Annotated in this window: 47 protein-coding genes and 1 pseudogene (1 of these 48 only partly in view); 36 read left to right on the forward strand and 12 right to left on the reverse strand. The window is 61.3% G+C overall.

Annotation, left to right across the window (positions count from 1 at the left end; genetic code table 11):
* Positions 1-33 precede the first annotated feature (33 nt).
* Positions 34-2,634 (forward strand): TonB-dependent receptor, encoded by a 2,601-nt coding sequence (locus tag M2337_RS12195; RefSeq protein WP_264570458.1) that lies wholly within the window; start codon positions 34-36, stop codon positions 2,632-2,634.
* Positions 2,635-2,638: 4 nt separating this feature from the next.
* Positions 2,639-4,759 (forward strand): Atxe2 family lasso peptide isopeptidase, encoded by a 2,121-nt coding sequence (locus tag M2337_RS12200; RefSeq protein WP_264570459.1) that lies wholly within the window; start codon positions 2,639-2,641, stop codon positions 4,757-4,759.
* Between the two features lie 13 nt (positions 4,760-4,772).
* Here M2337_RS12200 and M2337_RS12205 read toward each other — a convergent pair whose 3' ends face one another.
* The 6 genes from M2337_RS12205 to M2337_RS12225 form a co-directional block, all read right to left on the reverse strand.
* Positions 4,773-6,260 carry an asparagine synthase family protein gene (locus tag M2337_RS12205; protein WP_264570460.1) on the reverse strand — a complete coding sequence of 496 codons (1,488 nt, stop codon included), beginning with the start codon at positions 6,258-6,260 and terminating at the stop codon, positions 4,773-4,775.
* Between the two features lie 269 nt (positions 6,261-6,529).
* On the reverse strand, positions 6,530-7,183 hold the full coding sequence (locus tag M2337_RS17310) for a lasso peptide biosynthesis B2 protein (protein WP_413716235.1): 654 nt from the start codon (positions 7,181-7,183) through the stop codon (positions 6,530-6,532).
* 54 nt (positions 7,184-7,237) lie between these two features.
* Positions 7,238-7,378: a benenodin family lasso peptide gene (locus M2337_RS12210; RefSeq protein ID WP_264570461.1), complete on the reverse strand. Its 141-nt coding sequence runs from the start codon at positions 7,376-7,378 to the stop codon at positions 7,238-7,240.
* Positions 7,379-7,524: 146 nt separating this feature from the next.
* Complete coding sequence (locus M2337_RS12215; RefSeq protein WP_264570462.1) at positions 7,525-8,148, reverse strand: GntR family transcriptional regulator; 624 nt, start codon at positions 8,146-8,148, stop codon at positions 7,525-7,527.
* Between the two features lie 4 nt (positions 8,149-8,152).
* Positions 8,153-8,569, reverse strand: coding sequence for a helix-turn-helix domain-containing protein (locus tag M2337_RS12220; protein WP_264570463.1), 417 nt, complete (start codon positions 8,567-8,569; stop codon positions 8,153-8,155).
* A gap of 148 nt (positions 8,570-8,717) precedes the next feature.
* Positions 8,718-9,134, reverse strand: a complete 417-nt coding sequence (locus M2337_RS12225) for a hypothetical protein (RefSeq protein ID WP_264570464.1) — start codon at positions 9,132-9,134, stop codon at positions 8,718-8,720.
* 343 nt (positions 9,135-9,477) lie between these two features.
* Here M2337_RS12225 and M2337_RS12230 point away from each other — a divergent pair, with 343 nt between their 5' ends.
* From M2337_RS12230 to M2337_RS12340, 23 genes are all read left to right on the forward strand, one after another.
* A complete protein-coding gene (locus M2337_RS12230; RefSeq protein ID WP_264570465.1) occupies positions 9,478-9,789 on the forward strand; it encodes a hypothetical protein in 312 nt (103 codons plus the stop codon).
* The gene (locus M2337_RS12235; protein ID WP_413716199.1) at positions 9,776-10,552 is read left to right on the forward strand and encodes a DsbC family protein; all 777 of its coding nucleotides are present in this window, start codon (positions 9,776-9,778) and stop codon (positions 10,550-10,552) included. Before M2337_RS12230 ends, M2337_RS12235 begins: the two co-directional genes overlap by 14 nt.
* 193 nt (positions 10,553-10,745) lie before the next feature.
* Entirely contained in the window at positions 10,746-11,063 is a 318-nt protein-coding gene (locus tag M2337_RS12240) for a hypothetical protein (protein ID WP_264570467.1), read from the forward strand.
* 115 nt (positions 11,064-11,178) lie between these two features.
* A complete protein-coding gene (locus tag M2337_RS12245; RefSeq protein ID WP_264570468.1) occupies positions 11,179-11,445 on the forward strand; it encodes a type IV conjugative transfer system protein TraL in 267 nt (88 codons plus the stop codon).
* A gap of 8 nt (positions 11,446-11,453) precedes the next feature.
* A complete protein-coding gene (locus M2337_RS12250) occupies positions 11,454-12,086 on the forward strand; it encodes a type IV conjugative transfer system protein TraE (protein ID WP_264570469.1) in 633 nt (210 codons plus the stop codon).
* Positions 12,070-12,870, forward strand: coding sequence for a type-F conjugative transfer system secretin TraK (locus M2337_RS12255; protein WP_413716200.1), 801 nt, complete (start codon positions 12,070-12,072; stop codon positions 12,868-12,870). The genes M2337_RS12250 and M2337_RS12255 overlap by 17 nt, the downstream gene beginning before the upstream one ends.
* Positions 12,867-14,162: a TraB/VirB10 family protein gene (locus M2337_RS12260; protein WP_319799439.1), complete on the forward strand. Its 1,296-nt coding sequence runs from the start codon at positions 12,867-12,869 to the stop codon at positions 14,160-14,162. The genes M2337_RS12255 and M2337_RS12260 overlap by 4 nt, the downstream gene beginning before the upstream one ends.
* Positions 14,163-14,197: 35 nt before the next feature.
* Positions 14,198-14,800, forward strand: coding sequence for a TraV family lipoprotein (locus M2337_RS12265; RefSeq protein ID WP_264570470.1), 603 nt, complete (start codon positions 14,198-14,200; stop codon positions 14,798-14,800).
* Between the two features lie 35 nt (positions 14,801-14,835).
* A complete protein-coding gene (locus M2337_RS12270) occupies positions 14,836-17,292 on the forward strand; it encodes a TraC family protein (RefSeq protein ID WP_264572253.1) in 2,457 nt (818 codons plus the stop codon).
* Complete coding sequence (locus tag M2337_RS12275; protein WP_264570471.1) at positions 17,289-17,627, forward strand: hypothetical protein; 339 nt, start codon at positions 17,289-17,291, stop codon at positions 17,625-17,627. Before M2337_RS12270 ends, M2337_RS12275 begins: the two co-directional genes overlap by 4 nt.
* Positions 17,624-17,857 (forward strand): hypothetical protein, encoded by a 234-nt coding sequence (locus M2337_RS12280; protein ID WP_264570472.1) that lies wholly within the window; start codon positions 17,624-17,626, stop codon positions 17,855-17,857. Before M2337_RS12275 ends, M2337_RS12280 begins: the two co-directional genes overlap by 4 nt.
* A gap of 22 nt (positions 17,858-17,879) precedes the next feature.
* On the forward strand, positions 17,880-18,521 hold the full coding sequence (locus M2337_RS12285; RefSeq protein WP_264572254.1) for a conjugal transfer protein TraW: 642 nt from the start codon (positions 17,880-17,882) through the stop codon (positions 18,519-18,521).
* On the forward strand, positions 18,518-19,531 hold the full coding sequence (locus M2337_RS12290) for a TraU family protein (RefSeq protein WP_264570473.1): 1,014 nt from the start codon (positions 18,518-18,520) through the stop codon (positions 19,529-19,531). Before M2337_RS12285 ends, M2337_RS12290 begins: the two co-directional genes overlap by 4 nt.
* 257 nt (positions 19,532-19,788) lie before the next feature.
* Positions 19,789-21,645, forward strand: coding sequence for a hypothetical protein (locus M2337_RS12295; RefSeq protein WP_264572255.1), 1,857 nt, complete (start codon positions 19,789-19,791; stop codon positions 21,643-21,645).
* A 38-nt stretch (positions 21,646-21,683) separates the two neighbouring features.
* Positions 21,684-22,826 carry a conjugal transfer protein TraN gene (gene traN, locus M2337_RS12300; protein WP_264570474.1) on the forward strand — a complete coding sequence of 381 codons (1,143 nt, stop codon included), beginning with the start codon at positions 21,684-21,686 and terminating at the stop codon, positions 22,824-22,826.
* On the forward strand, positions 22,810-23,655 hold the full coding sequence (locus M2337_RS12305; RefSeq protein WP_264570475.1) for a type-F conjugative transfer system pilin assembly protein TrbC: 846 nt from the start codon (positions 22,810-22,812) through the stop codon (positions 23,653-23,655). Before traN ends, M2337_RS12305 begins: the two co-directional genes overlap by 17 nt.
* Positions 23,627-24,232 (forward strand): S26 family signal peptidase, encoded by a 606-nt coding sequence (locus M2337_RS12310; protein WP_264570476.1) that lies wholly within the window; start codon positions 23,627-23,629, stop codon positions 24,230-24,232. Before M2337_RS12305 ends, M2337_RS12310 begins: the two co-directional genes overlap by 29 nt.
* 106 nt (positions 24,233-24,338) lie before the next feature.
* The gene (locus M2337_RS12315) at positions 24,339-25,577 is read left to right on the forward strand and encodes a HEPN domain-containing protein (protein ID WP_264570477.1); all 1,239 of its coding nucleotides are present in this window, start codon (positions 24,339-24,341) and stop codon (positions 25,575-25,577) included.
* A gap of 37 nt (positions 25,578-25,614) precedes the next feature.
* Positions 25,615-26,394, forward strand: coding sequence for a DUF2971 domain-containing protein (locus tag M2337_RS12320; RefSeq protein WP_264570478.1), 780 nt, complete (start codon positions 25,615-25,617; stop codon positions 26,392-26,394).
* Positions 26,395-26,725: 331 nt separating this feature from the next.
* Complete coding sequence (locus tag M2337_RS12325) at positions 26,726-27,583, forward strand: conjugal transfer protein TraF (protein WP_264572256.1); 858 nt, start codon at positions 26,726-26,728, stop codon at positions 27,581-27,583.
* A complete protein-coding gene (locus tag M2337_RS12330; RefSeq protein WP_264570479.1) occupies positions 27,580-28,161 on the forward strand; it encodes a hypothetical protein in 582 nt (193 codons plus the stop codon). Before M2337_RS12325 ends, M2337_RS12330 begins: the two co-directional genes overlap by 4 nt.
* Positions 28,162-28,276: 115 nt before the next feature.
* Positions 28,277-29,641: a conjugal transfer protein TraH gene (locus M2337_RS12335; RefSeq protein ID WP_413716236.1), complete on the forward strand. Its 1,365-nt coding sequence runs from the start codon at positions 28,277-28,279 to the stop codon at positions 29,639-29,641.
* Between the two features lie 14 nt (positions 29,642-29,655).
* Positions 29,656-33,345, forward strand: a complete 3,690-nt coding sequence (locus M2337_RS12340; RefSeq protein WP_264572257.1) for a conjugal transfer protein TraG N-terminal domain-containing protein — start codon at positions 29,656-29,658, stop codon at positions 33,343-33,345.
* A gap of 3 nt (positions 33,346-33,348) precedes the next feature.
* Here the strand turns inward: M2337_RS12340 and M2337_RS12345 are convergent, their stop codons facing one another.
* Positions 33,349-33,780, reverse strand: coding sequence for a hypothetical protein (locus M2337_RS12345; protein ID WP_264570481.1), 432 nt, complete (start codon positions 33,778-33,780; stop codon positions 33,349-33,351).
* A gap of 158 nt (positions 33,781-33,938) precedes the next feature.
* Here M2337_RS12345 and M2337_RS12350 point away from each other — a divergent pair, with 158 nt between their 5' ends.
* The 5 genes from M2337_RS12350 (at position 33,939) to M2337_RS12370 (ending at position 38,527) form a co-directional block, all read left to right on the forward strand.
* Positions 33,939-34,181, forward strand: coding sequence for a type II toxin-antitoxin system Phd/YefM family antitoxin (locus M2337_RS12350; protein ID WP_264570482.1), 243 nt, complete (start codon positions 33,939-33,941; stop codon positions 34,179-34,181).
* Positions 34,178-34,633 (forward strand): PIN domain-containing protein, encoded by a 456-nt coding sequence (locus tag M2337_RS12355; RefSeq protein WP_264570483.1) that lies wholly within the window; start codon positions 34,178-34,180, stop codon positions 34,631-34,633. The genes M2337_RS12350 and M2337_RS12355 overlap by 4 nt, the downstream gene beginning before the upstream one ends.
* A 3-nt stretch (positions 34,634-34,636) precedes the next feature.
* A complete protein-coding gene (locus tag M2337_RS12360) occupies positions 34,637-35,572 on the forward strand; it encodes a HEPN domain-containing protein (RefSeq protein WP_264570484.1) in 936 nt (311 codons plus the stop codon).
* Positions 35,573-35,675: 103 nt separating this feature from the next.
* Positions 35,676-37,943 carry a DEAD/DEAH box helicase gene (locus M2337_RS12365; protein ID WP_264570485.1) on the forward strand — a complete coding sequence of 756 codons (2,268 nt, stop codon included), beginning with the start codon at positions 35,676-35,678 and terminating at the stop codon, positions 37,941-37,943.
* A 5-nt stretch (positions 37,944-37,948) separates the two neighbouring features.
* Positions 37,949-38,527, forward strand: coding sequence for a hypothetical protein (locus tag M2337_RS12370; protein ID WP_264570486.1), 579 nt, complete (start codon positions 37,949-37,951; stop codon positions 38,525-38,527).
* Between the two features lie 42 nt (positions 38,528-38,569).
* On the opposite strand, the gene M2337_RS12375 is transcribed toward M2337_RS12370, so the two are convergent.
* Together M2337_RS12375 and M2337_RS12380 are read right to left on the reverse strand one after the other, a co-directional pair.
* On the reverse strand, positions 38,570-40,567 hold the full coding sequence (locus M2337_RS12375) for a hypothetical protein (RefSeq protein ID WP_264570487.1): 1,998 nt from the start codon (positions 40,565-40,567) through the stop codon (positions 38,570-38,572).
* A gap of 178 nt (positions 40,568-40,745) precedes the next feature.
* Complete coding sequence (locus M2337_RS12380; protein WP_264570488.1) at positions 40,746-41,753, reverse strand: aldo/keto reductase; 1,008 nt, start codon at positions 41,751-41,753, stop codon at positions 40,746-40,748.
* A gap of 199 nt (positions 41,754-41,952) precedes the next feature.
* Between M2337_RS12380 and M2337_RS12385 the strand changes: the two genes are divergently transcribed.
* Positions 41,953-42,837, forward strand: coding sequence for a LysR family transcriptional regulator (locus M2337_RS12385; protein ID WP_264572258.1), 885 nt, complete (start codon positions 41,953-41,955; stop codon positions 42,835-42,837).
* Positions 42,838-42,901: 64 nt separating this feature from the next.
* On the opposite strand, the gene katG is transcribed toward M2337_RS12385, so the two are convergent.
* Positions 42,902-45,133: a catalase/peroxidase HPI gene (gene katG / locus M2337_RS12390; protein ID WP_264570489.1), complete on the reverse strand. Its 2,232-nt coding sequence runs from the start codon at positions 45,131-45,133 to the stop codon at positions 42,902-42,904.
* A gap of 170 nt (positions 45,134-45,303) precedes the next feature.
* Here katG and M2337_RS12395 point away from each other — a divergent pair, with 170 nt between their 5' ends.
* The 5 genes from M2337_RS12395 (at position 45,304) to M2337_RS12415 (ending at position 53,793) form a co-directional block, all read left to right on the forward strand.
* Positions 45,304-48,471 carry a sensor histidine kinase gene (locus M2337_RS12395; RefSeq protein WP_264570490.1) on the forward strand — a complete coding sequence of 1,056 codons (3,168 nt, stop codon included), beginning with the start codon at positions 45,304-45,306 and terminating at the stop codon, positions 48,469-48,471.
* Positions 48,464-49,108 (forward strand): response regulator, encoded by a 645-nt coding sequence (locus M2337_RS12400; protein ID WP_264570491.1) that lies wholly within the window; start codon positions 48,464-48,466, stop codon positions 49,106-49,108. Before M2337_RS12395 ends, M2337_RS12400 begins: the two co-directional genes overlap by 8 nt.
* Positions 49,109-49,137: 29 nt before the next feature.
* Positions 49,138-50,199, forward strand: a complete 1,062-nt coding sequence (locus M2337_RS12405; protein WP_264570492.1) for a phospholipase D family protein — start codon at positions 49,138-49,140, stop codon at positions 50,197-50,199.
* Between the two features lie 76 nt (positions 50,200-50,275).
* The gene (locus M2337_RS12410) at positions 50,276-52,462 is read left to right on the forward strand and encodes an AAA family ATPase (RefSeq protein ID WP_264570493.1); all 2,187 of its coding nucleotides are present in this window, start codon (positions 50,276-50,278) and stop codon (positions 52,460-52,462) included.
* Positions 52,459-53,793 carry an McrC family protein gene (locus M2337_RS12415; RefSeq protein WP_264570494.1) on the forward strand — a complete coding sequence of 445 codons (1,335 nt, stop codon included), beginning with the start codon at positions 52,459-52,461 and terminating at the stop codon, positions 53,791-53,793. The genes M2337_RS12410 and M2337_RS12415 overlap by 4 nt, the downstream gene beginning before the upstream one ends.
* Positions 53,794-53,812: 19 nt before the next feature.
* On the opposite strand, the pseudogene M2337_RS17315 reads toward M2337_RS12415, so the two are convergent.
* Both M2337_RS17315 and M2337_RS12425 read right to left on the reverse strand, forming a co-directional pair.
* Positions 53,813-55,125 (reverse strand): annotated as a pseudogene (locus tag M2337_RS17315) (alginate lyase family protein).
* Positions 55,037-57,671, reverse strand: the 3' portion of a protein-coding gene (locus M2337_RS12425) for a TonB-dependent receptor (RefSeq protein ID WP_264570495.1). 194 nt of this gene lie beyond the right edge of the window; 2,635 of the gene's 2,829 nt are visible here — the last part of the coding sequence; its start codon lies beyond the right edge, outside the window; its stop codon occupies positions 55,037-55,039. The pseudogene M2337_RS17315 and the gene M2337_RS12425 overlap by 89 nt, the downstream one beginning before the upstream one ends.

Raw genomic sequence — 57,671 nt, forward strand, 5'->3', positions numbered from 1 at the left:
GAACGATCCAAGACGGGTTCATTAGGGGGCATCATGAAAACTGGCGGTTACGGCCGCGGCGCGCTGCTTGCAGCGGCCGCGATGGCAGCATTGTGCTATCCGCAGATGGCGGCGGCGCAGGACACACAACAACGATATGACATCGAGGCAACAGCCCTCGGGGACGCACTGAACGAGGTCAGCCGGCAGGCAGGCGTCGAGGTAATCTTCTCAGCCGACGCCGTCGCAGGACGATCGGCACGACCACTCCATGGGACATTCAGCGCCAAACAGGCAATTGATCGAATCCTTGAGGGGACCGGCTTGCAAGCCGAGTATCGAGACGGCGGCTATGTTGTTCGGAGGCGATCGGGCGCGCCAGGCAAGGTAGCCGGCCGTCCAGCGGAAGCCTCCGATATCATTGTCACTGGCTCACGGATACGAGGTGGGGAGCCGAGCGCACCGGTGATCAGCGCGACCAGAAGCGCGATCGAACAGCGCGGACTATCCGACCTAGGTGACTATATCCGTCAACTTCCGCAGAATTTCGGTGGTGGCCAAAACCCCGGCGTGTTTTCCGGCGGGGGGCAAGGGGGCAGCTCAAACCTTAATTCGTCGTCGAGCCTGAACCTTCGCGGTTTAGGACCGGATGCCTCTCTGACTCTCCTGAATGGGCACCGGGTCGCTTACGATGGCGTCTCTCAAGGCGTCGACATCTCGGCAATCCCACTTGCCGCAATCGACCGCGTGGAGATCATCGCAGATGGATCTTCCGCGCTGTACGGGTCGGATGCGGTCGGCGGTGTCGCAAACGTCGTTCTGCGAAAGAGTTTCACCGGATTTTCTACCTCGGCGAAGGTTTTGACCACCACGGATGGAGGCGGTACTGGCGAGCAGCTTACCGGCGTCGCGGGAAAGAGCTGGCAGTCGGGCAATGTGTTGGCAATCGTCGACTATCAGCATTCGAATGCCATCACAGCGGGTCAGCGATCTTTCGTCACCGGGCTGAATCGATCAGCAACACTGATCCCCGGCGAGAAGGAGGTCAGCTCTATCGTTTCAGTTGGCCAGCAGATCGGCCCCAACGTCCATTTCGCGGTTGACGGCCAATATGGCCATCGTTGGTCGTCACGCACAATTCCCTATGCCCTGAGCGTCGACGCGTTCATGAACGGAACGGTTATCGACAGCCAAGTTGAAACCTTCAGCGTCAACCCGTCCGTAACGATCCAGCTGCCCCATCGCTGGGAACTAACCGTGATGGCTGGCTACGGTGAAAGCATCACGAATGCGCCCGGCTTAGTCTATCGCAACGGTACAGTGACCCTCCGCAATCAGGTTCGCTATCGAAATACTATCGCGGATGCGGAAGCCTACGCCGAAGGGCCTTTTGCAATGCTACCAGGCGGCGACGCCCGTCTAGTCGTCGGCGGAGGCTATCGGTCCTCCAAGCTTATTGCCAATAGCAGCCAGACCGTTGGCGCGCGCACCACGCCGGTATTCGACTTTGATAAGAGCCACCAAATAGCGTTCGGCTACGCCGAAGCCTCGCTCCCCCTGGTAGGACATGCCAATCAGATTCCGCTCATATCCCAACTCACGGCTATCGCCGCTGTGCGGTACGAAAACTATAGAGCAGTGGGAGACTTTTTGGCTCCAAAACTGGGAGCAATCTACGCTCCCATCTCCTCGATTAAAGCGCGATTCAGCTGGGGCAAGTCGTTCAAGGCTCCGACACTGTATAGCCAATATCGCGGCTACCAAGCCACATTGCTTCCAGCGAGCTTTTTTGGCGCTTCGTCTGCACCCATGGGCAGTGCGATTGTTTATACTGGTGGGGCAAACGCTAATCTCACGCCAGAAAAGTCCGAAAACTGGACGGCCAGCGTGGAGGTCAGTCCTGCAGCAATACGGGGGCTGAAGATTGGAGCGAGCTACTTTCACATCCTCTACAGTAATCGCGTGAGCACGCCAATCGGCTCGTTACTTGGCGCTCTCAGTAATCCCCTTTATTCGAGTTTCGTCACCTTTTCGCCAAGCGCTCTACAAATCGACGCGCTTTCAGGAGACGCGTTATTTGGCCTCGAGAACTTCACGGGCGCGGCATACAATCCTGCCTCCGTCTACGCAATTGTGCAGAACGTCTCGCAGAACATCGCCCGGCAGAAGATTAGCGGTCTCGATTTGTCGATCAGCTACGCCGTAAAACTCGGCGCGCGCGACGCGATCCACCTGCAGGGAGCCGCGACCTATCTGAAGAGTGAACGGCAGCTTCTGAGTGGTCTATCGTACATCGATCTTGCCGGCACGATCTTCAACCCGCCTCATTGGAGATCCGAAGGTGGGGTATCTTGGACCCATGGAGAGTTCACTGTCTCATCATTCGCCAACTATATCGGTGGAACGCTCGACAATCGACTATCGCCATTTGTTGATGTCGAATCGTTCCTAAGTATCGACCTAACGGCTCAATGGCGCTTGCAGTCCCGATCTGGACCGCTGCGGGGTGTTGAATTCGCATTCTCCGGCTCGAACCTCTTCAACAGACGTCCCGGCTACACGCGAACAACGAGCACGAGCGACCCCTCGTTCGACACGACCAATTATCCAGCAAATGGTCGGACACTCAGCTTCACAATGCGCAAGACCTGGTAAGTTTATGCCGTCGTTCAGGACATGGCTCGCGGCTCCGGCCGTCGGATCGGCATTCTTTTTAGGCATACCTCCCGCCAGCGCGGACTGCACTGATACAGTTGCGTCGGCTCAACGCGTTCGAGACACCGCTAGGGAAGTGCGGCCAGAGGACATCGCCACCATTCGAGACATGGGGCCGTTTGAGGCGGCGGCGCCCATCTTCTCTATTTCGCCAGGCGGTCGGATGGTCGCCGTCCAAATCCGACAGGCTGACCCTTTAGAGAACACATACTGCCAGGCAATGCTGGTCATCCCACTTGCGGGCGGAACACCCATTATCGTCGATCGGGGCGGTGAGCTTATCCGATCGCTTGTTGTCGGCATCGCAGAGCTAACGGTGCCGAGCGGTATCCCTGAGGTCATTACGCCCCAGTGGTCCGCAGATGGGCAATGGTTCGCATTCCTCAAACGCGTCGGAGGTAGAACGCAAGTGTGGGCGGCAGCAGCGGATGGTAGCGGGAGCCATCCCATCACGGATAGCGATTCCGATGTCGTCCACTTTTACCTTGTGAAGGGCGGCGACGCCGTAGCATTCTCAACCCTACCACAAATCAGAACTATCGAGCGCGAGCATGTGCTTGAAGGCCAAGAAGGGTATCATTTCGACGACCGATTCATCCCGATCGCCGCTAGCTCCCCGCAGTTGCCAACGCCCCTCGCCGAGACCTGGATCGAAGTTGATCTGCGGACCGGGGATAAATCGGCGATCCCGGCCCCAAGCAATTCTGGTGCCGCCGATCGGATGTATGGACCCAAGGACTCTGACTTTAGACCGCAACCGGACGGTCGGGCGGCGGCGTGGGTCGCAGCGGTGGGGGCAAATTTCGCGCCATCACAAACGACTGTGAAGTATATCGCTGAATCAGGCACCGTTTCGACTTGTGCGCATCAGCTTTGCTCTCAAGCGCGAGCACCGGCATGGTTGGCCAGTTCGGGGTCAGACGTCATCTATCTCCGACGAGAAGGATGGGCAAAAAGTTCGACAGGAGTTTACCGGTGGAAGCCCGGCACGGCCAGGCCTCGCCGAGTTCTCCAGACGGATGACTATATTGTCGATTGTCAGCCTATTCGAGAGAGCTTGTTATGCTTGAGCGAATCGGCGGTTCAGCCGCGGAGGCTCGTCCTATTTGACCTCAAGACAGGGCGGAGGGCGGCGGTCTTCGATCCGAATCCTGAATGGAGGCATTTCACTATTGGCGCCGTTCGACGTCTCAATGTCCGCAATGACGCCGGGTTGGATAGCACAGCGGATTTCGTCTACCCGAACGGATATCGGAAGGGACACGCTTATCCAACAGTCGTTGTGCAATATGTTTCGCGAGGACTGCTTCGCGGTGGCGTCGGAGACGAGTATCCTATCCTTGCCTTAGCCGCCCAAGGTTATGCCGTGCTCAGTGTAAATCGCCCGCCGCATCTTGGTCTTCTGGCCGGAGGTAGCAACATGGTGGAGACTGAGCGAACAAATCTTCAGGATTGGGCCAATCGCAAAAGCATATTGTCATCAATCGAGACACCGTTGCGCCAGCTTATCGCAGAAGGGGTTGTCGATCCAAAAAGGATAGGCATAACGGGGCTAAGCGACGGTTCGACGACCGTCCAATTTGCGCTGGTGCATAGCTCCATGTTCGCCGCGGCTATCATGAGCGGTTGTTGTTGGGAGCGTGACCAAGGTGCGTTACTCGGCCCGCAAATTGCCCGGATATTCTCCCAGGTGGGTTATCCAAATCTATTGCAGCCAGCGCCCGAATTCTGGAGCCAGATTTCCCTCGTCGACAACGCGAAGCGGATCAGCGTACCCATCCTGATACAGGCAGCGGACAGCGAATATTTAAGCGCTCTAGCAGCCTACACTGCGCTCCGTCAGGCCGGGCGCCCGGCTGATATGTTTGTGTTTCCAGATGAGCATCATAACAAATGGCAGCCATCCCATCGCCTCGCGATTTATCGGCGAACGATCAAATGGTTCGATTTCTGGCTGAAGGATCAAGAGGCTGCGCAAAACAAGCCCGACCCGGAAATCACGCACTGGCGTGCGCTTAAACGGCAAAGCGCAACTGCCGTGGTGGCAGTCCCATCAAGGCCCTAAGGCCGGAAAGGAGTTATATGGTTGGGCGAAAGCGGTCCCAACCGTCGATCCAGGCTTCAGTGTCAACAAGGAGCAAAAGGCGCACATAGTTCGCCCCTCGGCTCAGCTCTTCCAGCCGCAAGGCCGCTTCAAGGCTCGGCATGTCGAGCAACCCTTGCTGCGCCATCTTTCCACCGAGAAGTCGATCACGAACCACTTTCAGGTGCGTGCGGAGGATATCGATCGCGAAGGCGTCGGGACCTCCTTTCGTGCGCCGCTGGATAATCTGCGTCGGAAGTCTCGCTGCGAATGCACGACGGGCGACTGATCGATCCATTCCGCCTTCGCACGCCGTCCAAGATGGAATACCCAACGCAACCTCAACCACGGGTTGGGAGAGCAGCGGCGCGATTGAAGTGAAAGGGAGACGCCGGTCGTATCCGTGGAGATACTGCTGAGCCCGTGCAATCATCGCGATATGACCAGACTTTCCGGGTAGTTGCGACCCTGAACCTTCGAGCCACGCATGTGTTGGCGGCGTTCGTTCAAGATTTTTCAGAATGTCAGAGTGAAGGAATGTCCGGTCATAGCGCCATTGGTACTGTTCTGGCCGCTTCACCGCGAACCGGATGGCATGCAAGATGACTTTGGAGATGGTCGTTTCCGTGATCGAAGATATATCGCTCGCCGTCTTCATGAGGTCGAGGGAGAACCCATTGGAAAGGTATCGATCAACGAGCGGCCGTACTGAGTGGGTAAGATAGAAGACATTGTCGCCGCCAGCACCCGTCAGGAAAAGCTTCCCGCCAATTTGCGCAGCATGCCTTATTACCGCAGCATCATATGCAACCATCGGTGTTCTAGCACCGGGCCTCGCAAGATGAGCAACAGCCGATTTCATGATATCTGCATCGTCGATCTGGTAATTGAATTCAGCGAGCGGCAGGTCCAAGCTTTCGCATAGCGCCCGTGCATATTCAGTTTCGTTACCGCGAAGATCCGCCGTTGCAAGCGTGATGCACTCTGGGCTCTGTCGCTTGTCGAGGCAGGCTGCGACCACGGAGGAATCAAGCCCCCCTGAAACCGCCAGTAAAGGTCGCTGAAAACTGGACGCCCAGCTGCGGACGCATTGGTCCACAATGCGGCCTAGTCGTTCCACTTGGTCGTTTGCGGTGAGGTTCTCGTCGGCTGCGACGTGATCCAAAGGAGACCAGCAGGCTTGAGCCGAACATCCATCATCGGCAACGATCGCAAGGTGCCCCGCGAGCAGGTCGGTGACACCGGCAAGTCCTGTGCGGGCCTGCGCCAAATCGTCGGCGAAGAGTAGCCGCGCGATGCCGTTCCAATCGATCGATGGCTTCAGCTTCTGAAAATCGAACAGCATCGCTGGGTCGGACGCGAAGACCACATACCCTTCATTTACGAGATAGCAGCATGGGAGCAGACCCGAAGGGTCTCTCATTACCACGACTGCATTGCCTTGAGCCCATACCGCGAGATATCCACCCCAGAAGCGGGTCAACAATGTCTCCTTGGGTTCCGTCCCAATCGCCCCCTGGCTGGCCCCATCTAGCGCCTCGACCGAACCTCCCCAGCCAAAACGATGGAACAGGTTCCCTACGACGTGGACTCTGCCCTCGCCGGCCTCCAACGCCGAACCCTCGCTTGTAAGGATCGCAATTTTCCCAGCGCACGCTGCAAGCTCCAATCGCAGCCTTGCCGCCGCATCAATCGCGAGGTCGCGGGAGATGGGTCGGCCGCGCGAAACGAGGACTATGTACCTCAGCGCCATCAGAGGGCCATTATCGGCGTAAAGATACGGACCCGCTCGAGCCTGTCGCTCAATAGCAGATCGTCCATCTGCACCCAGCAATGGGCAGAGAATGGGTCGATGGTAACGCCGAATACTAATGTGGATGGTATTCCGCTCGCTAGACAGACTCGGTGGAATGCGATCGAGCGGGGGAGGCATTGGTTGAGTTGATCGATCAGGCCTGAGCTCCAGGCGAGTCCACCAACCACTTTTCTCAGCGCCAACTCCAAGTTCTCTGGCGTCGCCCGCCGATAGCCCCCCCTCAGCGACTTGATAATGCCCGCCAACGGCCGCCTACGGACCTGTCTCGCCGCAATCCATTGTGCTATCAAGCAATGCAGGCCCGCAACAATGTTCGGCATTGTCTCCTGCCCCGCAAACTCGCGAGACGGCCGCGTAATTTCTCTCATCCCGTCGCAAGTACGCAAGCAAGCCGCGTCATAGGACAGAAGGTCCTTTGATCGGAGATACTCGAGGGCCGTGGCATCGTGATCGAGCAGCGGCTCTTCGCGGACATAGCGTCTGAATGCAGGAGAATGGTCGTCAGGCAGCAGGAAATATCTGTCTGCGAGGATATCCAACAAAACCGTCCGACCTTTGCACTCGCAGAAATAGAGACCTTCCCGGATCATCACTGTCTGCCCTCCAGAACGGGCGCACGCCGAGAAAGCGCGCGCCCGCCTACGTCAATCGTCGGCGATACCGGGACCGGTCAGGTCACGGCCGTTCTGGTTGTCGAAGATGACGGCCTGGGCGCCCTTCGTTGCCTCACTGGCAACGCCGAGCTCGATCAGTTCGTCGTTCTGATGATCGTCGCGATACTGCATGACACGCTCCTTTTTCGATTGCCGGACTAATTCACGGCAAGAGCAATGTATGGGCAACGGAACACTTTCTGAGAGAATATATACCGCAAATATTGCAGTATATATTTGCTTGCATCACACGTGATTTTTTGCCGATGACCAATATATTAATTGAGCATCGCCATCGATATTTCTCTTGATGCCCCAATTCGTCGTTCGTGGTATCTATCGATCCGCTTTCCGATGACACTCCGAATGTCTACCAGCCCATTCCTGGTCAGCATCCTTAGCTCTGTAGCGACGCCCGACAGAACAACCGGCTCAGCTATTCGGACGAGCAGCATTCGCTCCTGGAGAGCCTGGATCAGGTCGCAGAGCTCGGCATTCTTGGCGCTGTCCGCCAACCCTCCAAAGAAGCTTGCCGTAAACTGTGCAATCGCAATCGGAGTCTGATCATGCGCCCGCGATCGATGGGCGAGCATGATATGGCGTAATGACTGCCCGTCTGCCGATGCCAGGACGACCCTGATGAGGTCGCGGTGCATCGCGTACATGTCGGCTAGGCGCTCCCCAGAATGGACGATTGGTCGAAAGCCGCCTTCCTGCCGATGCTCAAACAACTTCTCCCCGACAAACCGCGACAGCACCTCACGAACGGGCGTGGGACTGCTGACATGGCGGTCGGCAATCGCTTTGATATCAATCCGCTCCGATGCCCTGAACCTCCCGTCCAGATAATCGCGCTTCACCGCGAGATATATCCGGTCCTGGGTGAAAAGCTCGGGCGCCATCGCGTTATGCGGCCGAAGGCAACGGCGGCCCATGCCGCCATCGGGGCGTCAGGGCGTTGGTGAGTTGCTCGATGTTCTTCTGTGCAACCACCTCAATGCAGAGGCGCTCAAGTTCTCGCAGGTCGCCGATCGCAAGCTGGCGTGGAAAAGCCATCTTCTGAGCGAAAAACATCAGAGGGATGAGGATATGGCCGGTCGATAGCCCCAGGCGATAAGCGCAAAGGAGGTGATCATCGAGACGCGCCTTGGGATTTCCGGACTCGATTTCCCTGAGCCATCGCACACCCATTCGAAGCTGCTGGGCAAGCTCCCGCTGCGTCAAACCTTCCCTCTTTCTCGCTTCCTCGATCCGACGTCCCGACTGTTCCTTCACGTAGAACAGCGGGCCGTCCACATCGGAAGCAACGCTTTCCAGCGACATTTCCGGGTCTCCTTCATACGGAGAGTGCGCCCAGCCAAGGCCTGTTACTGGAAAGGTAGGTGTGCATAACACCTCGGTCAAACAGAACTCCCGCAACATTTGCTGCGTTGCGGCACACTGTTTGGACCAAGGGGCCTGACTTGGAGTGTTAAATGCGCGTCGAAAGCGGTCTCACCCGCTCATAGGCCTCGCGCAATGTGTCGCAATCGGTGCGCGTCAACTGCTGCAACGCCGCAATATAGATGGACGATAGCATCGGTGCGGCCTCGCCCGGCACAGTCTTCGTAACCCGTTCCGCGATTCGCGTTGCGGTGACGTTGAGATCCTTGGGAGCGCCGAGGTGATGCTCTTCGGTTCCCGCCAGCCCCGCGGTCGCAAGACTGGATAATCGATCGATCACGACATTAGCGGGCACCATGTCCAGGCAGGATACCGCCACCTGCAGCGTCGTTCCCCATGCCAGAAGGCAACGCGTGCTTCGGATGAGGTGACAATGGGAATCGATCAAAAGATCCATGCCTGCCGGTGACAGGCGGAGTTTGAACGTACGAGACTGCCTTTCCATCGGTCTCCTACCTCCCAGCGAATTCGAGCGTCGCTGCATTGACGCTTATACACGCGCCCCCCGGGGCAGATTCTGACAAAAGAGTCATGATTGCGCCTCTTGGCCGCAAATCATGCGCTCTTGAGTGTTCACCGCAATCTCGCGCGCAGACAAGTCCCCTGCCCGCTAAAATCCGCATGTTCGGCACTTCAGTGCCCTGCCAATTGTGCGCCTCGCCACGATTATGCATTTCTCGCCTCGTTCCGGTTTGCAGTGAACAGCGGGTCTCATCCCACTCCGCCGCACCTGATCCATCGACCAACAATTTCGCAGCGCGTGTTTCGCGCCACGAGGAGGTATTGCCATGTCACTCCTGCGCCGATGTCATGCCGGCATCTCGCTCACTCTGGTCTGTGCTGCGGCGCCGGCCATGGCCTGCGCCCAAGATCAGCGTGATGCAGCAGCAAATCCCTGCTGCGCTCATCCCAAGCTGGTCGTGCGACAGGCCGACCAGGGCTTCGCGATCACCAGGCTCGATCCCGCAATTCCTGCGCAGATTGCTCCAGAGTTCCGCACCCCGACCGAGATTGCGATCGGCGCAGCCATGAAGATCGATCGCTCGGTCTTCATGTCCAGCCTCGTGCAGCTGACTGGAGGCAAGGATGCGGGTCGGTAAGGCCGCTATCAGCATGGCGCTGACGCTAGCCTGTCCGGCTTACGCCCAGAGCGTCGCTCCCGCACAGACCGAAGCAGCATCTTTGACCGATGCCGCCGCCATAGCGGAGCAGGAGTTGCGACAGACCTTCACCAACCTCCAGTTCGAGGAGTTCGGACCGGCGCCTTTGAAGGGACAGGTATATCAGGCGATCGCGGGCGGGCGAGTCATCTATTTCGCCCCACAGAGCCAACACATCCTGTTCGGGGCGATCTACGACAAGAACGGCCTGAACGTGACGGCCATGACGCAGTCGGCGAGCGCGCAAAAGCGGCTCGGAGCGATCGATCCTGCGGACGCGCTCGTCATAGGCCCCGCCGGTGCCCCCAAGGTGATCGAGTTCACCGATCCCGACTGCCCCTATTGCCAGGCGCTCGAACGCTTCTGGATCGCCAAGGCCAGCGAAGGAAAACCGGTCCAGCGGCTCATCTACTTCGTGGGCGTCATACATCCCGAGGCCTCCGCCAAAGCCGAGCATATTCTGTGCTCGCCCAACAAAGAGGCGGCGTTCAAGGCGATGTACGCGGGGGCTCGCCCGGCAACGCTCCTCAAATGCAAGGCCGGCGCGGACAAGGTCGCGCGCGATGCCGAAACGGTCCGCAGGATGGGCGTCTCGGGTACCCCGACGCTGTTCGTCGATGGAAAGCTGATCAATGGCTTTCAGCAGGCGGAGCTCGAGACTTTTCTCACATCGAAGCAGGCGGCACCCGCAGGCAGCCCGTGATGCCGCTTCTCACACTTCTGGCGGACCCCGATCGAGCCAACGGGCCTCACCAAGCGGCCGGTTCGAGCGGGGACCGGAATGCCGGCGGCGCGCGGGCTCCCTCGGGAGCCGTCCACCACATGCCGTCGGCCGGATGCGATTATGTCGTGCCGGCAGGCAGGTTCGGACGGCTCCCAAGCGAAGGAGACCTCTCATGTTGACACTGTTCCGGGGAAAGGCGTTCCGCACGATCGACGCGGCGGTCCTTTTCTTCCTGGCCGCGATCGCTGGCGCAAGCGTCGCTCATGCGTTCGCGGCGCCCGCCCAGGGCGATCTCGGCTACGACATCTACGACATCGTCGTGAACCAGGGCGTCAAGGGCCCGCTGGGCTTCGTAGGCGGCGTTGCCGCCTTCCTGTTCGGTGTGTCGCGGCTCTTTTCAAACATCATGATCGGCATCCCCACGATCGTGGCGGCGGTCTGCCTCATCAAGGCAGATTCGATCCTCCAGACCTTCGGCATGGTGATCTGAGACCCGGCGTCGCGCGCGTCGGCACGACCGACACGCGCGGCACGGCACAAGACGGGAGGCGGTGGTCGCCTTTCGGAACCCACGCTCAGGCGTGGTGAAGCAAGGGAGAAGGGCGTTGGACGAACGTCTTCCGCAATACCTGCACCGACCGGTCCAGATCCTCTGGTTCGACAGTCAGGAATTCATCGTCGTGATGAGCGTAATCTTTGTCGCGGTCATCGTCGGCGGGACCATCGGCTGGGCGCTGCTCGGCGCTCTTCTCCTCTTCATTCCGTGGAAGCGCACAAAGCCGCGCGGGTTCATCCCGCATCTCGCCTGGCGCTGGGGGCTCACCCGCTTCCGTCACTATCCGGGTCCGACCCAGACCCGCTTCTTCGAGTAGGTCCGACAATGCTACCGTTCCGGCGCAACCCGCAGGCCGATTTGATCGGCGACACTCGCCCGAGCTGGCACCTTCACCGGTACCTGCAAGGCTCTGCCAACCTGTTCGAGGAGAACCGGCTGCTCAAGTTCGCGATCGCCGGGATGTTTGGCATCACTGCGGTACTGGGCACGGTCCTCTACACCTCGAACCAGAATACGCGGACCGTCGTGGTCCCATTCGGCGCAGCAGGCGATCTCTACGTCACCGGCAACAAGCCCTCGGCGGCCTATCTGCGGACTATCACCTTCAACATCGTCAGCCTGGTCGGTAGCTATTCTGCCTACAGCGCCGATCGCCAGTTTCAGGAACTCCTGAGCCTCGTCCACCCCAGTGCCTATAACGGGCTGCGGGACAGCTTGAGCAAGCTGCTTGACGAACTCAGCAACAACCCAACGCTTTCAATAGCGACCTACATCCGCTCCGATCAGCCTGTCACCTACACCGGGTCCGAGATCCTCGTGCCCGTCGAGAAAGTGCGCGTGATCGGCGGCGTCATTCGCAAATTCCGCGGCTCGCTACGCATTCGATACGCGCTCGAGAACGGCCGCTTCTGGTTGACCGCCCTGCAAGAGGAGAATTTCAGTGCCGAAGGACGCTAAGCGGGCTCACGTCCGCCAGATCTCGCGCGCCTGCCTGATCTGCATTGCCGCGCTTTCCCCCGCGACTGTATTCGCCCAGTCGATCACCGCGCTTCCCGACCAGACGAGCCGGATCCGTCTGTCCAACCGCGACGTAAATCACATCGTGTGCGTCGGCGGGGACATTGAGGACGTCAAATTCTCGGCAGAAAAAGGCCTGTCGGTAGAGCGCGGCGGCTCAGACGCCTGGATCAAATTTCTCGTCCAGGAGACAGAAGACCCATCCATGGCGGGCGCCGAGACAAAGACACGCACCTATGTCACGAGCCCTGCCGAATTCTTCGTCTCCTGCAACGGCGCGATCTATCCGCTCTACGCCGAGCCATCCGACATCCCGGCCCAGACGGTAACGCTGGCGCCCGGAAGCGCGCAGCGCGCCCGCACCAATGAAGCGCTCCTTTCGCCACTCGTCGAGGAGGAACGCGCGGTAGGCATAGCGCTGGCCATCCTGCAGGACAGGGTTCCCGCGACCTTTTCCGAGGTCGCCCCTGCCCGCGACCGCGTGGCGCTGACGGAGATTGCCGGGGTCACGCTGACCGAGCGCCGCCGGCTCGAGATCGACGGCGCGGGCCTTTCGGCAAGCGAATATGCCGTGCGGGCCGATCAGCCCGTAGCGCTCGATGAGCGCGACTTTCTCGACCGGGCGATCGGTATCGACATCTTCTCGGTGACGCTCGATCGCCTGACGGTTGGCCCCAATGAGACAGCACGCCTGATCGTCGTTCGTCGGAGTGTACAGCCATGAGCGGTGCATCCGGAAAAGGCAGCGAAGAACAGCCTCGCGCGGCTGAGAGCGAGGCACCGAGCGCGCCTGAACGCGGCGCGGCATTGCTGGACATCCGTGCCCAATGGGAGCGACTGACATCCGACCAGAAGCTACGCGCCAAGCAGTTGGGCGTCGTCTCAACGATCGCGCTGGTCGGCGTGGGCCTCTACACCGCGAGCTCGGCGGGGAAGAAGGAAGAAGCCCCCGTACCGCAGGCTTCCAATCTCGACATGGGCGCTGGCCTACGCGGTGACAGCCTCGAGGTGAAGCTGCGCGGCGACCTCCAGAAGATTCTCGACGGCCAATCCCTGCTCGGGGACCGGGTGAGCGCGATCGAGGAAGGAAAGGTGGCGCCGGGCTCGCTCAGCCAATCACGCGCGTTGGCCCCGAGCGGAGATGACAGCCTGCCGCCCGCGCTTCCCGGCGACGCCCCGGCCTATCCGCCCGCACCATCGGAGGCATTGGCTGAGGCAGACACGGTACCGGTGCCACCCGTACCCCCCGCAGCGCCTGCGGCACCGCCCGCTCCTCCCACACAGCGCCAGGTCGGCGCAATCGGTGCCGCGACCGCCGCGCCCCAAGGAGAAGGAGGCGCAGCCGGCGGGGCGCGCGCAAAAAAATCCAATCGGACGATCTATTTGCCACCTGGTTTCATGAAGGCAAGGCTGCTGACGGGCATCGACGCCCTCGCCAGCAAGGACGCGACCAGTAACCCCGAGCCGATCATCGCGCGTGTTCAGGCGCCGGCGGTTCTTCCCAACGACGTGAAGGCCAATCTCGCCGGATGCTTCGTCATCGGGAACGCGACCGGCAGTCTCGCCAAGGAGCGGGTCGAGGTTCAGCTCGTCTCGATCTCGTGCGTCGATTTCGACGAGCATGCTGTCGTCGATCAGCAGATCAAGGGCTTCTTCGTCGACACCGACGGCAAGAAGGGCCTGTCGGGCAAGGTGGTGACCCGGGCTGGCGCAACGCTCGCGCGCTCCTTCATCGCCGGCACCATTGCGGGGATCTCCCAGTCAGTCGAGGGCACGTTCGGGAGCCTTTCGACGTCAGCACTCGGCAGCGTCCGAAGCCTGGATGCCGGAGATGCGGTGAAGACCGGCATCGCTGGCGGCCTCTCCAAATCCTCCGACAAGCTGACCGACTTTTACCTCGATCTCGCACGTCAGGCGGGACCGGTCGTCGAAGTTGGGGCCGCCAAGGACGTCGTCGTCGTGATCCAGGAGGGCATCGCCCTCGAGATCAAGCCATCCGTGGGCTCCAAATTCTGATGCCCGCCCCATCCCCTCATCACGGAGAGCGAAAAATGCTCCGACCCTTCACCCCGATCCTCGGCCCACTGTGCCTGGTTTCCACGCTCGCGCTGCTCTCTGGATGCACCACGCTTGGTTCGGTCATGTCGCCCTATTCCGAAAAGTTCGATTGCAAGAACAGCGACCATGGCCAGTGTGTCCATCCCGACAAGGCTTATGCCGACGCGGTTGCCGGTGTCGCCACCAAGTCTGACCCCAGCGTCACCAATGACAAGGCCATGCTGAAGGGCAGCAGCCCACGGCCTGCCCGCTCGGGCACCGGGGCTCCCTCGTCCTATGGAAGCTACCGCGACAGCGTCTATGCCGAGCTCAAAGGCCTGATCGACGCACCGGTCACCCCGATGCTCAAACCCGCGCGAACCGTTCGAACGCTCATTCTTCCCTATGTCGACCGAACGCGGCCCGACCGGCTCTACATGCCCCGCTATGTCTATTCGGTGGTCGACAAGCCTGTCTGGGTGGTTGGCGGGACATTGGTTGCCGCCCCCGATCGCGCGGCGCGAGCGCCTGTATTGGGGCAGGTCAAAGATGCAGGTCAGGGTGTTGGAGACGAGCCCGCGCCCGAAGCTGCGCCGATCGCGGAGCCAGGCAAGTGAAGGCCTCCGGCTCGAGTGGGCTGAGTTATTCCCGGATGCGCAATGCGGTGAAGCGCGACAGCTTCTCCGACTATCTGCCGATGGTCGCCTGGGACGCCGACAGCGAAGCGTTCCTCTGCATTGACGACAGCTGGGGCCATGCCTGGGAGATCGTACCCACCGCCTATATGTTCGCCCATGTTCAGGGCGCCCTGCAAGGTCTGCTGAACATCCATTTCCCGGATGGCACGGTCCTCCAGTTGCACACCTTCGCCGACCCGCTGATCGACGACGCGCTCGACGCATTCCTGGACCTCAAGACCCGCGACGATCCTCTGATCCAGGCTTCGGCACGGCGGACGCGCGATTATCTGAGCGAGGGGAGGCATGGCCTCAAGGCGCTGCACGACATTCCGATCCGCAACTTCCGCACGCTCCTGTCGATCAAGACGCGGCGGCCACTCGGCGAAGATCTGCGTCGGCAGGTGGAGGAACAGCTCTCCAAGCTCGGTATCCGTCGGCTCGAACCGGAGGAACTGGTCAGCTTCTACCGCCGGATCTTCAACGGTGTTGCCGAGGCTGCCCCTGGCGTCTTTGCCGATGGAACGACGGTCGGTGCGCCGGCAATCGCCAAGCAGATCATCGATGCCGGCCCCGACCTCGTCTTCGACGGCGCCGAGGTCTTTCTAGGCAATCAGGTCGCGCGCTGCCTGACGCCCAAGGCGCCGGCGCGCCGGATCACCGCCGAGCGGGCGAACAGGCTGATGGGCGGGATGCGCGGGGCGTCCGAGGACAGCGACCAGATAGGTGGTCCGTTTCTCTACACCCTCAACATCCTGTTCGACCATTCGCAGTTCGAGATCCACAAACGCGCGCAGATCCTGTCCGCGCAAAAGGCAGCCGGCAGTTTTGCGGTCGAGGTCGGCAAGCAGATCGAGGAGATCAGCTGGATACTCGACGAAGCCGGCAACTCGAAGTTTGTCCGCGTGATCCCGTGCCTGTGGGTATTCGGCCGCGACCGACACCATGCCCGCGAACTGGCGGCTCGCGCCAAGCGCTTGTGGGAGGGCGAACCGCTACCCTTCTCGATGCAGGAAGAGAGCTACCTCAATCCGACCCTGCTGGTGATGAGCCTGCCCTTCGGGCTCTATCCCCACCGCTCGACGCTGCGCATGCTAGAGCGCGATTTTCGCATGCCGGTGAAGGCGGCCGTCCTGATGGCGCCGGTCCAGACCGATTTTCGGGGCGGTGGTCGCCCTGCCCTGCTGTACACCGGGCGCAAGGGCCAGCTCGTCACGCTCGACCTGTTCGACCCGCGCATCAACAACTATAATTTCATCGTCTCGGCAGAGAGCGGCGCCGGCAAGAGCTTCCTGCTCAATAATTTATGCCAACAATATTTCGCGTGCGGCGCGCTTATCCGCATCATCGATATCGGTGGGAGCTACAAGAAACTCTGCACGCTGTGTTCGGGTCGATATATCGATATTGGCGAGGAGCATCTCGTCCTCAATCCCTTCGACATGGGGCTCGCCCTCGATGGCGACGATAAGCAGTCGGCGATCACGATGGCGGTCGCGATCGTGGCGGAGATGGCGAACGCCTCGACCCGAAAGGGCGTGACCACTTCGGAATGGAACCTGCTCAAGTCGGCCGTGCAATGGACGATAGACGGTGGCTACGCCGACCATGGTATCGATGCCGTACGCGAATGGCTGGGCACCTATCCCGCCCAGACTGCGAGCGATCTCGACCGCGTAGAACATCTCGTGCCGACCTCGCGCGAGCTTGCCTTCAATCTGCGCGATTTCGGCTCCGACGGGGCGTATGGCCATTATTTCAACGGCCCCTCGACACTAGACATCCGCTCCGACGAGTTCGTGGTGCTCGAGCTCGAACGCCTGAAGTCGATGCCGGACCTCTTTAACGTGATCGTGATGGTGGTGGTGAACGCCGTCACCCAGGAACTCTATCTTTCCGCCCGTGATCGCCCGCGCTTCGTGCTGTGCGACGAGGCGGCCCAGTTCATGACGCGCACCGACGGTCAGGACCTGTCCCGCCTCGCCGAGGCGTTTGGCCAGGGCTACCGGCGTGCCCGCAAATATCGCGGCTCATTCGGGATCGTTCTCCAGTCGATGAACGATCTCACCCTGTTCGGCGGGACCGGCCAAGTGATCCTTGAGAACGCTGCGACGCGCTTCCTCCTGCAAGGCTCGACCTATGACCGCGCGGTCGACAACAAGATCCTCGATTATTCGGGGTTCGTCCTCGACCTACTGAAGTCGGTCCGCAACTCAAAGCCCCATTATAGCGAGGTCTTCATCGACTCGCCGTTGGGGCTCGGGATCGCGCGCCTCGTCGTCGACCCCTTCTCCTATTGGATCAATACGTCGGCACCCGACGAGGTCGCGGCATTCGAGGCGCTGATGCGCCAAGGTCTGTCCCCGCTCGAAGCGGTCTGCCGGCTCGCTGGAGTGGACCCGGCCGAGGTCGCGGGCGGAGACGTGCGATGAGAATTCGCAGCACCGCCGCGCCCCATCCCGATCAGTTGCAGCTCGGCTGGTCGGACGAGGATGCCCGTATCGAACGGCTTGTCGAGGAACGGGTTGCCGCGCGCTTCGAAGCCGAGAGCTTCCACTGGCGCTTCAGGCTGGTGGCGATCGAAACCATCATGATGGGCCTGCTCGTGTTGGTTGCAGGTCTGATGCTCAAGCAGCCGACGATGATGGTCCTGCGCGCGTCGCTGCTGGTCGCGGCCTCATGCCTTGCGACGGGCATGCTGCTTCTCACGCTATCGGCAGGCACCGCCAAGCTCCTGTCGCGGCTCAAGGCCTGGAGGCGGCGGTGACAGGCCTCATCTCCTCTACGCCATCCCAGCAGAGTGTAAGGCTGGCGCTGAGCGGCTTCCTGCTGCTTCTCGTCCAGAGCATGCTGTTGATGATGGGGCCCGGCCTCGACAGCAGCGGGCGCACGCTTCTGTGGGTCCTCACTCCTGTTGCGACGATGACGCTCATCGTTTCGCTCATCGGCCTGCCTGATCCTGCCCCCGGTCATTGGAGGCGGCGCCATGTTCGCTGAAGGCGCCCGAGCCATGCTGCCGATGGCCGCGTGCGCCGCTCTGTTGGCAGGCACCGCAACCGTCGTGAGGGCGCAAGGCGGCACATCTGGTCCGCTGTCTGCCAACCGCAGCACAATAGGCCGGACTTGGGCCATCGCCGAGCCGGACGCCCTGAGCGAAATCGAAGCCAAGGTCGCGACACTGCCCAAGGACATGCGCGCCAACTACGGTCCGCGCAGCAAATGGAGTGCGCTCAAGGCAGCTTCGCTGCCAGCAGCGACCGCTGACCGCAGCCGCACAGTGGTTCCGTTCTATACGCTCGACTTCGACCTGCAGCTGCCGGACGGCCGGGTGCTTTACCCTAAGGGCTTCACCTTCAATCCGCTGACCTATGTGAAGCTCCCTCAGCGGATCATCGTCGTACATCCGCGTGATCTTGCCTGGGCGCTACGAACGTCGCGGAAGAGTGACTTCATCCTGTTGGCGGCCCTTGGCGCCGACAATGGCGACGCGATTGAACTGAGCGAGAAGACTGGTCGCGTAATCTACATTCTCGAGGAGCGCGTCAAAGAGCGGCTCGGCATCGTCGTAGCCCCGGTCATCGTCGCCCAATCGGGCACGAGCCTGGTCCTCACCGAATATGGACCAAAGAGCCGCGCCGCGGTGCCTGGAGGCACACGATGACGCACCGTCTCTCGGTCTTCCTCATAGGTCTCCTGATCGGCCTCGCCGCGATCGTCGCCTGGCCGAGCAAGGCGCATGCCTCCAAGTGCGAGAGCAGCGTCTTCAACCCCGTCACCAAGGTGCGCTGGACATGCATCTTCCCGATCACCGTCGGCGGCATACGCGTCGGCAGCTACGATAAGATCGACAAGGCGCTCGACGCACAGTCGGCCTCCAAGCCTCTCTGTGCGTGCCGCAAGGGCGTACAGTTCTGGTTCGGCGTGAAGGTCTCCTACTGGTCCCCCAACCGGATGATCGACGTTGTGACGGAGCCCGGCTGCATGATGGCGCTGGGTGCCGACCTTTTGCCCACCGGCGGCAGGCTGCAGGGGAGCCAGTCGAGCCTCGCCGACGGCACCAACACGCGCAAGATGTTCGCGCAGATGCACTATTACATCTCGCCGGTGTGGGCGATGCTCGACATGTTCACCGACCTGCCCTGCATGGAAAATGAAGGGTTTGACGTGGCGATGATCACCGAGGTGTTGCCGACCTGGCAGTCGGCCACCCTGGGTTCGATCATCCAGCCCGAGGCGATCCTGTTCGGCAATCCCGCCGCAGGTCTCGCCTGCATGGGCGACAGCGCGGCGGCAGCAGCCGGCAAGGTCATCGATCCGCTCTTCTGGTGCATGGGAAGCTGGGGAGCGACCTATCCGGTTGCAGGCGACATCCACTTCGGTGACAGCGTCGAGGCGTGGGCCGGTCTCGCAGCCCGCGGCACCTTCATGATGGGCAGGATAGGCGCGCTCACGATCAGCTCGTCGGACGGCTGTTCGTTCATCCCCCAGCCGGTCTGGACCAAGAGCCGCTACAAGCTCCAGTTGATGGAGCCCGTCAAAGGCGGGAAATGCGTCAACATCGGTCGACCCGGCGCGCTCTGGTCGTCCGCCAAACATGCACCGGGCAAGGACAATGCCCAGTTCATGCTCTTCGAAAAGGTCATCTGCTGCGCCGGGATCGCGGTCCCATGAGCAGAGGACTCCCCCCATGTTCCGCTGTTGCCCCCGGCCTTGTTCGGAGGTCCGCCCGCCAAGGCCTGAACGGCCGCTGGTGGCAGCGCGGGACAGGAGCGGCGTCGCAGTCAGCCCCCTGCTGCGGCGTCGCTCCACCTATGGTCAGCGCGGCTGCAAGCCCCCCGCGATTGTTCCGGCATGCCCCCCCATGCCGAGCGATCGTAACAGCCGCGCTGGCCACCACCGTCATGGCCTTGCCGATCCATGCCCAGACGATGGAGGAGCGAGCCCGGAGCGCCGCCGAGGCGTCACGGGCCAAGACTAGCGACAGCGAGGCAATTCAGCAAAATTATCTCACCCCGGGTCTAGCCGGCCAGCCGATCCGCACCGTCGATAACGCGCAGGCGTTCACGCCCAATATTGCCTGCCAGAAGACCGCGACGATGCTGGAGGTGCTCGTCCAGCCCTCGAGCACAGGCGATCTCGGTTCGGTCAGCATCGCGCGCGATACCGACCTGGATGGGACCGTGGACAGCAATTCGAGCCTGCCGGTCCCGGTATCGGGTATTTGCGCGAACGGAGTTGTGTCTTGCACGCCGGGCACCTGGAACCAGTGCGCCTATTTTCGATGGGACGTCGATACCGCGCGCAACCTCAAGCTGGTCCAGACCGACATGCCGCAGCTCGCAGGCTGCTACTGCGTCAACAATAGCTGCGGGGCGAACCTCGCCTGGGGCAACATGGCGTCCGTGCTGCGTGATCTGGGCGGCGGGATGATCGGCGCGCTTACGACCGCCGACCCGCGCTACGGCGTCGTTCAGGCCGTGATCGATGGACCTGCAATCCGCTATGTCGGGGCGCAATTGACCGCTTGCACATCCGATCCCGCGCTTCCGCAAACCAAATACCGCGCGAACCCCACCGCCATTGCGACAGACGCCTATGCCACTTCCACGGCAAACCCGGTGTTTCAGGCGCTGAAGGGATCGGCGATCGGCACGGGAACTGCGCTCCAGTCTCGCCAATGTACTGTCGAACGGCAGGTCACGGTCACCAAGTCGAGGCCCGACGAAATCATAAGCCGCGTTGCCGGGGGCTATTCGACGATCGAGAACGGCAACTCCTTCGATTTCCTGATGGGCTCGCCAGCTGACAACAGCCTGGGCGGTGGCCGATGCACCCTGATCGATTTCAGGATGACCCTGCACGTCGGTGAAGCCGACCGGATCGTGGATGCTCGCCTGACACAATTTTTCGCCGATGACTGGGGCCAGGTGCGGATCGATGGCACGCTTATCGCCTCCGGCCCGAGCAGCTGGACCTCACTTGGCGTGCCGCCGGGAAATTGCGAGCAGAAGAGAACGTTCTACCAATACCCGTATTTGGACCTGAAGCCGCATCTGACGGCTGGGGATCATGAGGTCTGGCTGCGCGCGGCGGTTGCCGAGGGCGGAGAGGCGTTTGCCCAGGTCCATGTCGAAGTCGATGATAGCTGCAAGACCCTCGAGCAGGTGGTCGACCAATGCGGTGGTCCCGCCAGCGACCCCCAGTGCCAGCTCGACAGCGAGCTCGTCGATGGCGTGCAGACCTGGATCAACGGTGCCCAGACCGGGCTGAGGCCGCTCACCCAGACCCGGATAATGGGTTCGTCGACATGCCCGGTCGAGATGACACGGGACTTCTTCCTCAAAAGCCGCACCTACCGGTGCAAGGTGGACAGCATGCCCCAGCCCGACACCAGTCGCGGGACCTACATCATCGATCACTCTACCGAGACGATCCTTGCTGATCGTGCGCGCCAAAGCGACGGCAGCTTCTCGGCCACCACCCGGCCCTTCTCGCTCCCCGACCGCGGCTCGGTGCCGGCTTGCGAACCTATCTGCAAGACCCGGGCGCCCAAGGTGAACACACAAGCGGCCGTGAGCGGCGTGGTCGGCGCGAAGCAGAACGACCCCAACGGCTACGACACATTCTATCACGCCTGCGACAGCGCAAACCAATGCCCCGCCGGCCCTGGAGAGGAGATCGTATCGGCGTGCGGATGCCTCGACGATTTCCCTGAAGCGGTCGTGATGATGCAGACCGTTCGTCTCGCCGGGGCCGACCTCGTATGCACGGGAACTGTACGGTGAAAGCGCGCCGACGCTCCGGGATGCTGCAAGGCACTCTTTTGGCGACGATGCTCATCGCCGGTTTCTCCGTTCCCGCCGCCGCGCAGACTCCGAGCACGGCCATAGCGATTGAGCCGACCGAGCCGGGCGATCCCGATCCTGGTCCCGACCCGGTGCCTGAACAGGGTCAATATATGTGCGCGGCGGACCTCAACAATAATGGCGATGCGGCGGATGAAGGCGAAACTGCCTATTGCTCGACGACAACGAATGGCGATCACCTCTGCCCGTTGCAGGAGGTTGCGTGCGTCGCCGATGCGGCTGGCGAGTATAGCTGCCCTGTCGGCAATCAATTCGCATGCCTGACCAAGGTCGCAGGCGGTCAGCCCAGCTGTTCACCCAACCAGTGCGCCAATCTCGCGAGCACGCCGATCATCATCGAGCCACCCATCGAGGATCCCGGAACGTCACCCGATGGGGGCACCGACGCCGACGGCAACTGCCTTGGCACCATCGAGATTTTCTCGGGACGAGGGATGCGCTGCCGCCCGCCAGGGCTCAGCACGACGCTCGCCAATTGCTGCAAGGACAAGGGCAAGATCGTCAAGGACGGCATGGGCTCGTCGATCGGATCGATCGGCACGAAGATCGCGGTGGTGAAGGGTGTGTTCCAGGGTATGAGCGCGGCGTTCACCGCGCTGCGGGCCGGAGCAACTGCCGGACAGGCAGCCAATGCCGGCGCGAATGCGCTGATCATCGGGCTCGACCCGACATCGATCGCCATCAGCCTCGCGGTCAATTTCATGATCGAGTTCCTGTTCTCCGGTTGTGACCAGCAGGACATGGAAACCGCGATGCTGAACGGCTCAGGTATGTGCCATTACGTCGGGAGCTACTGCAGTTCGTCCTTCCTGGGCATCTGCCTCCAGAAATCGCACGGTCACTGCTGCTTCAACACCAAGCTTGGCCGGATCATCCAGGAGCAGGGCCGTCCCCAACTCGTCGCGTTCAACGGAAATCTCTGGGGAACCGCGAAGAACCCGATGTGCAGAGGCTTCACGCCCGAAGAGTTCCAGGCCCTCGACTTCAGCAAGATGGACCTCTCCGAATATTATGCGGACATCGAAAGCCGCGCCCAGACCGAAATCCAGATCGACATGAAAGACCGGGTCGATGCCTATCTCAATGCCATCAAGAACTAGCGCCGCCCTCGCTGCCTTGCTGCTGCTCGGAACCGCCGCACCTGCCCAGGACACAGGCCGGCAGCGCCTCGAAACCGAGGGTGACGCCGCGATGGCCAGGATGGAGGGCGCAGTCGCAAAGGCCAAGGACAGCGGTCGCGCCGTGCCCGATCCGAATATCCCGATCGAGGGCAACGAGGCAGTGAAGCGCCGGGCGTTCCAGGGTCTCAAGACCCGCGCTGCCGAGCCTGCCATGGAGGCACGGGCGCGCGCGGCAGCAAAGGCCGGCGAAGCGCGTTTGGCGGCTGAGCGTGAGGCTCAGGCCAAGCGCTTGCGCCAGGCTTTCGGGCTTGAGCCATCCGAAACCGAGGCGTTGGCACATGTCGGTCCGCCCTCAACCTCCAAGGGCTTCGTGCCAGTGATCTTCGCCTCCTCCTCAATGCCGATCGCGACGCTGCGTGCCTATGCGGCCCAGCTTGCGCGGGTTCACGGCGTGCTCGCGTTTAGAGGTATGCCGGGCGGACTGCGCAAGGTCGGGCCTATGGCAAAGTTGACCGCCGAGATCCTGCGTCTCGATCCAGGCTGCGAAGGTCCCGACTGCGTGATGCGAGACGTGCAGGTGATCGTCGATCCGATCGTCTTCAGGCAGCACGGCATTGCGCGTGTCCCCGCTCTGGCGATGATCCCCGGTGATCCCACACAGGCCTATTGCGAGCGAGACGACGAGAGTCCGCGCGCGCGCTACGTCGTCTATGGCGATAGCGCGTTGCCCGGACTTCTCGACGAATATGCGCGGCTCGGCGGCCGCGAAGAGGTGCGTGATGCTCAGGCTCTTCTGGCTTCTCGCTAACGCCCTGAGGGCGATCTTGCGAGCGCTTACCCGCTTGCCCCGCGAGCTTGGCGCTGCTCTGGGTGCCCCAGACCCAGATACGCCTGCGCGACCCCGCCGCCTGTGGATCGCGATCGGCTTCGCGATGCCGACCGCGCTGTTCGCCGCGTGGTTTGTGCCCCAGATCACGCTCGTGATGAGCCCGTCGATCGAAGCCTGGGCGGTCCGCAAGGCACCTGGACCGATCGTAAGGGGCGATTATGTGATGTACACGCTGACGCACCCGATCGCTGGGCCGAAACCCGTCAATGTCACCAAGCATGCGCTCTGCATGCCGGGCGACAGACTGACGTGGTGGGAGGTTCCTTCGCTGTCCAGGCCAAGGGTCCGCGACACGCGGTTTTTCTGCAACGGCGATCTGCTCGGCACCGCTTTGCCCTTCACCCGTGACGGGCGGCGCCTCGCTCATGCGAACTGGAGTGGCGTTATACCGGCGGGGCTGGTTTATATCGGTTCACACCATCCCCAGGGCTTTGACAGCCGCTACTTCGGTCTTGTGGAGATCTCGCGGCTTTCTAGGATGCAAAGACTTCTCTGAACTCTATTGGCGAGAATTCGTCCTGCGGCGCTGCTAGGATGATCTCGCCATGCCTATATTCGCCCCAGTTCGCTTTCGAGGCACGCTCGCGCATGGAGACGCGGTCGTGGAGGTCTCGTTCCTCGCCGGTATCGACGACGAAGGCTGCTTGACGCTTGCGATCGACCCAATCGTCCCTGCCCGGGCTGCTATGCCCTTCATTCCGCGCGACGAGCCCCTCCAGAATCAGACCATGCTCTGCCTGAGTGGGACATCAGAAGACGGTTGGCGGTTCGAAAGCGGCAGTGCGTCCCTCTCGGGCTGGTCCCACCCTGAAGGTCGCGTCGAGATCGAAGCGGATTGCGGTCTCGCCGAATTCTCCCGAGCCGTCGCCCCCGATCATCGGGACATGCGCGCTTGGAATTTCCGAAAGCTCAGAACCTACCGGGGCATCGAGCGCCAGACTGACCTTGGCCGCTTCGTATTCGTCAGTTACCGGGACACCGTCGATCAGCAACCGAGCGCAGTGCTTGCGATCCATGCCGGTGCCCAGATGGGGCAGGAATGGTGGGATGAAAGTGAGCGCTTTCTGATCCATCTCGAGCGTACACTCTCGTTCGCCTGCGACGCCTATCTCGTGCCAATCTACGAGCAGAGAGTTAGAGGCGGCGTGTTGACGTATCGCGTTGTCCGACGCGGCCGCTCTTCACATCCCTACATGCCACCTTTCGACTCCCTCTTCATGGAGCAGATCCTGGGTTGCGCCATTCGGTCCTTTCGCGAGAGACCAGAGGCTCTCGAACGCCTCGATCCCGCGATCCGCTGGATCACAGCGCCTGTAGCCTATGAGGAATCCCGGCTCATAAACGCGATGAGCGCTTTGGAAAGCATTCTGGCGCTGTCCGGCCTACCCGACCTTTTCATGGCCGACAGAAACGAATTCGGAGAACTGAAGAAGGAAGTGCGGCGATTTCTCAAGCGATTGAAGGCGCCCAGCCGGATGGGCGGGAAGGTCGACGAGCTAAACCGTCGATCGTTCCGCGACAAACTCGAAGACCTCATCAAGGACCGTAGCATCGTCACGGCTGACTTTCCCGACAATTGGATGCGCGCAATCATTGATGCTCGGAACACGATCGTCCACACCGGCGTCGCTCCGGATCTTCCTGCTTCCGACGCCCGGCTCCTTGACCACATCGTCTGGGCCAGGGAGATCGTCACGCGGATCATCCTTCAGGCGATCGGCTTCGAAGGTCAATTCCAGAGCTGGTTGCATCGCAGCCAGTATCTGAGCTTTCCGGGCTGCCGTCCGATGAGCGAGGTTGCCGCATCAGGTGATGGCGCCTTATCTGAGGCGCCCGAATAATAAAGTGTCTGCGAGTTGTTTTCAGTGGATCCAATCTATGCGACTCTTCAAATACATGAGCCTTGCGAGCCTGCGCTCGATACTTCAACACAATACGATCGGCTTCTCGCGGGCGAAAGACCTGAATGATCCTTTCGATTGGCCGACCGCACCCGACGTTCCAGACTACGGCTTTTTCGAATCGCTCACCGCGACCTTGAAGGGAAACATCTGGGCGCAGAACATGGGCGTCTGCTCAATGACCCGCAGCGCCGCCAATTCGCTGATGTGGGCGCACTATGGTGACAAGCATCGCGGCGCAGTGATTGAGATTGATGTCGATGCAGCAGGGCTCATGTGCGCGGACACCAATGCGGTGCCAGCGCACTTCGGCAGTGTCATCTATCTCAATCAGCCCAATATGAGCCAATATGCCGGTCTTCCTAATGCCTCGGAAGGTGCCCCCGGCGTCTCGGTTGGCCAGCTTTTCCCGTTTAGGATGGACTATTACCAACAACTTCAGCGTCTCTTTCTGTCGAAGCCGCTTTGCTGGGCCTACGAAGAGGAAGTTCGCATCGTCAAATGCCTGCACGGACTAGGCGAGAGTGCCGTCACCAATCAGGCCGGAGAATTCTCTATCGTGGAACGCGGTGATGGATCGTCGATGTACGCCTTCCACATGCCGGAACAGTGCATCACCGGTATCTACTTCGGAATCAACGCGAACGTGCAAGAAGCGCAGCGGATCGCGTCGGACTTCGGCATCAAGGGCAGCATGATAGGACTGAAGCAGCGCGGCTCCTACGACGTCAATTTTCGTCCCTTCGAGAAGGCGTAAACGCGACGCGCATCGTCTGATCCAAGCCCAAAGTGATCACGACCTAAATTTAATCCAGCTTTTGAGCCCCACGATCTGCAAGTCCAGGCCAAGCTCTCAGCCCCGCTCGCGCGATTGCTATGCCGTCGTGAGGGCGATTGGCTCAAAGAGGTAATTCTGCGGACCTGAGGGCTAATTTTTGCGCAATCGGCACTGATGTGCCCGCCATCTTGAAGCGACAATGGCAGAAACGCACCGTCGCTCCATGGCAAAGGAATCTCGAACCCCTTCACCGATAAGCACTCTGCAACCATCCTGCGGGGCGTTGCTGGCGACCGCCCTCGCATCCGGTATGCTCGTCGCCGCCGGGCCTGCCTTTGCTCAAGCAACGCCTCTTCCGGCGCCCGCCGACAAGCAAGGCTATTGGTGGTATCAGTCTCCACAACCGCCGGCAGAAAAGCCGGACGATGCTAATGACCTGGCGAAGCCATCTATTCCACCCATGGCGGAGCTGGCAACTTGGACGCCGCCGAAAATCCGCAAACTAATCGAGCAACAGCGCGACTATGCTGCGACGGTACTCACGATCGATGCCGTCGCCGACTTCTGGCTGCTCCAGGACTTTGCTCGGCGGAAGGCGCGTGCCTTTGCCGGCGTGACCCAGATCGCCATGCTCCAGCATCCGGAGCTGAATTCCAAATCGGCAAATCCGATGGTTGGCGATGCTCGTTCCGAGATGACCGCGGAAAAGGACAGCATTCGGCGATCCTATCTCCGGTCCCAAGCCAGCGAGTTCGCGCTCGTCATGTTCGGCAGAGCGACCTGCGGCTATTGCCGTGTGCAATGGCCCATCATCCAGCGCTTCCAAGAAGAGATGGGCTGGCAGGTAACGCTCGTCGATCTCGATCGGCGGCCTGACGTTGCCCAGCGCTTCGGCGTCGAGATCACGCCCACGACGATGGTGATCCGGCGTGCAAGCCAACAGCGCATGACGATCGCCTCCGGGGTGGAAGCTTACCCGAACCTCAGCCAGATGGCTTATCAGGCGGTCCGGCTGCTCCGGGGCGACATCCGACCGGAACAGTTCATGACCGGCCCCGGCGAAGATGCCGGCTTCTTCGACGCGCTGGGCAACGGCCCAGTTTCTTCCACCGACCCGCAGGTGTTGGGAGGAGACCTCATAGCAACCAACACGGAGCGCCGGCCATGACCCGGATCGTCTTCCTGCTTGGCATCCCTGGATTGGTGATAGCGACCGGCACTTGTGCCACCGCCCAGACCATCACTCGAGAACAGGCGATGCGGGCCGCCATCCACCCGGTCCCCGATCAGGCGACGATGCAGGCATGGCTCTCGCGCGTGCCCGTGACACGTCAGTTTCCCGACGACTTCGCCTCGACACTGTCGGGCCAGGGACCAGCTTTCGTCATCGAGATGTCGACAGCGGCCCGCTGCGTCCCCTGTGGAGATCTCTGGACCAAGCTGGTGACGCTTGGACGTCGCTATGGATGGAAGGTTCAGACGATCCACCCGAACGAGGCGATGATCCGGTCCGGCAGGCTCGGACTGCCTTGGGTAGGACACCCCGTAGCGTGGGTCCGTCCGATTACGGATGAAGGCCGGGTCGTCCCCATCGCCATCGGCACGGACCATTCTCCCAACCTCGCGCGCAACCTCTACCTCGCCGCTAAAATGCTGACCGGCGTCAGGCCTGCGGTCGGCGTGCGCGCGATGTCAAAATTCACGGGCATCGTCGAAATGCCTCCACCGCCCCGGGGCAAGCGCTGAGCGTGGCGGGCTCGATTCTATCCCTCACCTCGATCTCCCCTCGGAGTCTGCCATGTATCGCTTGCCCCTGCGCCTTGCCGGATTGTTCGCGGCTGTCCTCCTCTCCTCGATCCTGATGACCGCACCCGCGTCAGCGCAGAGCTGGGCGGAGAGCTGGTTCGACAATGTCACCTATAGCTCGCCGGGCAGCTTTGAGGACCAGACACGCGGCTACCTGACGGCGGGCGGCATGTCCGGGCGGGTCGATGTCCATAACGACTATCTGATGTCGGTCAGCCTGCCCAAGGTGAAAGCGGGCTGCGGGGGCATCGACATGTTCCTGGGCGGTATGTCGTTCCTTGATCCCGACTATCTCGTCCAGAAGCTCGAGAGCATCTTGCAGGCCGCACCCGCGGTCGCTTTCCAGTATCTGCTCGAAACCCTCGATGAGAAGATGGGGAACATCATCTCGAAGATGGAGGCTGCGACCAACTTCCTCAATTCAATCCAGGTGAACGACTGCCGGCTCGCCAACCGCATGGTTCAGGTCGCCAAGGGCGACGACAATATGAGCGGCATCCTCGAAGAGATGACCGGCTATCGCTCGGTCAAGCAGGGCTTCGCGAAAAGCTACCAGCAGAGCCGCGAAAAGATCGAAGCGAACAACAACAATCCGACGGAAGATCTCAAGGATTCGCTTGCGAACTGCCCGGCTGAGGTCACCGACATCTTTCGGACCGGCTCGCTGCTGGCGCACGCGGCCTCACGCGTCGGCGCTGGTGACTGGGCTGGGGTCATGCGCGCCAGGGTCGGAGACGTCTACATGCGCTGGGATCCTACGGACAAAGTGCCGCTCTTCACAGCAATCCCGCAATGCGCGGGCCAGGACACCGAGAGTGCTCAGGACTTCTTGACCGGGCGCGTCCAGAAGCGGTCACTCAGCATCCCTCCGACCGCGACCGATTGCTCTCAGGACGGTGCAGGCCGAGGCGCATTGATACTCGCCCGCGAGCGTATGGAATCCATCGCGACCAAGATCAGAACGCGCGCCGCGCTAAGCGCCGAGGAGAAGCAGTTCGTGGCGAACGTGCGGACCCTCCCCGTCTATCGCATGCTCGAATGGGGCGTCCGCCAGGGAGTGGTCGACTCGGTGATCGCTGATACCGACGAGTTGGTCGCTCTCACCCTCGCCTACCAGATGCTCAACGATCTAACGCGGACGATCGACTATACGGTGACGAACGCGGAGCGTGGCACCATCGTCGCGGGCGCAGCCGACGTGAACAACACCAACGTCTGCCAGACCAAGATCCTCTCGAAGGGCATTGAGCAGCTGCGCGACCTGCGTGACGAGGTCCTGAGGCAGCGGGCTCAGATGCGGCAAAGCTACATGGCTGCGCTTTCGGCCGCCAACCTTTCTGCAAGCTATTCCGGGCTGATCCGCGCCCGCGACCGTGACGCCAGGGATGCCGCCGGTGCTGCCGCGGCCCGCAACCAGTGAGCGGCCGCCTCGCGATGCGCCAAGGCATCAAGCTTCTGACGGGCGCGCTTCTTACGCTGGCGTCCTCACCTGCCTGGGCCGTTGAAGCCAGCTTTCACACCTATGATGGCTTTGGCGAAACGGTCGATGCGTTCCGCCTCGTGTCGATGATCTTCGCCGACCCGCGTTACGAGACGCTCGTGCTGATCGTCGCGACGGTGGGCGTTGGGCTCGGTGCGATCATGGCGAGCATCAGGGGAACCGGTATGGGGCTGGTCGCCTTCGGCTTCCAGATCCTAGTCGGTGTCGGCCTGTTCGTCGGCCTGGTCGCAACCACCGGTACGGTCCATGTCTATGATCGGGTCCGAAATGCCTATCAGCCGGTCGGCGGTGTGCCGAACCTGCTCGTCCTGGTGGCCGGCGCCACGAACATGATCGAGCGGGCGTTGGTCGAGACGATCGATGACAATACGCTCGATCCGAACGCCAAGATCGAGTTCGGCGCTGGCGGCCACAGCTTCGATCTTTTCCTGAATGCGGTCTCGCCCCGTGGCCCGATGACCGACACTTTCCTTGACGCAACGATCAAGGATTATGTCCGCCAATGCTACCCTGTCGCCCGCGTGTCGGCGGCCTATGGCATTGATGACGATAAGCTGTTTCGGAGCACAACGGATTTGCCGGCCGCCTTTGCCGCGATGGCCGGACCATCGACATTCTCGACGGTCTATACGGAGACCGAGAAAGGCGGCTCGACGATGAGCTGCAACGAATCCTGGGCCTACATCGCAGACCGGCTTTCGGATCCGACGCTTTTCGATACCTACACCCGTCAGGTCTGCGCCCGTACCGGCTTCGACACTGCGAGTACGCAGCAGCTTACCCGCTGCCGCTCGCAGCTCGGGGATATGGGCGAGATGATGCTGAAGCGCCCCCTCTCCGCTCAGGCGTTAATGACCCACATCCTTCTCGGCAGCGCCGTCGGTGATGTGCTGTTCGAGGATTCTCCGGCAAGCGCTGCCAGGGTGATGGCGAACCGCGCGGTCATGTCGAATGGTCTTGCGACCTTGTCCGTCGCCAACGAGTGGATGCCGACGATCCGCGCTACCGTTTTCGGGATCATGCTGTTCATGGTGCCGGTCGCGCTGCTCTTCATTCTGACGCCGATCAACCTGCGCGTTGCCAGCTTCGCCTTGGGCCTGTTTGTGTTCGTGGCGCTTTGGGGCGTCATAGACGCAGGCATCTACCAGCTCGCCCTCGGGCGGGCGATGGCCACCTTGGAAGAAATGCGCTCTAACGCGCTTGCCGCCAACGCATGGCTTCTCGCCCCTTCTGCCGCAATGAAGGGCCTGGCCGTCTTCGGATCATTCAGAACAGCTGCAGCGGGCCTAGCCGGGGCGTTCGTCTTCACCGTCTTCCGCTTCAGCGGTAACGTGTTCACCTCCTTCACCTCAGGCTCGCTGAGCGTTGCCGGCCAGGCCGCTGGAGCCGCAGCTCCGATGGCGACCACCGAAGGCCAGGCGTCAGCACTGGAGGCTCAGGCATCGGCGATGGGCACGCGCGCCCGGGCTGCGGCCACCTCCAGTTTCGGCGATTTCGGAGAGCGATCGACCTTTGGCGCAAGTAGGGCTTTCGGTGAGGCAAACCGCGTTCTAGGCGAAAACCCAGGATCCGGTGGCAGCACGGCCCTTTCGCTCGGTGGGCTCGAGGGTGCGCGCCAGCTTGGAAGCCTGGCCCCCGCCCTCTCCGGCAAAGACCTTTCCGATCCCGAGGTGGCTCGTGCGGTTCGCGCCAACGCGACTACCACGGCCATCCAGCAATTTGCAGAGAAGGACGCGCTGCGCAGTCTCGGCAACACCTATTTCGGTGGCGGCGAGGCCGGCGAGCGCAACTTCGCCGCATTCGCTCAGAACCTCGTCCAATGGCGGGCGTTCGGCGATCAGAGGGCCTATGGCATGATGATGCAGGCAGCGACCCGTACCTTCGAGCGAGCCGGCTATTCGCCTGAGGACGCTAGCCTTAAGGCTTCCGGCGTCATTGCCGATGCGCAGTCGGATCCAACCTTCGCCAAGCTTATCGCCAACGCCTACGATCAGAACCAGATGCTCGCCAACGATCTGACGAGCGCGCAGGTCCAGGCCGGCGCGATGGCGGGTCGGCGAGACTTCGCGGCTGACAATGTCGCGGGCATCGAGCGAGCGAACGTCTCCGCCGAGCAGGCATGGCGTACTGGCTCTAACACGGGCCAACGCAATGCGTCGGAGATGCTTGGACTGCCGATGGCAGAGACCTCGCGCCGGATCTCGTTCATCAATGCCCTGTCCGGCGAGGCACGCAGCACGGCGATCTCCCAACTCGCTAAATCAACCGGCCGGTCCGAGGCCCAAATCGAGCATGCCTTGGAACGGTACAATGCGGCTGTGTCGGTCGGCACAGCGGACGGCGCGAGCGCCGAGGCCGGCCGAGAAGGCACAAGCGTCTACGGCCGCACGCGGGAGGCTGCCGGCTACGACTTTGCGGAACGCACGGGCAAGCTCGACGCCCAGCGCGAAGTTGGAACTCGCGGCACCCGGTCGGCTGCCCGGATTGGGGAAGAGCGTCGGCAATCGGAGAATTTCGGCTTCGCGGAGGGTGCCGCCGCCGCAGGCGTCTCCACCCGTGAGGCTGCTCGCCTCGACAGCTTCATCCAGACGCTCGGTCGTACTGCCGGCAATCAGGTCGACATGGCGGAAGGAGGCGCCGCCGGAATTGCGGATCGCGCGCGCAATGACCGGCTGACCAGCATCGTCGACAAGGAGCGGCTGTCCCGCATCCAGGGTTTGCTTGCCGAACATGGCGTCAAGCTCAGCAAGCGCCAGATTGCGATGGATCAGAATGGCGATTTCAGCCTCAACCTGACACCGCAAACGGCCGCAAATATGTGGCGCGGCGGACTGATCAATCAGAGCCAGCTGGGTGCGATCGCGAATGGCGGAAACGCACGTTTCAGCTTTGCCGACAACGACCTGCTGGTTTCGAGCGGCACAGATTTCAGTCAGTCGGGGCGTTCCGACACGAGCACCCGCTTCGAGGCAGGCAAACAGGCCGGCCCGGATACAGTCGAGCATTTCCTTGGTGGTGGGAAGGAAGGACAAGCCGAGCTGGCCAACTGGCTCCGTGGTGGCTTCGAAATGGACCGTCAGGGCCACTGGCGTCTCAGTCCCCAGGTCGCAGATACACTCCAACGCGACGTTCAGGCGGTGATGGTGCAGACCGGCTGGACCCGGTCGATTTCCAGGTCTGCTTCGCATCAGATCACCCAGAGCATCGACGTTGGCGGTCAAACCGGCGCTGGCGCCGGGGTCGGCAATAAAGGCACGAAGGGATCGGCCTCCATCCAATTAGGGGGAAGCAGTCGCGACACGGCCACCGCAAACACAGATGCTGCCGGATCGATCAATATCGTGAACTATGACGTGCGCGAAGCGATTGCGATGGCGGAGCGTACAGCCGCGAGATCAGCGGACCCTGCCAGCACTTTCTCAAGCGCGCTCAGCGAGCAAATTCTGGGCGCCAACGGACTGCGCAACCGCTATCTCGAACAGGCAGATTCGGGTCGAGGGCTGGGCGACGCCCTCGCTCCGTTCACTTCATTTGAACAACGCACAATCGTCGAGACAGGCCGCTTTTCAGGCGACAGAGACGCCGGACTTTGGGACGGGGATCCCGAATATAAGAAGCGCTGAGTGTCACTCGTCGTGGTGCAGCTTGTAGAGGATATTGGAACGGTTAAGAGGCGACCCAGGGTCACGAGGATCAGACACATCGACGCCCAGCTTCCGAAAGCTAATAAGCGGCCAATCATCCATGCCATGCATTTCTTCCCGGTCAGCAAAGCCCTGTTCCCCGCTTTCGCGCCCCGGCTGAAAGCCGTGGCTTTTGCAGAACCAAGCCGCTCTGCACGCGATATAGAAGATCAGGACGTAAGGGTGCAAAATGGCGGCCAACCAGAAATAATCGGCCGCATGTCTTGGCATGATGGGAGAAAAAAGCACTGTCAGCCAGAAGATCGACGCCGCAATCAGCCAGGCCTTCGCGTACCAGGGACGCCAGAGCCATTGCGACCATCGGAAGGATGTTCGCTTCATTTCGGAGTGGGAGTGTGCATCTAATTTGGTCATCACCGTCTCACCGAAAAGATAGCATTCGCGTGCCAAGATACCGAAGCGCATTTACCGCAAACTTTGCGGAGATTCTCGGCAAGAGTGCCATCAAAATCGCTTGCATAAAATGCCGCCCGAACTAAAGTAGTCAATATAACTACTTCGAGGTTTCGTCAATGGAACAGGCAGTTTCGGCAGCGGATGCCAATCGAAAATTCTCGACGATCCTGCGCGGCGTTCGCGACGGGAACAGCTATGTGGTCACGAGCCACGGGCGCCCGGTCGCGCGCATCGTTCCTGCAAACAAGGAGGACGAAACCATCTCTGGAGCCCGCGCCCTTCTCCTCGATCGCCTCGAAAGCCAGGAAGTCATCGACATCGGTCTTTGGAGCCGCGACGAGCTTTACGACGAATCATGAAAGTCGCGCTGGACACAAATATCCTAGCCTATGCCGAGGGCGTGAACGGTGTCGCAAAGCGAAATCAAGCGCTGGATATCGTTCGGCACCTTCGTGTCGAGGCGACTGTCATTCCCATTCAAGTTTTCGGCGAGCTGTTCAACGTTCTGGTTCGCAAAGCCGAGCGGAGCCGGTCTGAGGCGCGCGACGCGTTGCAGGCCTGGCGGGATACATTCTCGACCATCGAGACCTCATCGGAGATCATGCAATCGGCGACCGATGTTGCGACGGATCACAAGTTCGGGATCTGGGACGCCGTCATTCTTGCCGCCGCGTCTCACGCAGGTTGCCGCCTCCTTCTCTCAGAAGACATGCAAGATGGCTTCACCTGGGGAGGCGTCACAGTTGCCAATCCATTTGCCGCTCCGCGTAATGTATTGCTGGAAACACTTTTGAGCGAGGCTTCAGAGTAAGCCGTGAAGACCGATCTCGACCATCTACCCGCGAACAAGCGCCGCGAGCTCGAGCGAGTGGTCAAAATCCTTTTCGAGGAGTTCAGCGACGCCAAGGGCAATCCTACTGGCGAGAAGAAGCTGGGCCGCATCCTCAAGGTCATTCTCTACGGCTCCTATGCTCGCGGAGGATGGGTCGACGAACCGCACACATCGAAGGGATACCAGTCAGACTTCGACCTGCTGGTGATCGTCAATCAGAAGGAATTAACCGACCGGGTCGCCTATTGGGCACGCGCTGACGCCCGGCTCATTCAGGAGCTCGCCATTACCCACAGCCTCCGAACTCCGGTCAACTTTATCGTGCATTCATTGCAAGAAGTGAACGACGGCCTTGCCCATGGCCGGTATTTCTTCATCGATGTGGCGAGAGACGGCATCGCGCTGTACCAGGCCGACGACAGTGAGCTGTTGCAGCCAAAGCCAAAGACCCCCGCTCAGGCAGTCGAACTCGCGAAGGAATACTACGGTGAATGGTATCCAAGTGCAGGCGAATTCTACGACGACTACAAATCGAACCTTGAACGAGATCGACTAAAAAAATCAGCGTTTGAATTGCATCAAGCAGCCGAGCGACTCTACCATTGTGTATTGCTGACCGTCAGCTTTTACACGCCCCACGTCCACAATCTGGCTTTCCTTCGCACACAGGCCGAGCGCCTCGATCCAAGACTTCGCACGGTGTGGCCGATGGACACACGCGCCGACCGCGCGCGCTTTGAGAAGCTGAAGGACGCCTATGTCAAAGCTCGCTTCTCCAAGCACTATCGAATTTCGGCCGAGGAACTCACATGGCTCGGTCAGCAGGTTGAAGAACTTGGCCGCGTAGTCGATGTGATCTGTAGGGAGCGTATTTCCAGTTTGACCGAAAAAGCGGCAGCAGCGGCGACCGAGTTGTGATCGAACGGAGATTGCGTACCATGAATCGTCGCCAAGGGCGGTCAGTTGTGGAGTACGCTGAGGCCGACCATCGACTTTAGGCGGAAATATTCGGGGGGTTATTTTGGAGAGCTATTCCGCTTTTAGCGATCTCTATCCTGCGCCGATCATCGATTGGGTGCAGGCGAAGGGGTGGACGGGCTTCCGCGAGATCCAAAAGCTTGCGATTGCAAACATACCGATCGACCAAGCGTCGCCTCTCTCCGACGTGATTCTCGAGGCTGAAACTTCGAGCGGCAAGACCGAGGCTGCCTTTCTACCCTTGATAGCGCGACACCTGTTGGCCGATCCAAAGCCGAAGGGTTTTGTGATCGTCTATGTCAGCCCGCTCAAGGCCCTGATCAACGACGCCCAGATCCGGTTGGAGAGCCTGGGTGCTGCGGCCGACCTCGGTGTGTATCGGTGGCACTCGGAATCCGAGGCTGACAAGGACAAGGCGCGCAAGGCGGCCGCTTCAATCCTGCTGACGACACCAGAGTCGATCGAAGGGTTTCTGGTGAGAGCCATTTCCAAACCCACCGAGTTGGCTGCGCTTACCAGCGCGCAAGCGATCGTGGTCGACGAACTGCACGCGTATTTCGATACCGCCCGAGGACGCCACCTTCAGTCGCTGCTGCATCGATTGGACCTTCATGCCGGGCGTAAAATTCCCCGTATCGGGCTATCCGCGACTCTCGGAAACATCGACAAGGAAGCGAGCGATGCGCTGAGGCCAAAGGCCGTCGATCCGGCAAAAGTGATACGATCGAGCGGGGCCGAAGCGAAGCCCGTCAAGGTCGCCGTGAAAGTCTTCGTCGACTCAGCAGAGGCCGGATTAGAGGGCGAGGCCGTCAGAAAACCGCTGCCCGAACGGATCGCGGAGGAGTTGCTGGCCGATCTGGGCAACGCGTCCCGGTCGCTCGTATTTGCCAACGCTCGCGCCACTGTCGAGACGGTATTCGAAGCCCTAAGCAAGCGGGCGCCCGAGGGGCAGCCGTTCGAAGTCGCGCGCCATCATAGCTCCGTCCCTAAGAAGGAGCGCGAGACCATTGAAAAGAAGATGCGCGCCGAGCCGGGCATCGACGACGCGCCCGCCTCGATGGTCACGATCTGCACCAACACGCTCGAGCTGGGCATCGACATCGGCAAGGTTGAGCGCGTCATCCAGATTGATCCGACCTACTCGGTTTCTGCGCTGCGCCAGCGCGTGGGCAGATCGGGTCGCCGCGATGACATGACCGCCGAGGGCCTCATCTATGTGATGGAAAACGCCCTTTCCGAGACGACGCATCCGCTGGAGCAATTGCGGCTTAGAACCATTCAGGCGGCCGCCACCGCCCAGCTGAGCCTCGAGGCGGCCTTCGAGGTTCCCAACCCGCGCAACCTCCAGGTATCGACGCTGTACCACCAGGTCCTGTCGATGCTCCATGAGCACGGGGAATGCACGACGCAGGCATTGCACGAGGCACTGGTGACGACCGGCCCGTGGGAGAGTGACGGACCTTTCGGTGCCCTCCCCTTCTTCGAGCGCTTCATCGAGGCGATGGAGGAGGTTCGTAAGCCACAGGTTGCGCGGGTCGGGAAGGATGGGCCCTGGCGTAGCGCCGAGGGTCAGACGTTGCGTAACCACCCCTACGCGATCTTCAGCACCCCCGCAGAGTATGTCGTCACCCACGGGACGAAGGTCATTGGCCGACTGCCGGTGACCGTCGCCTATCGGATCGGCGAAACCTTCGTGCTCAATGCTGGGCGTTGGCGCGTGACGTCGGTTAATGAGGCACGGCACACCATTACCGTCGCCCGCGCACCTTCGGCGGGTGCGCCGCGCTACGGCGGACCTGCGCAGACGCCCAGCGGCCTGGTCACGCAGCGGGTGCAGGAGATTCTTGCAGGGCGCTCTATCTCGGATGTTGCAGGCGACGAGGTCGTCGAGGCCGTGGTGGATGAAGGCCGCTCCGCCTATCAGACCCTCGGCCTCTCAGGCACGCGTTTCATCCCTTGGGGCCGCGATACACTTATCTTCCCATGGGTAGGCGCAAGGCTGACCGAGACACTTGTTCTCCTCCTTCGGCGAGAGGGGCTGCGAGCTAACGGATCGAGCTTTGCCATCACGGTCGAGGACGAAGGAGCTACGGCGATCAAGCTTGCCCTGTCTGCGGTCAAACCAGACGAAATTGACCTCGAGGAGCTGGCACGGGAAGCCCGGCGACTGCAGCAGGACCGATTCGACCGCCTCCTCATCCCCTACTATCTGCGCCTCGGCTACGCGCGCCGCGGACTCACCCTGAATGGGTTTACCCAACTCTTGAATGATCTGAAGACCGATCCGGCCGCACCGGACATGAAGGACTGACCGCGTTGGCGACTATCGACGAAGAAGAGTATCAAAAGCACATGGCCGGGCCGATCAGTGAGGGCTTCACGCTCGACCCGCCTGGCTATGAGCGCCTCTCCGCGTGGACACATGTGCTGATGCACCTTCTGAATGCTCACGCCAATTTTGAGAAGATCCGCGACCAGCCTAGCATAGAGGGTGACCTCGCAAGCATCGTCCAGCAGCAGGCTAATTTCGTGGCTGGCCTAATGGCCTACGGCCGATGCTACGCATCAAGTGCGCCGGGGATACCCCAACTTCACGGCAAAAAGGTCTTCGCGGGATCGGAGGAAGGCATGGCCATTCACCTCCGGATGATCGAACTTCGCAATAAGTTTGCAGCCCACACCGAGCAGATCGACCTCCTGCGCTTGACCCTCGCGGTGAAGGACGAAGGCGAGCGGGTCGTCGTCCGCCATCTCACCACGAGCGCGCTACCGCTCAACGAGATAGACGGATTCCTCGATGTTGTGGCGCACACTCAACATTTCGCAACCGTAGAGTTGAACAAGCAACTCGATCACCTTGAAACGAAGATAGGGAAAACGATCGACCTCGACTGACCTAACCAATGCTCCCGTCCTGCACGGCTTAGGTCTCCCGTCTCACTTTTCCCCGGTCACCTCCATCGAGGCGCCCAACTTCTGAAAAGTCGACTGGGCACCGGACAGCAGCGCGCTGAGCTGGCGCATCCGACCTACCTGCCCGGCTTCCTTGCCTGCTCGGTGCTGCTCCACTGCCTTGTCCCAGGTTTTCTCACTGATGCGTGGCTGAAAGATCAGGACATGGCGTTGCGGCTTTCGCAGTCCGTTCATGGCGGTGACGAAAGCCGCGCGGTCGATCACGGTCCCGTCATGCCGCCAGACCAATCCATCATTATTCGCGGTGGTTCGGCCGCTCAGCATGTCGCCAAGGAGACCTTGATCATAAGCCCTGAGGTTCTTCACGGCCTGGCTCACAACCTCCGAGAAGGGCGTGACGCTGATCGTGCTCTTCTCGCCTTTGTGACGAGCTTTGACGTGGATGAAGCTGATCGATGGCCGTTTGGGTGAGATGGCGATGAAGTCCGCGATCTCACCCGCGCCATCGTCGCATAGCAGCCACCAATCATCGATCGGGATATCGTCCGGCGATCCCGTCGAGGCCGCGTGCTTCTTCACGTAGCAGAAGAGGGAATCCTGCAATCCGATCTTGGACGGATCGAAGATCTTGATCGACTTCCCCTTTGCCGAGATTCCCGGCTTTGTGGGCTTCTCAGCCTTGAGGTCGTATTTCATCCCATCGTCGGCAGGCGTAAGCTTCATCCACCGCCAGCGCTCGAAAATCGCATCTCGGAAGTGCGTCTGGTACAGCGCGCCATTCTGGATCACATGCCCTGACGCATAGCGGATCGTCATCTGCGCATTGCGCTTGCCCAGCGAGCGATCGAGAGCGGCGAGCTCCGCATCGGCCTTGTCGACATGATAGCCGACGACCCGGTGGAGTATCTCAAGCTGCCGGTCCGCCCTGGCCACAGGGCGCATGCTTAGCGTGGCGAGCTTGCGGTCATCGTAATAGGCATCGACGACAACGGCAGCCCCGCCGGCTTTCAGCGTTTCGGCTTCGTCGACGACGAAGCGACCGTGGGATCGCCAGGCGTCCCGCTCCTGAGCGGGCTCGACGACCCGCCCAGCCACGACATCGTCGATGAGCTCAGCGGTGTCGTAGCCGACATCGAACCCTTCCTTGATATCGGCCATCTGTTTGGCCGAGAGCGGTCGCGCTACGAACGGAAGACCGGACCGCACGAATTCCGAGACATCGACGGCATCTGCCTTCGCTCCGGTGAGTACGCCGATCAGCTCCTGCAAGCCAGCGATGAACTCCTCGAAATTCTTGGTCGACTTCGTCCAGAGCGTATTCTTGTCGTAGGAGACGCCGACCCGCAGATCCTTCTTCTCCTCCGGCTTGTCGGTCGGAAGCACGCTGACGGCTGCGGTATACGTATAGGTCTGGTCACCGAACTGATCGAGCGCGTAGCGAAGATCAGGTCCGCTCAGGATTTTGCGATCTGCTTTGAGGATTGTGGGGACGTGGAGACCCTCTAACCAGGCGCTTTTGGCATTACCGCGCACGAACGCGTTTTCCAGTACCTCACGCTCGATTGGCATTGCAGTCTGAGCGAGACGAACCTGACGCGGATCTTCACCAGTGGCGCCAAGTCCGATCAGCTCGGTCAGCCGTGCCCGCATCGTGTCGTGACTGGCATAAAGCGCGACAAACGGCGCTGCCGCGACAAGAACGATCAGGTGATTGGCCACGTCGAGGAGATATTCGTCCTCAACCGCAGCAATCTCTTCGCCGTTGGCCGTAGCGTCTCCCTCGTTTTCCTCGGCGACCGGATCGGGTGCGCGAAACCAGCTTGGCTGCTTTTCAATTCGGTAGCGGGATGTCTCAACATGGAGAGCGCCGATGTCGGTCGACACCATCGGAACGATCGGTCGCGGCGGATCACCAATGCCGACGGGGACGACAGGAAGCGTCAGAGCCACGTCGTCCAGACGTGCTGTAACCTCACGAACAATCGCCGCCGGATCGTCGGCCCTGAACAGGGTCAGCGTCACATGCGGTTTGATATTCTTGAGATCCAACACCATCCAGCCCCCAGTCCTGCCGCTGCGATTGATACCCCATCGATCGCAGCGCCCGACAATCTCTTGGAAGTTAGCACAACAGCCAGGAGATGATCATCCTCCTGCGGCGGCCGACGGAATATTTCTCCGGCCAACCACAAGCGTTCGATCAGGCGGGAAGCGGCGCCTCCGGATCAACAAGACCATCGGCGCGCAAATCCTTCCAGAATTCGGTAGGGACATGCTCCTTCAGCGCTGCGCTATCCTCAGCGATACGGCCGGGGCGGCTGGCGCCCGGGATCACGGCCGCGACCGCTGGGTTCGCCAGCGAGAACTGGAGCCCTGCCGCTTTCATGCTGATCCCGTACCGCTCCGCGATCGCTTTGATCCGCGCAACCTTGTCGAGGATCTCCGGCGTGGCCGGCGCATACTCGAAGTTTGGACCGCCCACGAGCGCCCCGGAGCTGTAGGGACCGCCAACGACGATTCCCAGCCCTCGCTCTGCGACCAGTGGCATCACACGCTGAAGGGCACGGCTGTGATCCAGAAGCGTATAGCGGCCCGCCAAGAGGAATGCGTCGGGACGCGGCTCTTCCAGGCCGAGCAACAGTTCGATCGGTTCCACCTTGTTGACGCCCAGCCCCCACGCCTTGATCGTGCCCTCGTTGCGCAGCCGGTCGAGCGCCCGGAACGCACCGGTTCGGGCTTCCTCGAACTTCGCCACCCACTGGTCGCCCCAGAAGTCCTGCGCGAGATCATGGACGAAGGCGATCTCGATGTGATCGGTCCGTAAACGCTTCAGGCTGTCCTCGATCGAGCGCAAGGTTGCGTCATAAGTGTAGTCGTTGACGATGCGGTTGGCGCGGCCATGGGCGAACACGCCGGCCTTCTCGCCCTGCTCACGCGCGCTCACGTCCTCCAGCTCGTCGAGGATGATGCGACCGACCTTCGTGCTGATCACATATTCGTCGCGGGGCTTGCCAGCCAGCGCCTCGCCCATGCGCAACTCAGCAAGTCCTGCGCCGTAGAAGGGCGCGTTGTCGAAGTAGCGGATGCCATCGCTCCATGCGGCCTCAACCGTGGCGAGCGCCTCGTCCTCGGGGATATCGCGGAACATGTTGCCGAGCGGCGCTGCGCCGAACCCGAGCTTTCCGGAGAGTATGTCGTTCAGGGGCATGGTCAGTTCCTTTCGTTTCACGCGATCCGCAGTGCGGTCGAATATCAGGATGCTCGAACGGGATTTGTTGGATCATCACGCTCGGCTCGCAGCAGCAAATGCGTCTTCTGGTGCCACTTGATAACTGGGCCATGATGATCAAAAGTGCGGAATTGAATTCCGCAATGAGGAAGTGAGGTTGGACAATCGGGCCAGTGAGATGCGCGTGTTCACGCGCATCGTAGAGACAGGCAGCTTTTCGGAGGCAGCGCGGCGCATGCACATGACCGCCTCTGCCGTCGGAAAGATGGTCGGCCGGATCGAAACACGGCTTGCGGTCCGGCTCATTGAGCGATCGACAAGACGGCTTTCCCTCACTGATGCCGGGCAAGTCTATTACGATAGATGCCTGCAGATTCTCCAAGAGATGGACGATCTCGACAATAGCATTGCGACGGGCGGCACCGAGATATCCGGCACGATCCGTATCAGCGCTTCGGTCGGGTTCGGCATATACGAGCTTGAGCCGCTGCTTTCTGCCTTCTGGAACCTGCACCCCAAAGTCACGATCGATCTGTCTTTGTCGGACGAAGTCGTCGACCTCTACCTCGAGCGCACCGACCTTGCCTTCCGCGTGGGCACGCTTGCCGTCTCCAATCTCGTCGCCATCAAACTGGGGCGCTCGCCCCGGATCATCGTGGCCTCGCCCGATTATCTCGCACGCCATGGCACGCCTCAGGCGATCTCGGAACTCGACAGCCATAATTGCCTCGGTTTCAATTTCAAGCGTTCAGTCGCGAGCTGGCCTCTCGAAGAGGATGGACGACCTACGGATCGGACCGTGAGCGGCAACTTTCTGGCGAATAGCGGAGAAGCCGTACGTCGCATGGCAGTTCGTGGCGCTGGCCTCGGTCGCATCGGCCTGTTTCATGCGAAGGACGATCTCGCCGCCGGTCGCCTGGTTCATGTCCTTCAAGACGCTACGCCCGGCCAGTTCGAGGAGGTCTATGCGGTTCATACCGGCGGCCCGTCGATGGCGCCCCGGCTGCGAGCCTTTCTTGACTTCATCGTGCCTCGTCTTCGCGCAAGCCTGGCCGCTGAATAGCGCGCTTCCCCTTCGGGAACACCGCGACGGGGAAAGGCGCTCCATGCGCCCTCCCCGCCTCGCCTCACGTCAGCAGATCGAACCGATCGGCGTTCATGACCTTCGTCCACGCGGCAACGAAGTCCTCGACGAACTTCCCATTCGCATCCGCACCGGCATAGACCTCGCAGACCGAACGGAGCTGGGAGTTGGAGCCGAACACCAGATCGACGCGCGATGCCGTCCAGCGCGGCGCTCCGCTCGCGCGATCGGAGCCAACGAATGTTTCGGTATCGTCTTCGCTGACAGCCTTCCAACCAACCATCATGTCGAGGAGATTGACGAGGAAATCGTTGGTCAGCTGCCCCGGGCGATCGGTCAGCACGCCGAGCGATGATCCCCCGTGATTCGCCCCAAGCACGCGCAGCCCCGCGATAAGCACCGTCATTTCAGGGACGGTCAGCCCCAGCAACTGGGCGCGATCGACAAGTAGCTCCTCGGCTGCGACATCGAAAGGCGTTTCCAGATAATTGCGGAAGCCGTCGGCACGCGGCTCGAGGAACGCGAAGCTGGCCGCGTCGGTCTCGGCCTGGCTGGCATCCGTCCGGCCCGGCGTGAACGGCACTTCAAGCTGCACTCCTGCAGCCTGGGCGGCCCGCTCGATCCCGACAGAGCCGGCGAGCACGATAAGGTCCGCGATCGAGACCTTCTTCCCGCCCGAGGCGCTGCCGTCGAAGTCCGCCTTGAGCCCCTCGAGGATGCCCAACACATAGTCGAGCTGTTGGGGCTGATTGACCGCCCAGCTTCGCTGCGGCGAAAGGCGGATCCGTGCCCCGTTCCCGCCGCCGCGACGATCGGAGCCACGATAGGTTGAGGCCGAAGCCCATGCGGTGCTGACCATCTCGGAGATCGAGAGACCCGACGAGATCAGGGCGGACTTGAGCGAAGCGATATCGCCTGCATCGATCGATGCATAATCGGCCTTGGGGATCGGGTCCTGCCAGACGAGATCTTCACTGGGGACGTCTGGCCCGAGATACCGCGCCTTCGGCCCCATGTCGCGATGGGTGAGCTTGAACCAGGCCCGCGCAAACGCGTCCGCGAAATGTGCCGGATCCGCTCGGTAGCGCTCCAGGATCGTGCGGTAAGCCGGATCGACCTTCAGCGCCATGTCGGCGGTCGTCATCATCGTGGGCACCTTCGTGCCTGGCGTGTGCGCCTTGGGCGCCAGCGTTTCTTCGGGATTGCCGACAGGCTGCCACTGATGCGCGCCGGCGGGACTGCGAACGAGCTCATACTCATGGTCGAGAAGCATCTCGAAATAGGTCATGTCCCAGGTCGTGGGCGTTGGCGTCCACGATCCCTCGATCCCCGAGGTGATCGCATCGTCGCCCATCCCGGTCCCGTTCGTGGAGATCCAGCCGAGCCCCATCTGGGCGATGTCCGCCCCTTCCGGCGCTGCACCGACAGTCGCAGCATCACCGCCGCCATGCGACTTCCCGAAGGTATGGCCGCCGGCCGTCAGCGCGACAGTCTCCTCGTCGTTCATGCCCATGCGGCCAAAGGTCTCGCGAATGTCGCGAGCCGAACCTACCGGATCCGGGACGCTCCCTGGCCCTTCCGGATTCACATAAATGAGGCCCATCTGGATCGCAGCTAGCGGCTTCTCGAGGGTGCGTCCGTCGGCATCGTCGATACGTGTCAGATTCTCCGGGTCACCGACCCAGTTCGCTTCTTCGCCCCAGAAGATGTCGAGCGAAGGCTCATAGACGTCTTCGCGACCACCGCCGAAGCCGAAGATCGGACCACCCATCGATTCGATCGCCACGTTGCCGGTGAGGATGAACAGGTCGGCCCAGCTAAGACTCGCCCCATATTTCTGCTTGATCGGCCAGAGCAGCCGCCGCGCCTTGTCGAGGTTGCCATTGTCCGGCCAGGAGTTGAGCGGCGCGAAACGCTGGGAGCCCGAAGATGAGCCACCGCGACCATCGCCGCTGCGATAGCTCCCGGCAGAGTGCCAGGCCATACGAATGAAAAAGGGCCCATAGTGCCCATAGTCGGCCGGCCACCAAGGCTGACTGTCGGTCATCAGCGCGTGCAAGTCTGCTTTTACGGCCGAATAGTCGAGCGCGTTAAAGGCCCTTCGATATTCGAAATCTGCAGGATATGGGCTGGGCGAAGCGCCATGCTGGCTCAGAATGTTAAGTGGCAGCGCCTTGGGCCACCAGTCGCGATTGGTCCGCCCAAGCAGCGATCGCGACGTCTTCAACGGCTTGGGCGCGCCTCCCATCGGGCATTTGGTTGTTACTGCATCCATGTCTGATCTCCGTCTCGTCGATGCCGACATTGGCGAGGCGATCATGCATTGGATTGTATGATCTTAGCGCGAACGTTCTGGCCACTAGGGAAGGGTCGCCTCTGCTCGGCGGAAGTCCTGCTTCAGTCGGCTGACGGATGAAGGGCACAGCCCGATAAGAGATGCGCCGCTTGCCGCGCGAACACGAGCCGCCTGCCGAATTGATCGAAGTGCCTCCCAAATGCGGCTTTCGCGAAACCACCCTTTCGGGTCGCTCGCCGGTGGCCCAACGGCGTGTTAATGCCGGGCATCCACGTCTTCACCCTGCCCCCTTGGGAATCATGCCTGCCGTCCTTCGTTTGTGTGTCCTGATCCTGCTCTCCACGCTGAGCGTCGCCGCTCTGGCGGTGAATAGCGACGAGACCCCCGGACAGTTCACGCATACGAGCTGGACGAGCAAGGATGGCGTCCCAGGCATGGTGCAGGCACTGGCGCAGACCCCAGACGGCTTCCTATGGCTCGGGACATATGAAGGGCTTTTTCGCTTCGACGGCGTGAGTTTCGATCGAATTCCCGTCGCCAAGGGTCATCCACCAGGATCGATCCCGGTCAGCGCCTTGCTTGTGACCCGCGCCGGCGAACTCTGGGTTGGTTACGCAGGCGGTGCTGGGGTGGAGGTTCTTCGCCGAGGCCAGCTTGAGCGCGGGGGCATGCCGGGCGCACCCGGCGAAGTGACGGGGCTGGTCGAAGACACTGATGGCGCCATCTGGGTGGTGGGGGGTCGCGGTCGTAAAGCGCTCAAGCGCTACGCGAAGGGAAAGTGGCAGAGCATCAACGCGCAATGGGGCGTCCCAGACGACGAAGCCGTCTCAGCTGTGCTGCCTGCCCGCGACGGAACCGTCTGGCTTGCAACCCAGACCCAGGTCTTTTTCCTGCGCCACGGATCAAAGCGTTTCGAGGCAACCCGCCTCATGATCACGAACGGGGCTGGCCTGGCGCAGGATCGGGCGGGTCGTATCTGGCTTTCAGACGCGCTGGGAACCAAGGTCCTTCCCGACTTTCTGCGGGGAGCAAAAGCACCGGCGAACAGCCCCCCGAAAGGCACCGACAGGACGGCACGCCGCATCAGCCTGCTCTTCGATCGTCATGGTGATCTTTGGGGATCGACATACACTGATGGCGTGTTCCGCATCGATCGGCCTACGGCATCCACCGCTCAGGCTCCTGCCTATTTTCGCAGCCCCGACGGCCTGAGTTCAAACGAGGCCGTGGCCCTTCTCGAGGATCGCGAGGGCAACATCTGGGTGGCAACCGAGATGGGGCTCGATCAGTTTCGGCGATCCAATATCGAGCGCATTCCGCTCCTCACCAGCGGTGCTGCGGAAGGCTTTATGCTCGTCGCCGATGATCGCGGTGACATGTACTTCGCGAACGGGTCCCGCCTCTGGCGCGCGGTGCCCAACGAGGAGCCCAGGTTCCTGCTTGACCTCAACGAGGACATTCAGGCGCTCTGTCGCGTGAGAGGGGGCATATGGGTCGCTCAGAAAGGCCATGCATCGAGGATTGAGGACGGCCGTATCACGGCCAAGGTTTCGTGGCCTGATGGGAAGTCGGTTTCAAGCTGCGGCGAAAATCGGGAAGGACGCTTCTGGCTGGCACGGCCGGCCGGCAATTTACTTTATCGGGATGGCAATGGCTGGCGGCAGGTCGACCTTCCTTCTCGCCGCACCCCACTCGACATCTTCTTTGACTGGCGGGGCGCTGTCGTAGGGTCGCTCAGCAGGAAGTCCGTCATCGTTTATGACGGCCCACGTACGATCAAGCTGTCGCCAGAGGATCTCGGCGTCGCTGGGATCACTTCGGTGTTCGGCAATGCGAAGGGTCTTCTGGTTGGCGGCGGTACCGGGCTTGCAAGATGGGACGGTCGTCGCATCCAGCGCATATCGATTTCCGACCAGCCCTGGCTGCGGGGTGTGCGTGGCGTCGTCCAGACTGAAGCCGGCGACACATGGCTGATCAACAACAAGGGCATCGCCCGGGTCACGACCGCCGACCTCGATCGCGCCTTTGACAGGCCCGCGGCTCCGATCGAGCACGACCTGTTCGATGAGCAGGATGGCTTCACCAGCAGGACCCAGAACTCCCAGAGCCTCCAGATGGCGATGGGTGGCGATGACCGTTTGTGGTTCCTGACCCGGCAGGGGATCCTGCGTATTGATCCCGCGCGGCTCGAACGCAATCGTATCGTCCCGTCCCTGGCGGTCAGATCTGTGACCGCCGACGGAACCCTATATCCTCTCTCTGGCAATATCCGACTGCCCGCCGGGACGCGGAACATCTCGATCCAATATACCGCGCTCAGTCTCGCCATTCCGAGCCGCGTTCGCTTTCGGTACCGCCTGCAGGGCTTCGACGGCGACTGGATCGATCCGGGCCAGCGGCGGCAGGCATTCTACACCAACCTCGCGCCGGGTACCTACACGTTCGACGTCATCGCCGCGAACAACGAAGGCGTCTGGAACAGGAAGGGCTTGTCCTTCCGGATCACCGTGCCCCCGACCTTTCTTCAGTCCAGAGAGTTCATCGGGCTTTGTATCGTCATTGGTCTACTTTCACTGTGGCTGCTGTACAGGCTTCGCCTGCACACCATCGCGCAGCGGCTTCGCGTGCGATTGAGCGAGCGTTTGGCCGAACGGGAGCGCGTCGCCCGCGAAGTCCACGACACGCTCCTCCAGAGCATCCAGGCGCTCATCCTGAAGTTCCAGCTCGCCGTCGACGACATTCCAGCCGATCTTCCAGTACATAGGACGTTGGAGAATACGATCGACCTTGCCGAGGAGGTCCTCTCGCAAGGACGCAACCGCGTCCGGGACCTCCGAATAACGGAGAGCGGTGACGATCTCGGGCGCATGCTAGACGACATCGTGCAGCGGCTGGTCTTCCCATCGACGACGGCTGTGCGCGTCACCACTGTCGGCGAGCCAGTATCTCTCAACCTGATCGCGGCCGATGAGATCGCACGCATAGCAAACGAGGCGATCTTCAATATCTGGCGCCACGCTCAAGCCAGCCAGGTCGATGTCCGCATCCTCTTCTCGCAGACAAAACTCACCGTCAGCTTCAAGGACGATGGCGTCGGCATCCCGGAGGATATCCTCGAGGCGGGCTACCGGGCCGGCCACTACGGGCTTCGAGGAATGCGTGAGCGAGCCGGTAGACTTGAAGCAGATCTGGATTTGTCCTCATCCAACGGTGCTGGAACCGAACTAATACTCACTATTCCTGCAAAGGTCGCGTATGCTCGACCGCCGAGACGCTGGTTCCAATTCAGGGCCAGTCGGGGGGAAGCCGTTGACTGAGCCGACGCCAATCGTTGAGCAGCCCATCCGGGTATTGGTGGTGGATGATCATCCCCTGCTTAGGGAAGGGCTGACCGCAACGATCAGGAAGCAGCCGGATCTTGATGTCGTCGGTGAGGCGATCGATGGCGTCGGTGCGATCGAGCAATTTCAATCCCTCTCGCCCGACGTCACGCTGATGGATATTCAGATGCCGCAGATGGGCGGCATCGAGGCAATCGAGAAGATCAGGGAAATCGATCCGCGCGCGGCCATCGTGGTGCTGACGACATATCCCGGCGACAGCCAGGCGATGCGGGCCCTGAAGGCGGGTGCCTCGGGCTATCTGCTCAAAAGCTGTATCCGGAAGGACCTTCTGCAGACGATCAGGGCGGTTCACGCGGGCGAGCGCGCAATCTCGGCAGAGGTCGCCCAGGCGATCGCCATGCATGCCATGGAGGAGCGTCTGAGCGAGCGCGAAGCCAGCATTCTCAGGCTGATCGCGGAAGGCCACCCCAACAAGCAGATCGCCTGGCAGCTCAATCTCGCCCAGGACACCATCAAGGGGCACCTGAAGAACATCTTCGCCAAGCTGGACGTGACCGATCGAACCCATGCTGTCGTGGTTGCGGTTCGCCGGGGCTTCATCGACCTTTAGACTTTTCGGGCGGTGCAGGTGGAGATGCGATGAGCCGGTTTCTCGATCACAAGCAAGTGCATGACGCTGTTCATGCGATTGTCGCGGGAAACCACGTTCGGTGCGCAGTCGCCTTCTGGGGCGATGGAGCCCTCAAAGCGCTCTTCAAGACCAAGGCGCGGGCATCTGGCGCCCGGATCATCTGCGACCTGACAATGGGCGGCACCAACCCCGAGGAACTGGCGTTGCTCGGCGCGCCGAGCAATCCGAAGCTCAAGCATGTCGAAGGACTGCACGCGAAACTCTACCTGTCGAGCGCAGGAATGGTCGTCACCTCCGCCAACGCGTCGAACCGCGGCATCGGTTTTATCGAGCCGGCGAAGCTGATCGAGTGCGGCACGTTTCACCGTGCGGGCACCAAGGCATATATCAATGCTGAGAAGTGGTTCGAGGAGATCTGGGAGGGCGCGCACGACCTCGATCGCGACGCTCTGACAGCCGCACGTGTCGCCTGGGCGAAGCGTCCTCGCTGGCACCCGCCCAGCGGCCCGCGGTCGCCGAGGATGCCCGACACGCTTCTTGGACGGCTCGCCTCGGACCCTCTGCGCTACCGTGGCGTCGGTGTCGTCTTCTCGTCGGGCGAGGCTGACGTCGACGATGTCCGGGAAGCCGCAGCGGCTGGACACAAGGCTGAGGCGAGCCGCCGCCGGCCAAAACTGAAGAGCGGCGAAATCGACCGCCTTCCGAAATGGCCAAAGGGCGACCTGTTCACCGGCTGGTCCGAAGCCGATGCACGCGCGTGGCCATCGCAGTTTCTTTGCGCCCATCGCGGGTCTCGGGGAGCGATGACCTATTGGTGCTACGACCTGTTTTTCAAAGCGCAGCTCGACAAAGATGCGTGGTCTATCTTCGCGGAGCGCTCTGCAACACTGCGGCAACTCCTCGACTTGACCGGCACACCCCGCGATGCCGCAAGGCCTGAGGATGAGCTTCTCGGTCGGATTTTCGCATATCTTGATGCGACCGCTGGACCTGACGATTGGGCTCATAGAGTTTGCGAAAGCCCGATGCATCTTGATCTGCTGGTCGCAGAAGTCGACGCGGCCCCGTAAGTGAACCGAAATCCTGTCGAGTAATGGAGGCAGCCGCGATACTAGGCTTAGGAGCGTCGTATCGTCTGGGGGACCGATGAAGGAACAGGAATTCAAGGACTGGTTGAGCAGGCGGCTCTGGAAGGGGGAACCGCTCACGAAGAAGGGTATCAACACCCGGGTTCGTCGTAGCCTGCGGGCCGAGCGCGGACTGAAGGGCCTGGGCTTTTCTCAAACCACGCTCGACGAAGTCTTCGATGCCGGCAAATGGGAGGAGTTGCTTGCGAAGCTGACAGAGCTCGCGAACGATCCAAAGCCGGATATGGCGATCGTGCGCGCCGTCGTACCGCAAGCGGACGATCCCAACGGCCAACTCTCGAACATGATCGCCGGCTTGAAGCAATACGGCTATTTCCGCGAAGGGCGCGATCCCAATTACGCGGTCGCCGGCGACGCCGAAGATGATGCCAACGACGAGAGCCAAGCCGACCGCATTCGACGGTACGTGCTGGACAACTATATTATCCCTGCCCGCGCCGACGCGCAGCCAAGCGTCACTATCACCGTTGGCGCGCTGAACAACGAAATGGGCCTTCACATGGCTTGGCCCAACATCTGCCAGGCCCTTGAGGGCCGCCTATTCCTTGACCTTGCGAAGGTGCCACCTCCGGCGGCCGAAGGGCCCAAGCAGAGCACGACGCGCAAGTTGACCTACTCTTTGACGACGGAGAATGTGCGTGTGATCAGGCCGAAGCAGTCGCCGACGAACCTGATCCTCTACGGCCCGCCAGGCACCGGCAAGACATACCGCACAGCCTATGAAGCGGTGTCTCTTTGCGACGGCACCGTGGCATTCGACGAAACGCCCTCTGGTCGGGAGGCGCTGCTTGAGCGCTACCGCGAGTTGGAAGCCGAGAAGCGGATTGCGTTCGTCACCTTCCACCAGAACTATGATTATGAGAGCTTCGTCGAGGGGCTGCGGCCTGAAACCGGAGACGAGGACGGTGCGTCGGGTGGCTTCCATCTCGAGGCTCGGCCCGGCATCTTCCGAGAGATCTGTGCCCTCGCCGACCAATCTCGTACCCGCCCGACATCGGCAACGACCACAGGCGGTCTCGACCTTGAAGGCCGACGCTTCTGGAAAATGGGCCAGGGCGCGATTGGTAGCGAGGACGATGTCTACGACGCCGCTCTTGCGAACAATTACATCGCCCTCGGCTGGGGCGGAACGATCGATTGGAGCCCGGAGCGCTTTTCGTCCTTTGAAGCGATCAAGGCCGAATGGCAGGACAAAAAGCCCGACGACCCGACCCCGAGCAACTGGACACAGACCTGGCCATTTCGCTCGGAGATGAAGGTCGGAGACATCGTCATCGTCCCCTATGGCAATACGGCATTTCGGGCGATCGCGGAGGTCACGGGTGATTATCGCTATGTCCCCGAAGCCGAGGGCTATTACGCGCATCGGCGGGATGTTCGCTGGCTCCTTACGCTCAAGGAGCCGTTGCCGCTCGACACGATCATCGACGGCAATTTCACGCAGCGCACGCTGTACTCGGTCGCGAAGAGCCGCGTGAACCTGGCAGCGCTCGCGCGCCTGATCGCCGACGACGAAGGAGCAGCCTCCTCGCCTGCCGACGGTGGTGAGCCCGATCAGTTCGTACTCATCATCGACGAGATCAACCGGGCGAACATCTCCAAGGTGTTCGGCGAGCTCATCACGCTGATCGAGCCGGACAAGCGGCTCGGCATGACCAACGCGCTGAGCCTCACCTTACCCTATTCGAAGAAGCGTGATTTCGGCGTTCCGGCGAACCTCCACATCATCGGGACCATGAACACCGCCGATCGCTCGATCGCGCTTCTCGACACCGCGCTGAGGCGCCGGTTCACCTTCCGGGAGCTGGCGCCGCTGCCAGACCTCCTCGAAATCGTCGAGGGCGTTGATCTTCGCACCGTCCTCAACACCATCAACGACCGGATCGAGTATCTCCTCGACCGCGAGCATCGCATTGGCCACGCCTTCTTCATGGGGTGCAAAACCCTCGATGCGGTGCGGCTTGTCATGCGTGACAAGGTCATTCCGCTGCTACAGGAGTATTTCTTCGACGACTGGAGCCGCATCCAGGCGATCCTGGGCGACGGGTTTATCGGATCACGCAAAATTGCGCCCCCTCCCGGTCTCGAGGGAGAGGATCGCGACAGCTGGTTCGTGCGAGAAGCCTTCCTCGATGACGCCTTCGAACGATTGCGCGGCATTCGGCCAGGTACATCCGCCGAATGAGCCATCTGTCGGTCTTCGAATGGGGTCGCGTGGCCATCCTGGAGCAGCCGGGGGGCGCTGGTTTCACGCGGTCGCAGGCCAATGCCCTTATGGCAGCTGCCCGAACTCATCCGCTCGGAGGCGATGAAGGCACGGCGATACTGCGCGATCATTACCGACACCTGACGGCTGGGCAAATGGTGGGCGTCCTTGCGGCACCGGGCTGCAGTCTCGAGATTCTTCCCAAGATCGATGCCGGTGCCTCAGAACCGGCAGAAGAGCGACGAACGGTCCGATCGCGCCTGGTACGCATGCTGGATGTAGCCCTTGGTCTCAATATTTCGGATGGAGCTTCGTCCGTGATGGCGAGCCAGGCGGAAAGCCTCCTCGACATCCTCATTCGCCTGTTTGCCGACAAGCTGCTCGCTGAGACGCGGCGTGGTCTTCCCCGAGCCTATCTCGCGCACGAAGAGGATCTGCCAACGCTGCGCGGGCGCCTGAACGTCGTGAGACAGTTCACCGCCCATGCGGTGCGTCCCGATCGGCTCGCATGCCGCTTCGATGCCCTCACCAGCGACATCGCGCTGATGCAGGTCATGAAGGCGTGCGTGATCGCTCTGCGGCGCCATGCGCGTGCCAGCGAGACTGTGCGAAAGCTCGACGAGTTGCGGTTCGTCCTCGGCGACGTCAGCGATGTCAGTGCAGCCGCCCTGCCATGGCAATCGGTGCGGATCGACCGCACCAACCGACGCTGGGAAGCATTGTTCGGCCTCGCCCGGCTGTTCCTCAAGCACGATTGGCAAGCCACCCACCGCGATCCGAAAGCGGCACAGGGCATCACACTGATGTTTCCGATGAACGACCTCTTCGAAGCCTATATCGCCGCCTTGCTGCGACGCAGCCTACGGTCAGCAGGTCTGACCGTAGAAACCCAAGGCGGCCGTCTGTTCTGCCTGGTCGAGGAGGGTAAATACGGCGCCAAGCGGTTCCGGACCCGACCGGACATCATCGTACGCGATGGGCGCCCAAACGCGCCAATCGCGATCCTTGATACCAAATGGAAGCGATTGTCGCCCGCAGTGGAGGATAAAAAGCATGGCGTGAGCCAAGCCGATGTCTATCAGATGATGGCCTATGGCCAGCTCTATGACTGCGCCGAATTGCTGATGCTCTACCCCCACCACGCAGGCTTGGGCGATGCGCCCTTCTCTGCGGGTTATACCGTCCATGGCAGCACTGATCGGCTCCACCTGCGAAGCATCGATCTGGTGCGGGAAGAAGCAGCAATCGTCGCTGACCTTGCAGCGCTGTTCCGCGACTGGCATCCAATACCGCTGCAAGCAGTGGGCTGATCGTCGCTGCCTCCTGCCCTCAGACCTTGGCTTTGAGGAAATAGCGCAATTCCGCTTCGGGCGTCACTTCATACCGCGCGCCCCACGCCTCACCGGCCCGCCGCAACAGCTCTTCGAATTCGTCGGTCCGCGTTGCGGTGCCTTTGTAGGGCCAGGGCTGCCCTTGCCGTGTCGCGATGTCTAGGAAGTCGGTCGATCGCCGCATGCTGCGACCGCTTACCCGTTTGCTCCAGAGCGACACACCGACGCATCTAGCCAGATCGGCCACGTCGAAAGCGGCTTGCAGCGCGAAAATCGAATAGTGGAATGGCTGCTCGCGGGAGAGTTCCTTCGGGAGCCCCCCATCACGCGTGAACTGCTGTTGCATCCTCCGCTTCGGAAAGGCGATCGCAATCCGTTTCGCACGGTCTGGCTGCCGCGCAAACAGTGCGAAGTGCATGACCTGGGCATCGTACCAGAGCGCATGATTGTTATCCTTCGCTCCCTCACGCTTGCCGCGCGGGCTGGTCAGCAGCCAGTCGACATACGCCCCAAACCAGCGCTCAAGCTCGCCTTGCATGCTGGAATCGATCTCGCCGGATGGCGCGATGAGGCCGATCGCCTCTACCACCGGCATCAGGCGGGTCGTTTCGATGATACCCTCGGGCCGCCCATCCGCGCGACCGAGGACCGCCTGCCCAAATTCCACATTGGGCTTCATCCGTGTCTGCGGATCGACGAACCAGGTTCGCAGCAGCGATGCGGCATGCCGCGCGTAGCGGCCATCTCCTGAGAAGTAATAGGCCGCGCCAGGGTCTCGACGTCTGCGCTCATGCGAGAGAGCGCAGACAGGTCATAGTCTGCCGTAGTGCGCTCAGGGTTCACACGCCCGTCCTTACGGACATAGGGCTTGCCATCCGGGGCTGAAGGATCGGGCCACCAATAGGGCGCGATGCTCATATAGTCGTGCAAGTCGCCCGATGGCGGCACGTTTCCCTTGTCAACCACGCTCGGCGCTGGTCGCTCAAGGGCTTCATCCGCTCGTACGAGAAGGCCGCGATAGGCTGCCCCAACCTGACTGTCCTGCGTCACCGCAGTCTTCAATCGAGCGAGCGCTTCGGGCTTGAGCAAAAAGGTTCGACGTTTGCCGAAGACCCCCGAATATCCCATGCTTGTCTGGCAAACCGGCGCGTGTTCGGCATGCGCTGGAAGGGGCGTAGACCCCAGCAGCCACACGGCCAGAACAGTAGTGGCCCAGTGCCGCCTAGAAGCGAAATTGCACCCCGGCATAATATTGCGGACCGCTGTCGCTAACCTCCGCAATGCTATCACTGCCTCCTTTGACAAAGACATCCTTGGTCCCGGTGACGTTCATCGCCTGCAGCTTGAGCCGCACATTCTCCGTCAGCTGATACTGCGCGGAAAGGTTGAGATATCCGGCTCCCTGAACGCTTCGGTTAGTACCGCCGTTGGGCTTCAGATAAGAGGAACGGTAACGGTAGTTCGCGCGCAGCGAAACCCCTCCCCGCTCCCAATATACCGTGCCGCTCGCGACGTAGCGAGAAAGGCCCGGAAGATTTGCCGGCTCGAGATATGCCGCGAGCGCCGAAGTGTCTGGATATTGAAAGTTCGCCTTGGCGATATTCAGGGAACCCGTCACGCCCAGGCCGCTCAGGATGCCAGGTGCCCAGCTCAGCGCATGCGAGCCGAACAGTTCAATGCCGTACAGGTGCCGAAGCTCCTGATCGTTGGCGGGCGCGATGAGATTCACCGAATAGTCGCGCAACCCCGCAGACCGTCCGTCGACGATCGTGTTGACGCTGATCACCGTAGGGATCGGGGCGACCCCGGAGATAACGGTTCCGCGAAGCCATTTGCCATAGACCGCAGCAGAAAGAACGGTGTCGCGCGTAAGATAGAGTTCAAGGCTTGCGTCGGCATTCCAACCCCGTAGCGGCTTCAGGCCCGGATTCCCGCTGGTCGCGTTGAACGTGACGCTGTCGGCGCCGCCAGAACCAGCGGAGGGGTTGAGATTGATCCCAGCCCCAAAGGATTCGATCCCCGACCTCGCCAGGGCCCTGTAGACGGCGAGCCGCAGCTTCGTTTTCGGCGTCAGATCGATAGCGAGGTTCGCGCTCGGCAACCAATATCGATATGAGCTTCCAAGCCGCTGCGTAGCGACCGAGCCGGTCGGGTCGGCAGAGACCGTGTAATTGTCCGCGGCAGTGTCGATTGTTACCACGAAGGGTAGCCGGTAGCCGACCGAGGAAATCGATGTCTCGACATAGCGGACCCCAATATTGCCGCTGAACGGCGTCGATGCGACCGTGCCGGCGAAGCTGGTCATCGCATAGATGGCGGTGATCCGCTCGCGGACGTCGATGTCGCTCGGATCGCGCCGCCCGGTCGGGAAAGGCAGCGCAGAGTCACTGCCGGCAAATGAGCTGAAGAGGCAGTCGTTGTCGAACGTGGCCCAACTTGTGAGGTTGGTCCCGGTCGAAGGGAAATAGCTCGATGACGGAAACGGTGTGCGGCAGGCGAGATTGGCAGCGCTGATGATGTCGGCAACCGTCCGCCCGCCTGAAGGGACGAGGGTGTTCAGATCGTTGTTGGCATTCTGCGCGAGCGTACGGCGCTGCTCGGAATATCTGCCGCCCACCTTGATCAACTGGAAGAACCCGTCGAGCGCATAGGCCAGATCGAGCCTCGCGGCATAAATGTCGTCGTGACGATCGGTCACTAACCGATTGCGCGCATAGACTGCGGTCGCCCCCGGGTTGGCGAAATTGGCCGGATCATTCACATCGAAATTGTTGAACTTGACCGCCGGGACGTAAGGGCTATCCAGATAGTCGAGGGTGTAGCCCACACGGGCATTGGAGCGCATCCGGGTCTGCCGCTGGGTCTCGGTGCGATGCGATTTCGAGAGACTGGCATCGCCCTCGACGGTCCAGCGTCCAGGCGTCCATCGCACCGTCGTGCCGACACCAAGGTAGGTCTCGTCACGCTGCCGCTGTTCGAGCTGATCCTCCAGAAAGGAATTGCCCGAATAGGCAATGAGTGCGCCTTTCGACCAGCCGTTCGCGCCGTCGCCTACAAGGATTGGCGAGATCCCGCGCAAGCCTTCGGTGATCTGGAGGACGTTTCGGCTCTCGGTAGACTGGCGGCGCGAATATTGCGCATCGACATCAATATCGAGATTTGAGGCAGGTCGCCACTCGACGGTTCCGAAGGCGGCATTCCTGAGCTCGCGCGTCTTTTGCTCGCGAAAGCTCCGGGACTGGGTCGCATAATAGACCTGCCCGACCTTCTCCCCGACACCGGTGCGCGGTGTGGTCGCATTCGCGCAATTTGATCCCGCGCCCGAAGACGTGAGCTGTGCGGGCGTTCCGGTGACCAGCGTCCCGTTAGAGGCCGCAGTCGTACACGGCACGAAGTTCGCGTTGCCGTTGTAATAATCCTCCGGCGCGGGAGTATCCTGCCGACGAAGGCCGATCGAGATGCCGATGTCGCCAAGGCCCGTGTGGAACTGGTCGAGATAGGTGAGGTCGGCGCGGTACCCCAAGCCATTGCGGCCACGAATGTCGTCATCTTTCGGGAAGTAGGAGCCGAGCACTTCGCCCGACAGGCGCGAGCCCTTCGCGTCGAGCGGCCGGGCGGTGCGCAGGTCGATCACCCCGCCGATACCACCCTCCAGGAAATCCGCCTGCTGGGTCTTGTAGACCATAACACCGCTGATCAGCTCGGAGGGGAACTGCTGAAAGCTCACGGATCGGTCGATGCCTGCCGCAGAGGCCTCGCGCCCATTGATTGTCATGAAGTTGAGTGTTGGTCCCAATCCCCGCACGGTCGGATCGTTGGCATTGCCCTTGAACCGGTCGGCGCTAACCCCCGGGATG

This window comes from Sphingobium sp. B2D3A (assembly GCF_025961795.1).
In the GTDB taxonomy this organism is placed as follows: domain Bacteria; phylum Pseudomonadota; class Alphaproteobacteria; order Sphingomonadales; family Sphingomonadaceae; genus Sphingobium.

What these genes read in the sequence shown, in the direction of transcription:
- M2337_RS12415 (WP_264570494.1), top strand. Translation starts at nt 52,459, where the DNA reads ATGAGCCATCTGTCGGTCTTCGAATGGGGTCGCGTGGCCATCCTGGAG.
- M2337_RS12250 (WP_264570469.1), top strand. Translation starts at nt 11,454, where the DNA reads ATGCTACCGTTCCGGCGCAACCCGCAGGCCGATTTGATCGGCGACACT.
- M2337_RS12380 (WP_264570488.1), bottom strand. Translation starts at nt 41,753, where the DNA reads ATGCCCCTGAACGACATACTCTCCGGAAAGCTCGGGTTCGGCGCAGCG.
- M2337_RS12355 (WP_264570483.1), top strand. Translation starts at nt 34,178, where the DNA reads ATGAAAGTCGCGCTGGACACAAATATCCTAGCCTATGCCGAGGGCGTG.
- M2337_RS12270 (WP_264572253.1), top strand. Translation starts at nt 14,836, where the DNA reads ATGCGCAATGCGGTGAAGCGCGACAGCTTCTCCGACTATCTGCCGATG.
- M2337_RS12350 (WP_264570482.1), top strand. Translation starts at nt 33,939, where the DNA reads ATGGAACAGGCAGTTTCGGCAGCGGATGCCAATCGAAAATTCTCGACG.
- M2337_RS12320 (WP_264570478.1), top strand. Translation starts at nt 25,615, where the DNA reads ATGCGACTCTTCAAATACATGAGCCTTGCGAGCCTGCGCTCGATACTT.
- M2337_RS12220 (WP_264570463.1), bottom strand. Translation starts at nt 8,569, where the DNA reads ATGTCGCTGGAAAGCGTTGCTTCCGATGTGGACGGCCCGCTGTTCTAC.
- M2337_RS12305 (WP_264570475.1), top strand. Translation starts at nt 22,810, where the DNA reads ATGCCATCAAGAACTAGCGCCGCCCTCGCTGCCTTGCTGCTGCTCGGA.
- M2337_RS12330 (WP_264570479.1), top strand. Translation starts at nt 27,580, where the DNA reads ATGACCCGGATCGTCTTCCTGCTTGGCATCCCTGGATTGGTGATAGCG.
- M2337_RS12405 (WP_264570492.1), top strand. Translation starts at nt 49,138, where the DNA reads ATGAGCCGGTTTCTCGATCACAAGCAAGTGCATGACGCTGTTCATGCG.
- M2337_RS12195 (WP_264570458.1), top strand. Translation starts at nt 34, where the DNA reads ATGAAAACTGGCGGTTACGGCCGCGGCGCGCTGCTTGCAGCGGCCGCG.
- M2337_RS12290 (WP_264570473.1), top strand. Translation starts at nt 18,518, where the DNA reads ATGACGCACCGTCTCTCGGTCTTCCTCATAGGTCTCCTGATCGGCCTC.
- M2337_RS12240 (WP_264570467.1), top strand. Translation starts at nt 10,746, where the DNA reads ATGTTGACACTGTTCCGGGGAAAGGCGTTCCGCACGATCGACGCGGCG.
- M2337_RS12200 (WP_264570459.1), top strand. Translation starts at nt 2,639, where the DNA reads ATGCCGTCGTTCAGGACATGGCTCGCGGCTCCGGCCGTCGGATCGGCA.
- M2337_RS12235 (WP_413716199.1), top strand. Translation starts at nt 9,776, where the DNA reads ATGCGGGTCGGTAAGGCCGCTATCAGCATGGCGCTGACGCTAGCCTGT.
- M2337_RS12345 (WP_264570481.1), bottom strand. Translation starts at nt 33,780, where the DNA reads ATGACCAAATTAGATGCACACTCCCACTCCGAAATGAAGCGAACATCC.
- M2337_RS12265 (WP_264570470.1), top strand. Translation starts at nt 14,198, where the DNA reads ATGCTCCGACCCTTCACCCCGATCCTCGGCCCACTGTGCCTGGTTTCC.
- M2337_RS12410 (WP_264570493.1), top strand. Translation starts at nt 50,276, where the DNA reads ATGAAGGAACAGGAATTCAAGGACTGGTTGAGCAGGCGGCTCTGGAAG.
- M2337_RS12335 (WP_413716236.1), top strand. Translation starts at nt 28,277, where the DNA reads ATGACCGCACCCGCGTCAGCGCAGAGCTGGGCGGAGAGCTGGTTCGAC.
- katG (WP_264570489.1), bottom strand. Translation starts at nt 45,133, where the DNA reads ATGGATGCAGTAACAACCAAATGCCCGATGGGAGGCGCGCCCAAGCCG.
- M2337_RS12385 (WP_264572258.1), top strand. Translation starts at nt 41,953, where the DNA reads ATGCGCGTGTTCACGCGCATCGTAGAGACAGGCAGCTTTTCGGAGGCA.
- M2337_RS12230 (WP_264570465.1), top strand. Translation starts at nt 9,478, where the DNA reads ATGTCACTCCTGCGCCGATGTCATGCCGGCATCTCGCTCACTCTGGTC.
- M2337_RS12285 (WP_264572254.1), top strand. Translation starts at nt 17,880, where the DNA reads ATGGCCGCGTGCGCCGCTCTGTTGGCAGGCACCGCAACCGTCGTGAGG.
- M2337_RS12225 (WP_264570464.1), bottom strand. Translation starts at nt 9,134, where the DNA reads ATGGAAAGGCAGTCTCGTACGTTCAAACTCCGCCTGTCACCGGCAGGC.
- M2337_RS12275 (WP_264570471.1), top strand. Translation starts at nt 17,289, where the DNA reads ATGAGAATTCGCAGCACCGCCGCGCCCCATCCCGATCAGTTGCAGCTC.
- M2337_RS12310 (WP_264570476.1), top strand. Translation starts at nt 23,627, where the DNA reads ATGCTCAGGCTCTTCTGGCTTCTCGCTAACGCCCTGAGGGCGATCTTG.
- M2337_RS12260 (WP_319799439.1), top strand. Translation starts at nt 12,867, where the DNA reads ATGAGCGGTGCATCCGGAAAAGGCAGCGAAGAACAGCCTCGCGCGGCT.
- M2337_RS12295 (WP_264572255.1), top strand. Translation starts at nt 19,789, where the DNA reads ATGGAGGAGCGAGCCCGGAGCGCCGCCGAGGCGTCACGGGCCAAGACT.
- M2337_RS12340 (WP_264572257.1), top strand. Translation starts at nt 29,656, where the DNA reads ATGCGCCAAGGCATCAAGCTTCTGACGGGCGCGCTTCTTACGCTGGCG.
- M2337_RS17310 (WP_413716235.1), bottom strand. Translation starts at nt 7,183, where the DNA reads ATGATCCGGGAAGGTCTCTATTTCTGCGAGTGCAAAGGTCGGACGGTT.
- M2337_RS12215 (WP_264570462.1), bottom strand. Translation starts at nt 8,148, where the DNA reads ATGGCGCCCGAGCTTTTCACCCAGGACCGGATATATCTCGCGGTGAAG.
- M2337_RS12210 (WP_264570461.1), bottom strand. Translation starts at nt 7,378, where the DNA reads ATGCAGTATCGCGACGATCATCAGAACGACGAACTGATCGAGCTCGGC.
- M2337_RS12325 (WP_264572256.1), top strand. Translation starts at nt 26,726, where the DNA reads ATGCTCGTCGCCGCCGGGCCTGCCTTTGCTCAAGCAACGCCTCTTCCG.